At 56.7% G+C, this 57671-nt stretch carries 43 protein-coding genes and 1 pseudogene (1 of these 44 running past the window's edge); 17 read left to right on the top strand and 27 right to left on the bottom strand.

Annotated elements, in window-relative coordinates; translation table 11 throughout:
• Positions 1 to 155 (top strand): annotated as a pseudogene (locus tag FE783_RS38185) (IS66 family transposase); the annotation flags it as partial.
• Positions 156 to 652: 497 nt separating this feature from the next.
• On the opposite strand, the gene FE783_RS07680 reads toward FE783_RS38185, so the two are convergent.
• The gene (locus FE783_RS07680; RefSeq protein WP_420799718.1) at positions 653 to 1894 is read right to left on the bottom strand and encodes an MFS transporter; all 1242 of its coding nucleotides are present in this window, start codon (positions 1892 to 1894) and stop codon (positions 653 to 655) included.
• 114 nt (positions 1895 to 2008) lie between these two features.
• Between FE783_RS07680 and FE783_RS07685 the strand changes: the two genes are divergently transcribed.
• Entirely contained in the window at positions 2009 to 2803 is a 795-nt protein-coding gene (locus FE783_RS07685) for an AraC family transcriptional regulator (RefSeq protein WP_138878781.1), read from the top strand.
• Between the two features lie 902 nt (positions 2804 to 3705).
• Here the strand turns inward: FE783_RS07685 and FE783_RS07690 are convergent.
• The 23 genes from FE783_RS07690 to pxpB all read right to left on the bottom strand — a co-directional run bounded on the left by FE783_RS07690 (position 3706) and on the right by pxpB (position 34873).
• The gene (locus tag FE783_RS07690; protein WP_138878782.1) at positions 3706 to 4557 is read right to left on the bottom strand and encodes an amidohydrolase family protein; all 852 of its coding nucleotides are present in this window, start codon (positions 4555 to 4557) and stop codon (positions 3706 to 3708) included.
• Positions 4554 to 5411: an AraC family transcriptional regulator gene (locus FE783_RS07695; RefSeq protein WP_158301668.1), complete on the bottom strand. Its 858-nt coding sequence runs from the start codon at positions 5409 to 5411 to the stop codon at positions 4554 to 4556. The genes FE783_RS07690 and FE783_RS07695 overlap by 4 nt, the downstream gene beginning before the upstream one ends.
• 59 nt (positions 5412 to 5470) lie before the next feature.
• Positions 5471 to 7063, bottom strand: coding sequence for an amidohydrolase family protein (locus FE783_RS07700; RefSeq protein ID WP_138878784.1), 1593 nt, complete (start codon positions 7061 to 7063; stop codon positions 5471 to 5473).
• 14 nt (positions 7064 to 7077) lie between these two features.
• A complete protein-coding gene (locus FE783_RS07705; RefSeq protein WP_138878785.1) occupies positions 7078 to 11511 on the bottom strand; it encodes a X2-like carbohydrate binding domain-containing protein in 4434 nt (1477 codons plus the stop codon).
• Positions 11512 to 11532: 21 nt separating this feature from the next.
• Positions 11533 to 12438, bottom strand: a complete 906-nt coding sequence (locus FE783_RS07710) for a carbohydrate ABC transporter permease (RefSeq protein ID WP_138878786.1) — start codon at positions 12436 to 12438, stop codon at positions 11533 to 11535.
• Positions 12432 to 13397, bottom strand: coding sequence for an ABC transporter permease (locus tag FE783_RS07715; RefSeq protein ID WP_238402929.1), 966 nt, complete (start codon positions 13395 to 13397; stop codon positions 12432 to 12434). The genes FE783_RS07710 and FE783_RS07715 overlap by 7 nt, the downstream gene beginning before the upstream one ends.
• Before the next feature lie 34 nt (positions 13398 to 13431).
• Positions 13432 to 15030 carry a type 2 periplasmic-binding domain-containing protein gene (locus FE783_RS07720; protein ID WP_138878787.1) on the bottom strand — a complete coding sequence of 533 codons (1599 nt, stop codon included), beginning with the start codon at positions 15028 to 15030 and terminating at the stop codon, positions 13432 to 13434.
• A 207-nt stretch (positions 15031 to 15237) separates the two neighbouring features.
• Positions 15238 to 17571, bottom strand: coding sequence for an AraC family transcriptional regulator (locus tag FE783_RS07725; RefSeq protein WP_158301669.1), 2334 nt, complete (start codon positions 17569 to 17571; stop codon positions 15238 to 15240).
• A 248-nt stretch (positions 17572 to 17819) separates the two neighbouring features.
• The gene (locus FE783_RS07730; RefSeq protein ID WP_138878789.1) at positions 17820 to 19205 is read right to left on the bottom strand and encodes an ABC transporter substrate-binding protein; all 1386 of its coding nucleotides are present in this window, start codon (positions 19203 to 19205) and stop codon (positions 17820 to 17822) included.
• Positions 19206 to 19544: 339 nt separating this feature from the next.
• Positions 19545 to 20165, bottom strand: coding sequence for a YcnI family copper-binding membrane protein (locus tag FE783_RS07735; RefSeq protein WP_138878790.1), 621 nt, complete (start codon positions 20163 to 20165; stop codon positions 19545 to 19547).
• Between the two features lie 82 nt (positions 20166 to 20247).
• The gene (locus tag FE783_RS07740; RefSeq protein ID WP_138878791.1) at positions 20248 to 20922 is read right to left on the bottom strand and encodes a response regulator; all 675 of its coding nucleotides are present in this window, start codon (positions 20920 to 20922) and stop codon (positions 20248 to 20250) included.
• Positions 20919 to 21725 (bottom strand): sensor histidine kinase, encoded by an 807-nt coding sequence (locus tag FE783_RS07745; RefSeq protein ID WP_138878792.1) that lies wholly within the window; start codon positions 21723 to 21725, stop codon positions 20919 to 20921. The genes FE783_RS07740 and FE783_RS07745 overlap by 4 nt, the downstream gene beginning before the upstream one ends.
• A gap of 388 nt (positions 21726 to 22113) precedes the next feature.
• Complete coding sequence (locus FE783_RS07750; RefSeq protein WP_138878793.1) at positions 22114 to 23769, bottom strand: copper resistance CopC/CopD family protein; 1656 nt, start codon at positions 23767 to 23769, stop codon at positions 22114 to 22116.
• A 152-nt stretch (positions 23770 to 23921) separates the two neighbouring features.
• A complete protein-coding gene (locus tag FE783_RS07755; RefSeq protein WP_138878794.1) occupies positions 23922 to 24320 on the bottom strand; it encodes a DUF2203 domain-containing protein in 399 nt (132 codons plus the stop codon).
• A gap of 84 nt (positions 24321 to 24404) precedes the next feature.
• Complete coding sequence (locus FE783_RS07760; protein ID WP_138878795.1) at positions 24405 to 25214, bottom strand: metallophosphoesterase; 810 nt, start codon at positions 25212 to 25214, stop codon at positions 24405 to 24407.
• A 268-nt stretch (positions 25215 to 25482) separates the two neighbouring features.
• Positions 25483 to 27219 carry a response regulator gene (locus FE783_RS07765; protein ID WP_238402930.1) on the bottom strand — a complete coding sequence of 579 codons (1737 nt, stop codon included), beginning with the start codon at positions 27217 to 27219 and terminating at the stop codon, positions 25483 to 25485.
• Positions 27212 to 30238 carry an ATP-binding protein gene (locus FE783_RS07770; protein ID WP_138878796.1) on the bottom strand — a complete coding sequence of 1009 codons (3027 nt, stop codon included), beginning with the start codon at positions 30236 to 30238 and terminating at the stop codon, positions 27212 to 27214. The genes FE783_RS07765 and FE783_RS07770 overlap by 8 nt, the downstream gene beginning before the upstream one ends.
• A gap of 25 nt (positions 30239 to 30263) precedes the next feature.
• Positions 30264 to 30641 carry a response regulator gene (locus FE783_RS07775; protein WP_138878797.1) on the bottom strand — a complete coding sequence of 126 codons (378 nt, stop codon included), beginning with the start codon at positions 30639 to 30641 and terminating at the stop codon, positions 30264 to 30266.
• Between the two features lie 76 nt (positions 30642 to 30717).
• A complete protein-coding gene (locus FE783_RS07780; RefSeq protein ID WP_138878798.1) occupies positions 30718 to 31116 on the bottom strand; it encodes a gamma-glutamylcyclotransferase family protein in 399 nt (132 codons plus the stop codon).
• A gap of 102 nt (positions 31117 to 31218) precedes the next feature.
• A complete protein-coding gene (locus FE783_RS07785) occupies positions 31219 to 31509 on the bottom strand; it encodes a CD3324 family protein (protein WP_138878799.1) in 291 nt (96 codons plus the stop codon).
• A 750-nt stretch (positions 31510 to 32259) separates the two neighbouring features.
• Entirely contained in the window at positions 32260 to 33027 is a 768-nt protein-coding gene (locus FE783_RS07795; protein WP_138878800.1) for a LamB/YcsF family protein, read from the bottom strand.
• Positions 33024 to 34058: a 5-oxoprolinase subunit C family protein gene (locus FE783_RS07800; RefSeq protein ID WP_238402932.1), complete on the bottom strand. Its 1035-nt coding sequence runs from the start codon at positions 34056 to 34058 to the stop codon at positions 33024 to 33026. Before FE783_RS07800 ends, FE783_RS07795 begins: the two co-directional genes overlap by 4 nt.
• 62 nt (positions 34059 to 34120) lie before the next feature.
• On the bottom strand, positions 34121 to 34873 hold the full coding sequence (gene pxpB, locus FE783_RS07805) for a 5-oxoprolinase subunit PxpB (RefSeq protein ID WP_138878802.1): 753 nt from the start codon (positions 34871 to 34873) through the stop codon (positions 34121 to 34123).
• Between the two features lie 208 nt (positions 34874 to 35081).
• Here pxpB and FE783_RS07810 point away from each other — a divergent pair, with 208 nt between their 5' ends.
• A complete protein-coding gene (locus FE783_RS07810; RefSeq protein WP_138878803.1) occupies positions 35082 to 36353 on the top strand; it encodes a methyl-accepting chemotaxis protein in 1272 nt (423 codons plus the stop codon).
• 1 nt (position 36354) lies between these two features.
• Here the strand turns inward: FE783_RS07810 and FE783_RS07815 are convergent, their stop codons facing one another.
• Positions 36355 to 37920, bottom strand: a complete 1566-nt coding sequence (locus FE783_RS07815; protein ID WP_138879185.1) for a bifunctional metallophosphatase/5'-nucleotidase — start codon at positions 37918 to 37920, stop codon at positions 36355 to 36357.
• Between the two features lie 222 nt (positions 37921 to 38142).
• Between FE783_RS07815 and FE783_RS07820 the strand changes: the two genes are divergently transcribed.
• A complete protein-coding gene (locus FE783_RS07820; RefSeq protein ID WP_138878804.1) occupies positions 38143 to 39027 on the top strand; it encodes a helix-turn-helix domain-containing protein in 885 nt (294 codons plus the stop codon).
• An 18-nt stretch (positions 39028 to 39045) separates the two neighbouring features.
• Here the strand turns inward: FE783_RS07820 and FE783_RS07825 are convergent, their stop codons facing one another.
• Positions 39046 to 40386 (bottom strand): ABC transporter substrate-binding protein, encoded by a 1341-nt coding sequence (locus tag FE783_RS07825; RefSeq protein WP_158301670.1) that lies wholly within the window; start codon positions 40384 to 40386, stop codon positions 39046 to 39048.
• 208 nt (positions 40387 to 40594) lie between these two features.
• On the opposite strand from FE783_RS07825, the gene FE783_RS07830 reads away from it, so the two are divergent.
• The 9 genes from FE783_RS07830 (at position 40595) to FE783_RS07870 (ending at position 50268) form a co-directional block, all read left to right on the top strand.
• On the top strand, positions 40595 to 41140 hold the full coding sequence (locus FE783_RS07830; RefSeq protein WP_138878806.1) for an RNA polymerase sigma factor: 546 nt from the start codon (positions 40595 to 40597) through the stop codon (positions 41138 to 41140).
• The gene (locus FE783_RS07835) at positions 41103 to 41309 is read left to right on the top strand and encodes a hypothetical protein (RefSeq protein WP_138878807.1); all 207 of its coding nucleotides are present in this window, start codon (positions 41103 to 41105) and stop codon (positions 41307 to 41309) included. The genes FE783_RS07830 and FE783_RS07835 overlap by 38 nt, the downstream gene beginning before the upstream one ends.
• A gap of 5 nt (positions 41310 to 41314) precedes the next feature.
• Entirely contained in the window at positions 41315 to 42061 is a 747-nt protein-coding gene (locus FE783_RS07840; protein ID WP_138878808.1) for a tetratricopeptide repeat protein, read from the top strand.
• Between the two features lie 152 nt (positions 42062 to 42213).
• Positions 42214 to 42972 carry a GTP cyclohydrolase II gene (locus tag FE783_RS07845; RefSeq protein WP_138878809.1) on the top strand — a complete coding sequence of 253 codons (759 nt, stop codon included), beginning with the start codon at positions 42214 to 42216 and terminating at the stop codon, positions 42970 to 42972.
• 92 nt (positions 42973 to 43064) lie between these two features.
• Entirely contained in the window at positions 43065 to 44543 is a 1479-nt protein-coding gene (locus FE783_RS07850) for an arylsulfatase (RefSeq protein ID WP_238402934.1), read from the top strand.
• 169 nt (positions 44544 to 44712) lie between these two features.
• The gene (locus FE783_RS07855) at positions 44713 to 45519 is read left to right on the top strand and encodes a glycosyltransferase family 2 protein (protein WP_138878811.1); all 807 of its coding nucleotides are present in this window, start codon (positions 44713 to 44715) and stop codon (positions 45517 to 45519) included.
• A complete protein-coding gene (locus tag FE783_RS07860) occupies positions 45516 to 46988 on the top strand; it encodes an ArnT family glycosyltransferase (RefSeq protein WP_138878812.1) in 1473 nt (490 codons plus the stop codon). Before FE783_RS07855 ends, FE783_RS07860 begins: the two co-directional genes overlap by 4 nt.
• Before the next feature lie 167 nt (positions 46989 to 47155).
• Positions 47156 to 49576, top strand: a complete 2421-nt coding sequence (locus FE783_RS07865; RefSeq protein WP_138878813.1) for a type IA DNA topoisomerase — start codon at positions 47156 to 47158, stop codon at positions 49574 to 49576.
• Positions 49577 to 49686: 110 nt separating this feature from the next.
• Positions 49687 to 50268: a hypothetical protein gene (locus FE783_RS07870; protein WP_138878814.1), complete on the top strand. Its 582-nt coding sequence runs from the start codon at positions 49687 to 49689 to the stop codon at positions 50266 to 50268.
• A gap of 81 nt (positions 50269 to 50349) precedes the next feature.
• On the opposite strand, the gene FE783_RS07875 is transcribed toward FE783_RS07870, so the two are convergent.
• Positions 50350 to 51804, bottom strand: coding sequence for an esterase-like activity of phytase family protein (locus FE783_RS07875; protein ID WP_138878815.1), 1455 nt, complete (start codon positions 51802 to 51804; stop codon positions 50350 to 50352).
• A gap of 211 nt (positions 51805 to 52015) precedes the next feature.
• On the opposite strand from FE783_RS07875, the gene FE783_RS07880 reads away from it, so the two are divergent.
• The 4 genes from FE783_RS07880 to FE783_RS07895 all read left to right on the top strand — a co-directional run.
• On the top strand, positions 52016 to 54358 hold the full coding sequence (locus FE783_RS07880) for a helix-turn-helix domain-containing protein (RefSeq protein WP_138878816.1): 2343 nt from the start codon (positions 52016 to 52018) through the stop codon (positions 54356 to 54358).
• 148 nt (positions 54359 to 54506) lie between these two features.
• A complete protein-coding gene (locus tag FE783_RS07885; protein ID WP_138878817.1) occupies positions 54507 to 55475 on the top strand; it encodes an ABC transporter permease in 969 nt (322 codons plus the stop codon).
• Between the two features lie 18 nt (positions 55476 to 55493).
• Complete coding sequence (locus tag FE783_RS07890) at positions 55494 to 56357, top strand: carbohydrate ABC transporter permease (RefSeq protein WP_138878818.1); 864 nt, start codon at positions 55494 to 55496, stop codon at positions 56355 to 56357.
• A gap of 29 nt (positions 56358 to 56386) precedes the next feature.
• Positions 56387 to 57671, top strand: partial view of an extracellular solute-binding protein gene (locus FE783_RS07895; protein WP_138878819.1) — the 5' portion only. Its footprint extends 227 nt past the window's final position; 1285 of the gene's 1512 nt are visible here — the first part of the coding sequence; the start codon lies at positions 56387 to 56389; its stop codon lies off the right edge, out of view.

The raw sequence follows: 57671 nt of genomic DNA on the forward strand, positions 1-57671 counted from the left end.
AAGTGAAACAAAAGATCTCCGGTTCGTTTCGCACCTGGCAAGGGGCGGAACAGTTTGCTCGTGCCCGCAGTTTTATCTCTACCCTCCGTAAGCAAGGCCTCCCGGTCCTCACCTCCCTAACCTCCGTTCTTTGTGGTGAATTTCGTTTTGGATGATTATGGAACCTAAGTAGTAACACCTCTTTGCGCTATTTAGCTCTAATTCTCGGCAATTGGAGGAACAATGAACCTGGTGTAACTATTACTGAACTAAAGTTAAATAATGGTAAAATTTGGTTCGTTATTGGCTGAATTCACCTATCTGGCGTACGAATAACGCAATAGAGTTCAGTAATAGAGAAGTTTGATTCGTTCAAGCTAATATCCAAATCGAAGCCTTTTCGATGATATGCATTCGGTTTTAGCGGTAGCTTTCTTTGGTTCAGAATGGTTAAGTTCGCTTTAACGCTTTAGCGAACTTAACCATTCTGAATCGTTCAAGAACCGTCCGGTATCCCGAACGGTTCTTTAGTATCAAATCCGCCTATCCGATGCCGGATGCACCTTCAACTGCCCGGAAGGAACGGCCGGCACCGCCCGGATAAGAGGCGCACATTCGCCGGCCTCGATCATCCGGGCGGAGAGCCGCTCCCGCAGCCGGCTGACGTGGTTAACTAGCGCCGATCCTTCGGCAGCAGAAAGGCAACGACACCGAGTAGCGGCAGGAAGGCGCATAGCCGGATCACGAGCGACACGCTTGTCATATCCGCCAGCCAGCCGAGCGCGACGGAGCCGATGCCGCCCATGCCGAACGAAAGGCCGAAGAACAGGCCGGCCACGGTTCCGACTTTGCCCGGAAGCAGCTCTTGAGCGTATACGATAATGACCGAGAAGCCCGACATCAGAATGAGGCCGATCGGAATGCACAGCAGCATCGAGGCGGTCGGGCCCGCATAGGGCAGCAGCAGGGCGAACGGCGCGGTACCGAAGATGGAGAACCAGATGACGCGCTTTCTTCCTATGCGATCGGCGAGCGGACCGCCAAGCAGCGTACCGAGCATACCGGCGAATTGCAGCACGAACAAACAAATTTGCGCCCGTTCGAGAGGCAGCTGGAAGCGTTCCATATAATAAAACGAGTAATACCCGTTCATCCCGGCCAAGTAGACGAATTTGGAGAACAGCAGCAAAACGAGCACCGCGATTACGAAGCCGACCGTCCTCCGGTCGGCTATTCCGCTTGTTTTGGGCTGGATCGCCGTCTTCCCTTCCTTGCCCTCACGGTTCGCCACCACTCTCGGCCTATACCAGCGGCTGACCCCGAATTGGATCAAGAGGCCTGAGAGAGCAAGCAGCGTAAACCATATAAACCCGTGCTGTCCCTTCGGGGCGAGAATAAGGGCGACGAGAAGCGGAGCAAGAGCCTGCCCCGTATTGCCTCCGACCTGGAAAACGGACTGGGCGAGCCCTCTGCCTTTGCCTGCAGCCAGATGGGCGACACGCGAAGATTCCGGATGAAGCACGGACGATCCGATCCCGACAGCCGTCACGGATAGCAGCAGCGCGGCCATGTTCGCGGAGTAGGCCAGACCGATCATGCCGATGAGCGAGAATACCATCCCGACCGGGAGCAGAGCCGGCATCGGTCTTTTGTCCGTAAAGTAGCCGATAAGCGGCTGGAGAATCGAGGCCGTGACATTCAGGACGAACGCCACCCATCCGATCTGGCTGAAGCTCAAATTCAGTTGCTGCTGGAACAGCGGGAACCCGGCCGGAATGACCGTTTGCATCGTATCGTTGAACAAGTGCGCCAAGCTTACTCCGACAAGGGCATACATCGAATACGAACGGGTTCGTTCCGCCGCTTTCTCCATGTGCGACTGTGATTGCGATTCTGTTTGCGTTTGCGGCAGCATAAGCGTCTCTCCTCTCTTTTATATCCATGGTAGAGAAAAGAACGGCCGCCGTCGCCGCGATTGTTGCCCATAAAACGCGCAATTTTTGCTATACTTGGCATCAGGTGAAGGAAGATGAACATACGCATAGAAACTCCGAAAATGGAGCTTTGGAGAATAGAAAACGAGTTTACGAACGTCCCGCATTCCCATGCAGGGCATGTCCAGCTCACCGTACCGATTCACGGCACGTGCCACTTCACGCATGAGCGCCGGGAATACCGGTTGGCCGAAGGCTGCGCGCTAGTCCAGCACCCCCGCGAGGAGCATCATTTCCGGATCGGGGACAACGCCGGGGTCATCATCATCCAGCTTCAGGCGGGCAGCCTGGCCGAAGAAGCGCGGCGGGAGGAGCTATCTTTCCGGCAATATTTGAATCCGAAAGAGATTCAATCCCGCTTCCGCGATTGGGTCGGTCTAATCCTGGCACGCGACCCGTCCGACAATCTGTCGCTGCAGGAAACGGAAGCGATGGTCGTCTCTTACTTGCACGGTGTGCTGAAAGGGGGCTTCCGGCCGTACATGGACGAAGCTGGGCCGACCCGAAGGTCCGGCGTCGCGGACCCTCATCTTGCGCGAGTGATCGACTACATCCACACCAGCTTCAGGTCTCCTCTGACGATCGACGAGATGGCCTCGATGGCGCACCAGAGCCGGTACCATTTTATCCGCTCCTTCAAAGCCGCCACCGGCTTGACTCCGTATCAGTACGTGCTGCACGCCCGGATCGAGGAAGCGAAGCGCAAGCTCCGGACTACCCGCATGTCGGTTACGGACATCAGCCTTTATCTGGGATTCTCGAGCACGAGCCAGCTCCACCGCGCGTTCATGAACGCCGTCGGCATGAGTCCGGAGCAGTTTCGGAAGTGAGGGGGTGGGGGAGGGCGGGGAGCTTACGAACTATATCAGAATTGAATCATGTACGCTAATCGTCCAATGATATAGCCTACTTTGTAAACAAAATTAATTAGCAGGAGCATCAGGGTCACAATGAATAATGCACTAATTACCCGATGCTTTTTTAGTCTTTTCTGTATATCGCTCCATATTTCAAAAAAGTTTTCCTTCAAGGTATTACCCTCCAATGATCCGTATTTGCAATCATGCCGACTTTGTTAGGGAAGCAAGTATTTCCTAAATTACAGAAACCACTCGTATTATTATGAAAAACACCATACATGCTGCGGAAGAAATAGCGACTCCTAATAATATCGGGTTTCTGGAGCTATTGATAATATATGTAAGTATAAGAATGTTACTTAAAAAGATTAACCATAGTATGAGAAGCACATGGTCTTCTCGAATATACATGTACCCTAGAAATAATAATAAACAGAGATTAAATATTGGTATAAAAATTTTTTTAATAGTTTGCACCGCCTCCATAAAATCCACACTTTACTCTTAAAACATGGAATATTTGGGTATTCATTACAAAATTATCATAACCGTTTTGTTAATGTCCACAGAAATTTGTTAAAATAATCGCCGTATTTCGAGGACACGCTGTCAGCAGCTCAAAACAGAATTGCCCTATTTCGCTCATTGCCTCCAAATAAGAGCCCCAAACATCCCCTATTTTGTTAAAACCCCCGGTTCCCACCAAAATAAGAGGCACAAACGACTCTTATCTCGCATACTACGCCGCCGCCAAAAACAAAGAGCCGCCCCTGAAGCCACATAAGCTTCAGGAACAGCTCTCTATCAGGCACAACAGACCGACCGATCAAGGTCGGTAATCCGCCTTCTTCACTCCCGCGCCGAGGCACCTGTCAGGGAACCAGCCTCAGCGCATTGCCCGAGTAAATTTTCCGCAAACAGTCGTCGGGAAGTCCGAGTTCGTTTAGAAAAACTTGAAGTCGATTGTCGAATATATCGCGTCCGTACAAACATCGATCTTGGAATTCCAGCAAAAATTCCTTTGCAAACGCACTGCTGCGCTGCAAAGCGTTCAGACCGGAGCCTGCTGATAAATCGCAGTACAAGTTCGGATAAGTCCGCATCAGCCCCGTCACTTTGCCCCCTGGAACAATATCCCCTTTCGGGTAGCTGGCAGTGCGATACAGGTCGTCGTCGGAAATATGCGCCCAAAACCCCGGTCCATGCCCGAGAAATATCGTCTCCGGGCAGGCGTGGACCGCGCGCTCCAAGGCGTCGATTCCGCCGCCGTACCAATAATTGGGCCATGCATGCCCGCTCGGCTCCACTCCGTAATTAACCTCCACGATGACGGGAAGTCCCTTCTTGCCGCAAAATCGGAACAGGCGCAGCGCGTCCGGGTTGTCGTACGTCATGCGCAGCATCATTTCGCCGCACACGCGAACGCCGAACAAGTCGATGGCCGCTTCCAGCCGGCTGATCGAGGTAGGCAGCCTGGGATCGGGCGCGTAACCGAGCACGAATCGGTCCGGGTGCGCACGGGCGTATTCCAGGCAGGCCGTGAACGGGATCGCGCCTTGCTCAGTCGGCCATCCATGCTTATAGTAGCTCGGATGATATTCGGATTCCGGCGTTTCCAGCGACAGCAGCCATGTGCGGCTGATCCCGTTTTGCTCCATATTCCGTAACATATCGCTGCAGTTGAAGCCCAAGTAATGAGGGTGATTATGCGCGTCTACAATCATAAAGGAACCTCCCCGTCCGGAAACGTGCCGACAATCTGGCGCTTGCGAAATTGTTCCGGTGACAAACCCGTAATTTGTTTAAAGGAAGCGGAGAAATGCGACAGCTGCTTGAAGCCGACATCCAGCCCGATGTCCGTTACCGACTTGTCTTTATCCGACGTCAGCAGCTGCTTCGCCTCGAGGACGCGCCGTTTCTTGATATAGTCGAATACGGTCATGCCCATCGTTTCCTTGAACAGCTTGGCGACATAATGTTTGTTCAAGTTGACGCATCCCGCCAAATGATCGAGTGTCAATTCGTCCCCGTAATGGTCACCGATATAAGAAATGATTCGCTGTACGTGAGCTTCCTTCACCTTGGACAGTTCGGATGACTGTCCTAACGGCTCATCGCTGATTTCACAAATGAGCAGCAGAAGGTCCACAAATGCATTATGAAACCGATTGACGGACACCGGATCGGTCCGGTGACGGCAGCCGAGCATTTTCGAGAAAATCGATTCGATCTCGGCCGTTCGCTCGCTCCCCAGCTTCCACCTGCACGTTCTCCGCTTGCGAAAAGGAGCCATCACATCTACCGAGACGGAAGTAGGCAGCATCGTATGAACGTTCGACGCGAAAAACTGGATGTTCGTTCGCGTGCAAGGCTGCGTCATCATCGTTCCGTTCCTCACGTTGCCGTTGCTGATGAGCAGATCGCCCGGCTCCAGACCGTACAATTCCGAACCGTTGTAATAGCAGCAGCTTCCCGTATGCACGTAGTAGATGACGAAGCAGTCGTGCTCGTGCAAATAAGGAATAGTCCTGCAATCGTTCCGATAAAAGAAGCTTTTGATCACTGCGGGTGCATGCATGAATCCGTCACCCCTCATTGTTCGGGCGCTGCGGCCGGATCGATCGGACAAGCTCGCGATCAGACCGTATGATCCCAAATTCGCTTCATGTTCCCGCCGAAAACGGCTTTCTTGTCTTCGAGCGACAAATCGGCGTAAGCCAGCCACCCGACCTGCGGCCTCGGATCCCTCATCGGAGAATCCGTACCGAACAACACTTTTCCCGCCCCGACCTCGCGGACTAAATACTCGATCGAACCGAGCGGAACCGTCGTATAGGTCAGCTGCAGGTAGACGTTATTGAAAGCTTTGGCCGTTTTCGCATAAAGCTCGGCGATTTCGAAGCTTCTCGCGGCATGATCCATAAAAATCGCCACGTTCGGATAACGCTCCGCCAGCTCTTCAATTTGTGCGGTATAGGCGCCGTCGCTTTGACCGGCCGGATCGACCAAGGCGTACAGCCGCTTGGCATTCCCGATCTCCCACCATGGCGCAAAGACCGGATCGGTATAAGGGATTCTGGACAAATAATAGTAGGGCTTCATCCCTTTGAACCCTTTCTCGATATGCCATCTCCGGGCTTCCCGCTCAACGTCCTCGACATAGTTCGGATCGATGACGACATAGCCTTCCACTTCGTCCGGGTACCGGAGTATCGCCTTCTCGGCGATTTCGTTGCCGGCTTCCGAATCGCCTCCGTTAATGCCAGCCCAAGGAGCGATCGACATTTTGCGAATCCCGATCGTCCGGTACAGCGCGATCATCGAATCGATGTCGCCCTGCAGCATCGGGAAGCCGCTCCCCGTCCCGCCTCCGTCCTCGATCAGATGCGTATGCGAATCGTATACCGGGATCGGGATGGGCAGGCCACGCGAAGCGTGCGCCGTAACTTCATCCTGATCCGGCAGCACGGCTTCGGGCGGGTTCACGCCGAGCAATTCGGTGAGATTGCCGCCGGCGATGCGCCGCTTCGCTTCGTCCGGTATGCGCGCATAATCGATCAGCGCCCTTGCCGCGCCCGGGCTTTTGAACGGCATCCCGCTGCCGAACAGAAGCCGCTCGGCGCCAAACTTCGCATAGGCGGTTTCGATTATCGCATTGCTCTGCAGGGCGGAAAATTCGATCCGCACGTTCACATGCTCCTCGAGCAGCGGAAACAGACGTCTCTCCTGGCTCCAGCTGAACCCTTGCAGCACAACAGCCAGACCGGGGTGCGCGCCGGCGATGCCGGCGATCGCAGACAACGACGTTTCCGAACCGTCCACGAGCAGCGGAATACGCTCCTGCTCCAATGCCGTCAGCAGCTTCCCGACCGTCCGCCGGTCGAGATCGAACTGGTGGCTCTTCGGAAACAGCTTCACCGCCCGCATCCCGTCCCGCTTCATCTCGGCAATGAACGACGCAGGGGAAGGAAAGTCCCCCAGATGATCCGGCATCGCCGCCAAGCAGCCGAACAGTCTCGGACTTTTGGCAAGCTCCTCCGGCAGCAGCCGGTTGCCGTATACCGGCGAATGGGACTTCGCCATTCCATGGTAGACGAGCGCTCCGGCGATCCCGGACCGGTCCATTTCCGCGAGCATGTCTTCCGTTCGCCACATTTGCAGCCGGTGCTTGTAGCCGATTTTGCCGACATTCGCATTGGAATCGAAAAATTGCACTCTTTCCACACTCATCGCTTCTCCACTCCCTATAAAGATATATATTTATTTGCGGATGCTTCCAGCGCCGCGGTCGCGGTACTTGAGATCAACCCTTGCAGCCGTACGGACGGGTCCTCGATATACGCCACGAAATCCCGCATGTAGGCGATCGCCGTAGCCTTGTTGCCCTGATCGGCCAGAAGATCGATAATGTCGAGTCGGTAGAGCAATTGGTCAGCGAACACACCTGACATATATCCGGACGACTTTTCCTGCCCGATAAGCTCCCGCATTCCATCCAGCACACTAGACGGGGAAACCCAAGTCGCAGTCAGAGGTATGCGGAACGAAGCTCCTTCGGCGATATCGTAGACGTAGCCGGCGGACAGATCCGCATCGTTCGCGAACTGCCGGATCAACGTCTTATCCCCGATCGATAACGTATATCCGCCGCCGATCCGCGGCTGTACTTGCTTGATCTCGTATACGGCGTTGCGCGCTCCGTCGTTCTCGATATAGATGTGGGCGCGCTCCTGAAGCTCACCCTCCAGAATCGGCGCATCTGCCGTGACGCCAAGCTCGTTATGGAAGGAAAGCGTCTTGGTGAAATCGGCGATATCGCCTGCCACGTACCCCTTATCACTCTGAATCAGCGCCTCATTCCCCGTCCGCAGCAGCGTCCCGTCGTGCAAATAGCCGTATTCCGGCTCGCCGCCGCGCTCGGACAGTACGCCGAAAAACCCGCGGAACGTCAATTTGTCGTCGACCGTATACTCGATGTCCGGATTCAGCGCGTTCACGATATAGTCGGTTCGTCCGTTAGTCAATGTCACCTTGGCGGCCCATGCTTCGGAACCCGTCACGACGACGCCGTTCTTCTTCACCTGCGCCGGGGAGATCGACTGGATGTAACGTGTTCCTTTGTAAGGCTCGATGACGGAAGCGAACAACGAATCCAGATTCGTCCCGTTCCGGTGCGCGATCAAGTACCGGAGTGTCTCCGGATTGCCCGGCTTGTTCTGCGGCGGGACGCCGTCCGCGAGCGCGACATCGTCGTATTGCCCCATCATCGTCAGCCGCAGACGGACATCCGTAGGAGCATGCGCGCCTTGTCCGTATACGTTCCACGTATCGTAGACGCTCCACTCGACGCTGAACTTGGCTGCCGGCGCATCGTCCCGCTCCACCCGCTTCAGGTAGTGGAAGCCGCTGCCCATGTAGCCCGTTCCTTCCACGCTGTCGACCCGCTGGCCGTAAGCTACGTTCGGTCCCGCATAAGTGCCGGTCGGCTGGACGACAAGGTTCAGCCCTTCCGCGATTGCGATGCCTTCGGCGCCGTGAAAGCTGAAATGATGATCGTTCCCGCCCTTGACGCGGAACAAGTCCACCGTGTAGGAATTGCCGTCGTCGACCCGGACGGTCGCCGTCGTGCGCCGATACGTTTCCGTTTGCGGATAGACGTCCGACGCCTCGACATCGACCAGCTTCACCCGGTCGCCGTCGTCGAAATGAAGCGGTGTCGATACCCACTGGGACTGCTGCTGCGAACGGTCCACGACGACCGTATTGTGGCTGACCGTATTGCGCACCCATTGAAACCGGTGCATATCTTTGCTGTCGGTAAATTCCGGATAGCCGAGGTCGGGCGACAAGTCGAGTCCGAACGCATGCAGTCCGATATTCAGCGTATCCCGATGGCCGTGGTAGATCGTTCTGCCGTAATACATCCACAAATCGCGCAGCGTCTGCTCCGCTCGATCACCGTCCCGCAGCGCCGTGAAGCCGTAGCCGGTCAAGTTCGTGCTGTCGGGACTCAACGTTCCGTGCGTGGCGATCACGGCGGCAATTTCCGCCGAGACGTTCTCCGGGTTGGTCGAGAAAATGTCTTCATGGATGCCTGCCGCGCTGTTTCCATTCAGGAAATAGGCCGCCTGCGCAAATTCCGGATCGCCGTACGCCTTAAACGCTTTGACGAAATTGTCGATGTTCAACCATACCGCCGGATTCCCCGTCTTGCCCGAATCCCCGATCGTCGGTATGTACCTGTCGCTTAGCACGAGCGGGAGATGGCTGCCGAACATCGTCTTGAACTTGGCATTATCGTACAGATCGGCCCCGGGATACAGGTCGTAGCCTTGCAAAATATCCACCGTCGTCCGGAACTGATCCAGCCAGTACGAGTTGTATTCCGGCGAAGCTTCGTCCGCATGGCCGTCCCGGTCTATCCGGTTTACAAGCGAAGGGAGCACGTTGCCGCCCGTTACCCGGGCCGGATTGTACAGCGCTCCCCCGGCCTTGAACGTGAAGTCGAGCCATTCCTTCGTCTCCGGAAGCGTGTCGAGTACGACGGCCGCCATCGCCAGCGCGCTCTGATGCATGCCGGTATTGCCGAGAATCGTTCCGGTTTGGACGCCCGGATACGTTTGGCGCACGATGCCGTCTTCAATGTTCAGCGCAATGGCCGCCCCGTTGTTTTTCGGATTGTCGAAACCGTGCTCGGCCGCTTTTTGCTGCAAATAGGCGGCCAGCTGCGGATCGTTCCGCGCCGGGAAGAAGGCGTCGTAGGCATGGAGCAGTTCTTTGATCAGGAACGTCTCCCAGATGGCGCCTACCGCTTTTCCTTTCCCTTCCGCGCCGTTGTGGAGATAATCGACTTTATAGACGGAAGTGTCCAGGCTCGGATATACGTCGGCGATCCGGTCGAGCAGAATGAGGCCGGCCCGCGCGTATTTCGCTTCGCCCGTATACAAATAGGCGTCTCTCATCGATCGGAGCGCGTCGACGACAAAGGCGTTCTTCTCCCCGTACCAGAGGAAGCGGTGAACATAATAGGCGATAAACGTATACCGGTTCCCGACGGCGTCCACCCAGCCGAAGCCGTCGTCGACACCCCACCCGGGCCCTTTCTCGGGATAAAGCGTATTGACGAGCAGGCTGCGATCGGCGAGCTGCGGGCGGAAAATGCCGCTGTCGTCCAAGCCGCTCGCGTAGTAGGCGCCGAAATCGTTCGTCGGGAACGTATAGCCGCTGCTCGGATCGACGATTTTCCACGGCCGGTTGAGCGGATCGCCCTGGTACGGGTACGCCCCGAACCGGTCGATATCCCTTCCCGTCACCGGGCTGCCCATCTTCTCGTTGACCGCGTAGCTGCGCGGAAGCGTCTGCGGAGGAACCGCCTTCCAGAACAAATCGTATCCTTCGGCCGCGTAACCGGGCGATTGGAAGTAAGCTTCCGCTTTGGCTACGGCGGCGTCGCGCATTTGACCCGCCCAGCCGTAGGCCGCCGCATTGGTTCTCGCGGCTTGCACTTTGTCCGGCGTATAGATCGTGCTGCGGGTTTTGCTGTTCCGTATCTCTCGCACCGTAACGGTCATGGACGAGGCGGAGCCGTTCGCGAACTCGAAGCGGACGACGTACGTTTGGGGTGCAAGCGAGCTCAAATACGCTTCCTTGAAAGTCACGTCCTTGCCCGATCCCGATACGGTATAAGCCTCTCCCTCGGTAAGCGGATTGCTGCCGATCCGCAGTCCCGCCAACTGCGGCGCGTACGCGGACAAAGTCACCGTCACCGGCTGCGGCGTCGGAACATGCTTATAGTAGGTCAAGGACGGAACGCTCAAATAGGTCGAATCGATGACCGTCAGCTTCAACTGCCGATCTCCCCCTTCGTTAAATGAAAATGACAGCGTCGCCATTTCATCGGGCAATTGCGCCAAGTACTCCTTCTTCAGCAGAACCTGCCCATTAGCCGTCACATAGTCGGTGCCCGGCTGCAAGACGCCGCTGCCGTAACGAATGTCCACCAGGCTGTTGCCGTTCGCCGTCACTTGCACGGAGACGTCTTGCCGGCGCTGCCCGTTTCGATCGAAGACGGCCTCGGAAGGGTCGATCACGGACTGGCGAATGACCCTGGTGAGCGACACGTCGTCATACCAGATCGTACCCGCTCCGCCGCGCATATGAACGGCGACGTGGGCGTACGCGGCATTTGCGGGGGCGTACTCCTGCATGACCGCCTTCGACCAATCCGCGGCGGAACGGTCCACATCGAGCACCTTTTGCGAAATGAAGCCGGCGGAGTTCGGTGCCGAATACCACGCCAGCAAAATAAAGGCGCGTCCGGTTACGTTTTGAGGCTTGTAGTAACTGCTGAACTCGTACAGACGGCCCGCCTGAACCGGAATATATTGCTGCGAGAAGAAAGCGATGTCCGTACTTCCTTGCGTCATCAGCTTCGCCGACCGGGAACCGCTGCGGCTGACCGCGCCGTCCCACGCCCATGTGCCGGTAGCGCCGCGGGACCAATCGCCCGGAACGGTGCTGCCGTTCTCGAAGCCGGGATTTTTCACCAAATTGTCGCTCACTCCGTCAGCCGAAGCATACCCCTGGAAGCCGCCCAGCAGTAAGCAAATGACCAGCACAACCGCCATAGCCGGTTTGGCGGCTATGAACCTTTTTCGAATCCGGCCTGTCCGTCCCATCGCGCGAATTCCTCCTCTTCTTCATCCTTTGATCGCTCCGAGCAGCATACCTTTCATAAAGTACTTTTGCAGAAACGGATAGACGAGCAGGATCGGCAATATCGCCACGACGACGGTCGCCATCTTGATGGTCTCGGGAGGAAGCGCTGCGATCAGCATCGGGTTGCGGATTTCCAGCTCCTGGCTGACGTCCGGGGAACGGATCATGTTTTGCAGCACGACCTGAAGCGGATACAGCCTTTTGTCGTTCAAATACATAATGCCGGCAAAGTAAGCGTTCCAATGCCCGACTCCATAAAACAATCCCATCGTGGCGAAAATCGGCGTCGACAACGGCAGCACGATCTTGAACAGCGTGCGCAGGTCACCGCAGCCGTCCACTTTGGCCGCCTCCTCGATTTCATGGGGCAAACCTTCGAAGTAGGTTTTCATGATCAGCAGGTTGAACGTCGAGACGAGTCCGGGCAGAATGAGCGCCCAAATCGTATCCACCAGTCCTACGGCTCGCACGACCAAATAAGTCGGAATCATCCCTCCGCTGAACAGCATCGTGAACACGATTCCGAGCAGCAGCCCGCTTCGGCCCGGGACCGTCTTCTTGGACAGCGCATAGGCGAGCAGCGAGGTCACGAGCAGATTGAGAAACGTGCCGACGAGCGTAACGGTAACCGTAATTTTCAGCGCTTGCGGGATGCGTCCGCTCGAGAAAATTTCTTTGTACGCATCGAATGTCACCTGCTGCGGGAACATGACGAAGCCGCCGCTGCGCATCACTTCCGTATAGGGCGTAATCGACATGACGATGACGTAATAGAGCGGGAACAGCGTGCTCAGTGCGAACAAGAAAAGGAACGCGTAAAGGACGGCGTCGACGAACCGGTCGGCCTTCGATTTCGCAACCGGTCCCGTCTTCGCATGCGCTACCATATGCCGTCACCTCCGAGCTTTTTGGACAGCCGGTTGGCGCCGACGACGAGCACGAATCCGATCACGGATTTGAAAAATCCGGTCGCAGCCGCAACGCTGTAGTCAAGCTGCTCCAAGCCGCGTCGGAACACCCATGTGTCGATGATGTCCCCGACCCCGTACACTCGCGCATTGAGAAAAATGTACACTTGCTCGAAGCCCGCATCGAGAATATGGCCGAGCCGGAGAATGAGCAGCAGGACGAACACCGAACGGATGCCCGGCAGCGTAATGTGCCACAGCTTCCGCCACCTCCCTGCGCCGTCCGCTTCGGCGGCTTCGTACAGCTCCGGGTTGATGTTCGCCATCGCGGCCAAGTAGATGATCGCGCCGAACCCCGTATTTTTCCACAAGTCGCTTGCAAGCAGCAGCGGACGGAACAGCCCGGGCTCGGTCAACACGTTCGGACTGAACCCCCACGTATCGCGCATAAACGTAGTGACGAACCCCGAACCGGGAGCGAAGAAAGCGAACACCAGCCCGTACACGATGACCCAGGACAAAAAATGCGGACCGTACGTAATCGTTTGCACGATGCGCTTGAACCAGGCAAGACGGATTTCGTTGAACATAATCGCCAGCGCCACGTCCGGTACCATGTTGAACAAAATGCGGTAAACGCTGATGATGAGCGTATTGCGGAACACGACGGGAAAATCCGGCGACTTCAGCACCGTCCGGAAATGATCGAACCCCACCCACGGACTATCCCAAATGCCTTTGAACAAGTTGTAGTCTTTGAAGGCGACCAGCAGGCCGCCCATCGGCAAGTAACAGAACACGACATAATACAGCACTCCGGGTAGCATCATCACATAGAACCAACGGCTGCGCGCGACGCTTTTCCACACCGCCCGGCGGGACTCGCTTCGGCCCGGCTGCGAACCCGTTCTATCGATCGTCATCGTATGGTTTCCCATAGGCCAACTCCTTCTTTTGAAACGACAGCCGTGTTCAATTTCCGGCTTTGAATGTAATTTTCTTCCCGCGCGCTTCGCCGATTTGGCTCGCATACGCTTCGAAAATGTCTTTCCCTTTATATTTGATCATGATCTCTTCGCGGTATTTCGGCCATTCCGCACTCGATTTGTCCTCGAACAGCATCCTCGCGTGATACTCCGACATTTTCGTGCGCATCTCTCCCAGATTGACTCCCGGAGGCGGGGTCGTACTGGCACCCACGCTCGGCACGTATTTGTAGCCGCTGCGGATAAAGGCCAATATTTGCTCGTCGCGCGGCGTCTGGTCCGGGTCTTTGACGGTCAGTCCGAACGTTTCCGGCGCCGGCGGCGAGAAGAAATCGTAAATCGAGAGGAAATTGCCCTTCTGCACGATGTCCTTCAAATAAGCTTCTTTATTCAGCGTCAGCTTCGAGCCATCCTTCGTGTAATGCTTGCCGCCGAGCCCGTAGCGTGTCAGCAGAAAGCCTTCCTCGCCGGCGAGCCAATCGAGAATCTCTACCGTTTTGCGGATTTTCGCCGGATTTTGCTCCGCCGTCCTCTTGCTGAACAGGAACGGATAGCCAGCTTCGTTCTCGGTCCAGAACGGCTTATCCGGGTACGGATTGAACGGGACCCAATCGGCTTTCGGATTCAACGCCTTCGACTTGTTCTGCACGCTGTTCGGGCTGCTGTCGAGCGCAAAATTCACGTCCGGGCTGTACACGATGCCGGCTTTGCCCTGCACCGCCTTGTCCGTAACTTGCTCCGCCTTGTTCAAGAACCAGTCCGGATCGACGAGACCTTCTTTGATCATTTGCAGCGTGTCGTCTACGACCCGAGCCACCCGGGGATCGGTCTGCGTATCGTAGAATTGATCGTTCTCTACGAAATAACCGGCGTACAAACCGTTTTTCCGCCACTGTGGAAACGCGAGCGCGAGCGACTTGCCGTTGCCGTTCGTCGTAAAGCCGTACGTATCCTTCTTGCCGTTGCCGTCCGGATCGTCGTTGCTGAATTTGCGCATCGCCGCGATCATCTCGTCGTACGTTTTCGGTACGGGCAGCGAGAACTTGTCGAGCCAATCTTTGCGGATATAATACGCCAGCTCCAGTGTCTTCTTGTATGGCAAGGGCGCCCGGTAAAAATCGCCTTCGACCTGATACGATTTCATCTCCGATTCGTTCGTGTTCCAAAATTTGAAATAATTCGGCATCGTCGTCTTCGATACGAACGGCGTCATTTTCGCGACAAGTCCGTCCTGCACAAGCTTCTGCGAAAGAATGCCGCTTGCGATGAACATATCCGGGCTGTTGCCGCTCGCAAGCGCCACCGTCAGCTTGTTGTCGTAATCGGCGCCGGCCGGATAGCTCTGCACCTTCAAGCGGACGTTAAACTTCTGCTCGATCGTTCGTTTGACGAAGTCTTCCTCCGGTTTATCCGGCAGCAAGCTGCCCGCATCGCCGTCGATGAACCAGGACAGCTCCACCGCAGGCTCGCTCTTGTTCCCTCCCTGTGCGTCCGGTTTCGCCGGCTCGCCGGTCTTCGTGCAGCCGCCGGCGATAATCGCCGCAGCGATGACGGCCGCAAACCAACCTTGTTGTCGTGTTCTCATGCCGAACAATCAACCTCCCTTATCTCGAATACGCTTACATCATAATCCGGGAATAGCGGACCGAAAACTGCAAAAACGGGTGACCACGTGCAAAAACGGGCTTTCGCCACTGTAAATTCGGACTGTACTACCGGAATAGTGCCTTCGGGCCGCGGCTATATAGGGAAATAGACGGACGTTCGCGCCGCAAGCGACTCGACTGTCCGTCTATCCGTTTCTGCCCGAGTAATCCGTCTTGTATTCGTTCGGCGTAAGGCCGAAATGCTGCTTGAACAGCTTGAAGAAGTAGCTTTGATTGACGAAGCCGACCTTCTCCATGATCGTGTTGACGCTTGAATCCGTATGCGCAAGCAGATGGGCCGCGTGCTTCATCCGTACCGATGTAATATATTTGGCAACGGACAATTCCTCTTCGTCGCGGAACTGCTTGCCCACATACGATGGCGACAAATTTACCATATCGGCCACGCTTTGCAGGCATAGGGACGGGTCCGTATAGCGCGCTTCCACGATCTGTTTGATCGTACCGACGAGCATCTGCCTTTTCGAGCTTTCCGACGCCCCTTGCGAATCGGCCTGGGACCTGGTGCGAAACAGCGAAATAAACAGATCGCGCACTTCCCCAAGCGTCTCCTTCTCGAGAATGCGCTTATACACCGATCGCACATCGGTCGAGCCGGTATCGCCCGAAACCGAGCCGATCGCGTGAGTAGCTTCGGCTGCCAGAGCAAGCAGCGAATTGATCATCTGATCGTAGCGGCACCGGGCGATATGCTCGAACAGCTCCGTCAGGCAGCCCTCGCTGCCGTCCAAGTCCTGTGCCCGAATCGCGGCGATCCAGCTTTTCTCGAGCCCGGGAGGAACTCCGTCCGATTCATTCTCTTCGCTCAGCCGGACGGACGCCGGCGTGATGATCGATTGTTTGCCGAATACGAATCTGTACTTCGCTAAATCCTCCACCGTTTTGTACAATCGGGCAATTTGCCTGTAATCCGTGACGGGATCGGCATATACAGCGGTAAGGGACAGCTTGTAGTAATTCATGACCGTCTCTTGAACGTCCATTGCCAATCGGCGAATACGCGCGTCGTACCCGTCGTCGGGCAGCTCCTCGTACAGAAGCGCAACGAAACAGTCTCCCCCCGTATCGATCACATCGCCGGACATCGACTTCGAGACGATTTCCTGCATAATATTGCCGATCGAGAACGTATACAGACGCCGGTCTTCCGGACTGTTGCCCTGCAGAAAGAGGGCGTAATCGTCCAGCTTGAACATGCAGATCGCGTACCGCATACCGCGGTTGAGACCAATGCCGAGCTTCTCGGCCGCGTCGCCCGGTGAAACATGGGGGCTGTCCAGCAGAAGCTGCCGCACATAATAGGAGCGCAAAATGCCGCTCTGCGAATCCTGCTGCTGCCTAAGCGACCGCATCTCGGTGATCGTCCGCTCCAATACGGTGGAGATGACGCCGAACTCGTCGCGCTTGCCGGTGGGCTGAGTCCCGCCCAGGTCGGCATCTTTGCGGATTAGGCGCAGAACGCCGGATACCGGATTGTACAGCCGAGAAGCGAGCAGCGCCGAGGTTGCCGCAGTAAGCAGCAGAACGACCGCGACCGCGATAATAGCAAACGCCTTCATTTCGCGGATGACTTGAAATACCGCATCGTAAGGCAGGATGCTGACGATCGTCCAGTCGTTCTTCTGCGAAGGAACGTACGTGACGAGGCTCGTCAGGCCGCCATCGTTATCGATAAACGAACGGGAGTCCCCCTCGCTTAGCCGCATCGTATCGATCCGCTCCCGCAGCCTGTTCCAGGAGCCGTTCCCGGACAAGTCGTTGACGATATTGCCGCTGCCGTCGATTATGAGCAGATGACTGTCCGAATATTCGGTCAGCCGGTTGATCTCGGATACGTTCGCGAACATCCACCCCGGCTTAATATTGAAGATAAGCGCGCTGCTGCCCGAGCCGAGAAGCGTGCCGGTTGCGCTGCCGTACATAAAAAACGAAAAATGGCTGATCCGACGATCGGATTCGCCATAATAAATCGGCACCAGCTGCAGCTTGGGCACGTTATCGGCTCGCTTCAAGTAGCGGTCCAATTTGCCGTCCACGCCGTCGTCCTTGCAATTCAGCACCTTCGCTTCCGAATAGTGATAATAGCAGCCGTTGCGGGCATTGTAGACGGTGACCGATTGCAGCAGCGGGACCGAGTTTAGCAGCTTCTCGAACGACATGATGCTGGCATACAGCTTAAACTCCTCCGGCTGCGCCGTATCGAGAAGATAAGCGGTACCCGGATCGAAGTAGGTCGAAGTAATCAAATTCGTCAGCATCTTGTCGGTGAAATCGATGTTGTAGCCGACCTGCTCCAGCATTTTCCGGTTGGACTCGTGCTGCATGTTCAAAAGCGTATTACGCGATTTATAAAATAGCACCGTAGAGGAAAGAACGACTACGAAGATCGAAAGCAAACCGATCGAAATGAGCATCTTGAACAAATATTTTTTGCCGGCGTACAATCGGAGCCATTTCATAGGATGCCTCATCCGTTTCCATTCCATAATTAGGAGGAGCGTAGCTATATTATAGCGCATTTCCTGCATTTGAGAAGGCGATGCAAGGCGGTTCGCACGCTTTGGCTGCCGCCTTCCCGCAGGTACCGCGCAGTTGCGAAAGGCGCTTAGGAACTTTAACGGAATTACCGCTCTGGCTGACGACCGGGGCTTTATAGTACGGCCAGTCCCGGCGTCAGAGTGCAGGAACGTTATTCCGTTAAAGTTCCTTACTTGGCTTTGTCTTCCGCCACCTTCTTCTCTACGACTTCCGTCGCTTGTCTTAATGCCGCATTCACATCGATCTGCCCCTGAAGCACCTTATCCAGTTGTTCCAGCATGGCCACGTTGGCTACCGGCGTATATTTCGTCCATACACTGGCTGCGGCCGGTTTGGCAGGCATCAGCGCTTTGACGTTCCGCCCTTTCAGGAAAGGCATGTTCGCGCCGAACGCGGCGCGAATTTCCGGGCTCTTGACCATCGGCAGCACGCCTTCCTTCGATTTCGCCATTTGATATTCGTCGCTGGTCAGCCACGCAATGACCTGGAAGGCGGTATCCCGTGCCGTTCCCTTGGCCATGTTCGTAATGTTGAAGTACGTCGGGTACGGCTGCGAACCGACGCCTCGCAAATCGCCGTACTCGGGCAGGCTCGCCAAATCCCAATTCACCGTGTTGAGCGGGTCGGAAGGCGACAACCATACCTGTGTCGCGTACATCGCGGCGATCCGCTCCTCAATGAACCATTTGTTCATCTGCGCCAAATTCGTGCCTTTCGCCTCGTTGCCCGGGATCTGGAAAAATCGGACCAGGTTGTCCGCATGCTTCTTCCATTTGTCATCCGTGGACAATAGCGGCTTGAACGTAGCGCGATCGACGAAATTGGCCGATAGCTGGTTCATCAGAGCGATGTGGCTGAAAGACGTGACGAAGCCTCGGTAGTTTACACCGCCGTCCGTACGGGTCATCTTCTTGGCGATATCGTACGTCTCGTCCCAAGTCATTCCGTCCTTCGGATACGGCACCCCGAACTTGTCGAACAAGTCCCGGTTGTATACGAGCACGCTGGGATTGTTCGTAACCGGCAGGCCATATATGCCGCCCCCCGCGATTTCCTTCATAAGCCCGACAGCCGTATCGTCGAGACGGGACATGTCGAACTTATATTTCGTAATCAAGTCGGTGATGTCCGATTGCAGCTGGTAATCGATAAAGCGGCTGTGGATCGCTCCGATGGAAGCGAAGACGACATCGATATGCGTTCCGGCGGCCAGCAGATCCGGCAGAAGAACGTAGCCTCCTCCGTCTTTCGGGGTAATATGAACAAAGTTCGTCTTCACATTCGGAAATTTCTTCTCGATCGCGTTCCCATACTGTTCCATGAACAATTGCTTGGACTGGCCGGAGGAAGGCTCGAAAAACGTCAGCGTAACAGGCTCTTGTTTGGCGGAAATGTCTGTTTGCTGCGATGCTCCTCCGTCTTTCTTCGAGCCGTTTGCGGCTTCTTTCTTCTCACCCGCACCATTACCGGTGCATGCGGCCAGTAAACCGACAATCGCGAGCGCCGCTATCGCCTTCATCCCGTTCTCCCCCGAACGTTTCATGAAGCTGCCCATTCAACCTCAACTCCCTTTTACATCGTATATCGCTATCGATGTACGCGCTTTTATTTCCATCGCCGCGATACTTTATATGTTACAGGGCGACCGTTCCAAATTCTTATCTGCTGTTGAGTTCTTTTGGCGGTTGCGGGCAGCCTGTCGGTGCCTGGCTCGGGGAGGAGAATGCCCTATCCGGTACTATTTCGCGCTTTGTCGGCCGGGGGATGGCAGTCGGTTTATGCAAGGTTGGTATTTGGAGGGGGCTGGCCGTCGCCAAAAACAAAGAGCCGCCCCCGAAGCCATAGTAAGCTTCAGGAACAGCTCTTTTCTTTTGCAATACCTTTGTCGATCCGCTTACTTCGCTTTCTTCAGCAGCGAGACGATCAACGCCAGCGCGCCCAACACGACAGCCGCAATCGAGAGGTAGAACGTCGTCTTGGATTCCGGGGAGCCGGCAGCCGCCTCCGGTGCGGCCGCGCCCGTATCGTGACCGTGCGAATCCGCGCCTTTCGCCGCAGCCTTCACTTTCGTGACCGAAGCCGGTTTGTCGGAGCCCTCGGCGCCTACCCACTCGACTACACTGCCGTCTTTGTACGTTTGGTACGATTTCCACGACAAGTCTTTGGCGTCGTTCTCCACTTTGCCGGACATTTTGAATTCGCCGAATTCCGTCGCGCCGAAGCCGTCGCCCGTCGCAGTCCAGACGACGCTCGTAATTTTCCCGGAGCCGTCCTTCGTTACGTCATATTTCCAGCCGAATTTCGGCTCGAAGCGCGACACGGTAACGCCCGTCGGAAACTTCACTTCCACCTTGACGGTGGCGATTTCTTTCTCGGTCGGCACGCGCAGCGTAAATACCTCGTATTTGCCCTGCGTCGTTTCATTCGGAAGCACGGTTACGTGCGCACTGGCTATGCCCGCGAACATCATCATCGCGATCAGGCAGACGGCGAGCAGCATTCCGGTTTTTTTCATTATCGTTCAGCCCCTTTTCTCGAGTTTGTCTCCATGTATCAATGTAACGAAAAAGCGGGACCGTGAGAATGACTCGACCGGGCTATTTTTCCCCGCGTTTTTGACCGATATGTGTCAACCCCTGCCTCACGGCGTAAGCGGTCAGCTGCACCCGGTTCTCCAGCTTCAGCTTGTCCAAAATGTTTTTGATATGATTTTTCACCGTATTCTCGGCGATCGTGAGACGCTCGGCGATTTGCCGGTTCGTGTCCCCGGCGGCCACGCAAGCTACGAGCTCGCGCTCCCGCGGCGTGAGTACGCCGGAATCCGGTTCGGCTGCCGCCGTCCCCGCACCGCCCCGGAAATGCTGAAACAGCTTGTCCGCCATTTGACGGGATACGGCCGAATTGTCGTCCAGCAAGGCGCGCAAATAATGCATCCAATCGTCGGGGTCCATATTTTTGAGCAAATAGCCTTGGGCTCCGAACTGGATCGCGGTGAACAAATCCGCCACATGGTCGGAGACGGTTAGCATCACGATGCGAATATGGGGATGCAGCTGCTTAATGCGACGGGTCGCCTCGAGTCCGCTAATGTCCGGCATGTTGATGTCCATCAGGACGAGATCGGGCTGCAGGTTGCCGCACATGGCAACGGCCTCTTCGCCGCGCGCTGCTTCCCCGATCGTCTCGAACAGCGTATCCTCGTCCAGCAAGCTGCGGATCGCTTTGCGGGCGAGCGGATGATCGTCGGCTATCAGTACGCGATACGGAGTCATACGCTCATCTCCTTCTTGCCTTCTATTCGGAGTTCCGTCCCCCCGTCTTCGGCAGGGCCGATGTGCAGAGCCGCTCCAAGCTCGGCGGCGCGCTTGCGCATCATCGAGATGCCGTATTTGCTCGCATCCGAGGCGGGAGGCCGAATGCCCGTGCCGTTATCCTTGACGGCGAGCGACCATTTTCCATCCGTACCGCATGTCCAATCCAATATGGCGCGATCCGCTTCGGAATGTTTGCGGATGTTCGTGAACGCTTCCTGCACGACGGCGAACAGCTGGACTTCCTCGGACGAATCGAATACTCCGTCGGTCCATTCGCCACGCCGCTCCACCTCTACCCCGGATATCGCGCTCCATTCGCGCAGCCAGCGGTCCAGACGCTCGGGAAACGACACACCGTTCTCGGGCAGCGAGCGGAGATTGAAAATCGCTTGGCGTAAATGATGGTCGATCTCCGATACGACCGACCTCGCTTCCTCCGTCTTCCCCTGCTTCAGCTGCACGTTCAGAAAAAACAGCATTTGCGCGATATTGTCGTGCAGCTCGCGAGCCAGCCGCTCGCGCTCCTCGTATACGGCCGTCCGCGACTGCTCTTCGGCGATCTTCTTGTTCATGCTCTGGATTTTGCCGAACATCCACGTCGAGAACCAGTACGACAGCAGCAGCGTCAGGATAATAATATAGAAATTCCCGACTTCCATCGACAAATAATGAAGCAGGAATTCGTGCCGGATCAGCTCGAAGCCGCCGATCACGACCGCCGGCAGCAAAATCGTCAGCAGCTTATATCGTCGGAGCGACATGATTATACCTCCCCCTAACTCAGTCCCCCAAAAGTGACGCGACTCTTCGCTGCTTATTCCGCCGCACTACGATAACGAACCTATATTCACTATTAGCAAACCATATTTTACTATTCAGCCAAGATTGACGTTCGATTTCGCAATAGTGAACTTCATTTTCCTATTAGCGAACTTATGTTTGTTATTTATTAAACCAGGTTCACTAATCGCCCATTCGGCGCAAATCGGTCTGATTTAATGAATTCAAATTCACTACTAGTGAAATTCGATTCACTAACCATAAAAAGCACAGCGAAGCTGCCCGATTTCCAAAAAAAGCTCCCTTGCCGGAGCGCGTCATTCGCGTATCCGGCAGGGAGCCTCGTGTCCGGCTCTCGCGTCGCCTTGTTCAGTACACCCTCGTCTCTTCCGTGTACACCGTCTCATCGTCGTTCTTGTCGAGAACGCGGAACTCCAGCTTCCACATCCCAGCGAACGGGATGAACGGACCGTCGGCTTTGTAGCTGAACTGCCCGAACGTCTCGTCGGCCGTAAACGCGGCATCCTGAGTATCGTTCTTATGCGCCGTAAGCGGAACTTCGATCGGAGCCATATCCGGCTTATCCAAATCCTGCAGCTTCAGCTGCACCCGCTTCGGCTCGCCAAGCTCCTTGGGCAGCCAGACGTCGACCCGGAATTGATTGTCGCCCGGCACCTTCGGAGTAACCTGTACGGTCATGTGCACCTTCTCGCCCATCACGTGCCAATACATCGGCTCGTTCGGCGGAACGGGACTGATGAACGTGAGCAGCCCGACAAGCACGACGATAATGCCCATCGCGGCGAAGTCCATCCGGACCATATCGCGCAGGTCGTTCTCCTTGCGCTTCCTCATCGCCAGCCGGATCCCGATCCCGAGCAGAATAGCGAGGACGACGAATACGACTTTGGCGATAAGCAGCTTGCCCCACTGGGAGTACAGCAAGTAGTTCAGCCCCGGCAAATACAGCAGCGTAGACGCCGTCCCGGACAGAACGAGAACGATAATGGCGATCAAAGCCGCATTGGAGAACCGCGGCAAAAATCCGTCGACCCACATCCGGTTTTTTCTCCACAGCGGCACGATCAGCAGCAGCCCGCCGACCCAGACGGCAGCCGCCAGCAGATGGGCGAAGTTGAGCGGAACGGTGATCCATTGCGGATCGTTACCCATCGCGTGGCCGTTGACGCTCTTGGCTGCCAGCAGCAGAACGATCCAAGCCATGTCCCACACCTTCGAACGGCCCAGCAGCGCGAAGCCTGCCAGCGCCAGCACGAACGCGGCCAACCAAGAACGGCCGACCCATGTACCGGTGAACAGCCCGATCAGCTCTCCCAACCCTTGATCGCCGAGCAAATCCTGATAATGGAAATAAACGAAAGCGATCAGTGCCAGAAAATGCGCGCGTTGAACGCCGAGAAGCCCGTTCCGGTAATGCTCCGCAATCGAAGAATGCTGCAAGCCGGCGTATGCCCCCCACAACACCCAGCCCGCTGCCGCCAACAGCCCGAAATAGTAGGCGATGCGGGACAAATATTTCAATACGTCATAGACGCTCATATCCGCCGACAACTGGTGTCCGCTGTGCAGTGACGAAGAATCGGCGATCAATCCGCCTTCGGAGCCGGGACCGATCGACAGCACGTACGTTCCTTCCACCGGGTGCCCGTCCGCGGAGATGACATGGTACGTAACCGTATAACGTCCGTTGCCCAGCTTCGGCAGCTCGAGCGTCATTACCTTCTGGTCGCTCGAGAGCGTCGCTTTCCGGTCGGAAATCGTCCTTCCGATTTCATCGTACACTTTAATATAATGGAGCTCCGACTCCAGCCGCTCGTTGAACGTCAGCTCGATCCGCTCGGGCGCCGCGTTCAATTGGCTGTTCGCCTCGGGCACCGCTTTCGTCAGCACCGCATGCGCGTCAGCCGGCTTCGGAGCGACCAGAACGAACATGCATACGAGCATTAGCGCAGTCGAAACGATCCATCTTCCCATCTTGTCCATGTGCAAGCTCTTTCCCTTCATTCGCTTAACTCCGATCAGTAACTCAGCCGCTGCAGGTCTGAAATATGCTTCCGATCGCCGTTAATATCCGGAAACAAATGCGACCGCTCACGCTTCTGCAGCATCATTTCAGACCCTCCGCTTAAGTTACATCGGACTTCTAACCTTCTGTACTAGTCGATCAGCTTTCTGCCGATATAGCCCTCGCTAAGCCCGTGCCAATGGGTGATCGACTCCTCGCCGAGCCGCCAGCACAACAGCACCTCTTCGCCGTTTCTCAGCGACGGGAAATCGACCAGCCCCATATCGAGATCTTTCAGCTGAGCGCCTTTCATATGAATGCTTTGGACGAGCGTCCTCGCCTCGATCTGCATAAATTCAAGCTCGCTCTCCAGTGTAAAAAAAGGATCCGCCTCTTCCGGACGATGCTTCCCCGCATGCTCCTTCAGCTGCTTCAGGCGAAGGTAACGTTTCTCGAATTCGCGCTTGATCGATTGAAGCTGATCGATTTCCTCGCGGATTCTCGGAAGCAACGCGTTCGCTTCCTCCAACGTGAACCATTTTTTCTCCATCCCCATCTCGCCTCCTATTCCCCCTTGATTGTACCAGAACGAAACCGGCGATTCCAATGAACGATCCGTGATCGTTTCTCGGATTTACCGTACGCCGACGACCCGAATGAGCGCGATTTCCGGTCGGCATCCGATGCGAAACGGCAGGTGTACCGTACCGAGGCCACGGTTGATATACATATACCGCTTCGGCTGCATTTCTTTCAACCCCGTATGATGACGGCCGTAAGGCCCGATCGCTTTGCCGAAGAAGCGGATTTGGCCGCCATGCGTATGGCCCGCCAACAGCAGATCGAAGCCGATCGACCGTTTGGCAAGCCAACGCGTTATGCTGGGGGAATGCGCCAATGTAAGCCGGAATGCCCCTTCGATATCGTCTTCCTGAGGCACGTACCGTTCCCGGCCGTATTTCGAATTGTCGAAACCGTATACATAAACGTTGGACCGTTTTACCTCGATCAGCTCGCCCTCATTGGCCAGCACGCGCATTTTGCGGACACCGATATCCCTCAGCACGCGGATGTGCTCTTCCTCCGTAAATTTGCGCTTCCGCAAGCCCGTTCGTTCCTCCCATTCATGATTGCCGGGGACGAAAAACAAATACTCGCAGTCCAGACGCGAAAGCTCCCTCATCACCTCGGGAAGCTGCTCCAGCTTGTTGAACAAATCGCCGGTCACGCAAACGATATCCGGCTTCAGCGAATCGACAATTTCGCCGACCGTGCCGGTCCAGAACCGGGTACGCCCGTGCAAGTCGGAAATTTGCACGATTTTCAGCTCGCCGCTCACGAGCTCGGATTCCACCCTCGTCTCCGTCACTTCGGCATGAACCGTCTCATAGAACAAATAGATGACAACCGCAACCGCGGCGAATATGGCCCCTACAAATATCATGTCATTCCCCTTCCGGTCTGTAAAATGCGAATATCGTCCACTCACAGCCGAATTTCGCAGCGGAAATCAGCTGTTTCATCGCTTTAGAGGATATCCCTCCTTTCCTCCCGATTCTATTCTACCACCAAATCATTGCCATTGACGACAAAAACAGGAAAATATCGCTTCATTTCCTGTACAAGGCGAATGGGTAAAGAAACAACCTCCGAGCCGCATCGACAAGCGGGTACGGAGGTTAGTCCCATGCATGGCGCCGCGGTACGCACGCTTAATCGTTCATCCCGAGCAGCTGGCTTACGCGCATCTCCAGCTCGACAAGGGAAAACGGCTTGGACATATATTCGTCGGCGCCGAGCTGCAGCGCAAGGGCTATATCCTCCTCGCGTTTTTTGCCGGAAAGCATCAAGATCCGGGTGTTCCGGAACCGGCCGGAAGAGTCCGACTTGACCGTCTTCAACAATCCGAAACCGTCCATCTTCGGCATGACGCCGTCCAAAATGCACAAATCGACGTCGTGATCGTGCATATACCGGTACGCTTCCTCCCCGTCCTTCGCCTCCGCGACTTGAATGGACAGCTTCTTCAGACGGGAAGCGAGGATGGAGCGGAGAATGCCGTCGTCGTCGGCTACGAGCACCCGTTTCGGCTGCAAATCGCCGTTTTGCGCGAACACAGCCGCCGTTTCCGACTTGGCGCCGGCGAGCAGCACGCGGTCCCGTCCCTGCTGCTTTGCCCGGTACATCGCCTCGTCGGCGAGCGCGATCCAATGAGCCGTCGGCAGTCCGCGGGTCCATTCGGATACTCCGCACGAAAAGGTGATCGAAAACGATTGCCCTTCGTATTGCGCAATCGGCTGCCGATGCGTCAGTTGAAGCGCGTCCTCCATGATCCGCACGGCCTGCTCGCCCGTCGTATTGGGCATAACCGCCACGAACTCCTCTCCGCCGAAGCGCGCCAGAAAGTCGGTGGAGCGCAGCTGCTGCTGCAGCAGGTGGGCCAGTCCTTGCAGGACGAGATCGCCTATCGCGTGACCATAGGTGTCGTTAATGTGCTTGAACCGGTCGATGTCGATGAACGCGATCGAGATCGGGGCCGGATACCGGGCGATCCGCTGCAGCTCCAGTTCGATTTGATGATCGAAATAGCGGCGGTTGAATATACCGGTAAGCGGGTCTCGGAAAGCGAGCTGCTCGAAATTTCTCGTACGGGACAGCAGGCTGTATATGCGCGCCGCAAGCTCGTCGTATTGAAACGGCTTCGTTACGTAATCGTTCGCCCCGAGCATGAGACACCGAACTTTGTCATGAACGTCGTTTCGGGCCGACAAGACGATGAGCGGTATCCATTTCAGCGTCGGGTCTTCCTTCAAATAATCGAATAATTCGTAGCCGGACTTCGGATGCATCATCAGATCGAGCAAAATCAGATCGAACGATTCCTCGCGCAGCTTTTGCTTCGCTTTATCCACCGAATCCGATTCGTGAACGACATAACCGTCCAGCTCGAACCGGCGGACGAGAAACGAGCGGAGCACGTCGTCGTCGTCCACGACGAGCAATTTGCCGGCAGGCGCCAAACCCGGCAGGCGCAGCCCTTGCTCCTTCTGATCGCTGACTTGAAGCTGACGCTGCAAGATGATCAATTCCATCTTCAGCTGCAGCAGCCCGGCTTTGCTGTTCAGAGCGCTATGCCGGACGGTGGCCGCCACCGCCGTCTGCTCCATCGTCTCCTCCTGCGTCCATTCCCACTCGGCCGCGAGCAGCCCGGCGACATCGCCGACGCTTGCGAAGCCGAACACGGGGGCGCTGCCTTTGAGCGTATGGGCGTATCGGTAAAAGTGTCCGGGAAGCCCGTCGTCGAAATCCTGCTCCATCCGGTCCAGCAATAGCTCCATCGATTGAATTTGCTTGTGCAGTTCTTCCAGGAAACGGGCTTTGCCTTCCTTCATCAGCCTTTCGTTTCTGCGCTGCTTCTCCAAGCGGTCCCGCTCCGGCGATTCAGTCATGCTTCTTCACTTCCACTTCGATAATATCCTGTTTGATCTTCAGCTCCGTCACACGGATTCCTTTCTCCTCCAGCTTCGTCGCGATCGCCGCCTGGTCCTGGACCGGAAAGACGACCGTAGGATTGCCCTGGGCGGGCTCCATCAGGCTCGTCGCCAGCTCCAGCAGACGCTCGATCGTAAACGGCTTGCGCAAATATTTGCCGGTATCCGTTTCGTGGAAATGTTTGGGCGGCTCGAGCACGGTCGATACGATGACCGGCGTATGGCTGTAAGTCGGATGCTGCAGCAGCTCGGCGATAAAATCCCAGCCCAGCTTCTTGCCGTCCAGTTGGATATCGACGATGCAAAGAAGCGGCGCCGGCCCCGACGATTCCCGCAGCGACATAACGGCGTCCTCCGCGCTTCGCAACTGGACGGTGGATACATTCAGCTTCTCGAATGCGACGGCAATGAGCTTCGACAAATTCTCGTCATCTTCGATAATGACGACTTTGCCGCCCATACCGGTCGCGCGGTACGTTTTCATCCGGATGCGGAATGTGGAGCCGGCTCCCAGCTCCGATTCGAACGTCAGCGTACCGTGATGCGATTCGACGATTTCCTTGACGATCGCGAGTCCCAAGCCGGTGCCTCCGATTTGCCTGCGGTCGGAGTTGTCCACCCGGTAAAACTTGTTGAACAGCTTCTCCTTCGCATTTTCCGGAATGCCTAAGCCGAAGTCCTGCACCTCGATAACCGCGAAATCGCCTTCCTTGACGACACGGACCACAACCTTGTCCGAGTTCGGCGAATATTTGACCGCATTGCTCAACAAATTGTGCATCACCTGCGTCATCCGGTCGATATCGGCCGAAACGAAAACATCGGGAGCGATAAACGTCTCGATCCGGTGATCCTGCTTGCCCTGCCACTGCTCGGACACTTCCCGCACGACCGCCGACACGTTGACGGGAATGAGCTGGTACGCCTGCTTGCCCGACTCCATCCGCTGCAAATCGAGAAAATCGTTGATCAGGTTGGACAGCCGGCTCGCTTCCCGGTAAATCGTCTCCATATATTTTTTCTGCTTTTCTTTCGGAATTTCGCGGTTCAGCAATATTTCCATGAAGCCGAGGACGCTCGCGAGCGGCGTTCGCAGCTCGTGCGATACGATGCTGATGAATTCGTTCTTCATCTCGTCGGCCATCTCTTCGCTCGTACGGTCGCGGAAGACGAACAGGAAGCTGCGCGAGTTCTCGATCGGGTCCGTGATGGAGTTCACGTATAGATCGTAATGCTCCTCCCGCCCGTCTTCGCGGCCGAGCGTAAACCGTTCCTGCAATTGCTCCAAGGTACCGTTCAGGACAGCCTCGGCAAACTCGCTCAATTGCGATTTTCCCGGAGCGGAAGCCTCGAGATGCCGGCAAAAATCGCGGATGTTCGATCCGGAGAAACGGTCGAAGCCGAACATCTCGTCCATCCGCTTGTTGGAGAACACGATACGTCCGCCTCCGTCGCACATGACCATGCCTTCGTGGATCGATTCGATGATGCGCCGCACGAGATCGCGCTGCTGCTGCAGGCCGTCGCGTTCCTGGGACAGCTCCTCGTTCAGCTCTTCGAGCAAGTAAGCCTGCTTGCGCCGCTCTTCGTTCGTCGTCTGTGCCATGAAGGCGAGCGCGAACTGCCGGACGAGCCCCTTGGTCAGACGGTGCAGCGCATCGTCCACCTCATCTACCCCGTAGGACGTAATGAGCAGCATCCCGATCACATGCGAATATTCATCGAGAAGCGGGTAATATTGGTCAAGTGCGGTGTCGTATCCGCCGTGAATGCCCCGTTCGTCCGCATGAAGGTAACGTTTCCGGTAGATCGGCCTCTTCTCGTGCAGGACGCGCATGCTCGGTCCGAACAGCTCTTTATAGGAAGAAGGGAGCGCGCCCTGGGGATAGCCGTATGAGTAAATCACATCGAAGGAGGACGTCTCCGGATTTTCCGCGATAAGAACGGCGGCATCCTGATGTAGCGCTTGCAGCAGCGCCTGGATCGAATGTTCCAGAAACGCTTTGATCTCCACATGTCCGGTCAGCTTCTCTTGATAGGTCGTAATCAGCTCCAGCTCGCGTTCGCGATCGGTCAGCTTAAGCAGCATCTCCTGCTGCTCGGTCTGCTGGGCGGAAATTTCTTCGTTCTGCGCTTCCAGGAGGTCGCGCTGGTCGATCAGCTCTTTGTTCGACGCCTCGAGAGCGTCGTGACGCTGTCTTAATTCGCTCGACATGAAATTGATGCCGCGTTCCAGACGGCCGAGCTCGTCATTGCGGTGGCTGAGCGCGACATGCACATAATCGCCTTCGGCAATCCGGTTGACGGCCGCGTCGGCCTGAACAATCGGGCTAATCACCTTGCGGCGCAAATACACGATCAGCAGCACTCCGGCTATAGCCGCCCCCGTAGCGACCAGTATGGGCAGCATGATCAGCGTGTCGGTCCTTTTCCGGTTGTCTTCGAGCCAACGCTGCACCGAATCGTTCTGCGAGGAAAGAATCGACTGGAAAGTGCGATTCATCTCGTTCACGTTGGACGTGGTGGTCGTCTTCGACAAACGCTCGATTTCATCCATATTGCCGAGCTTTTTAAGCTCGATGACGGTATCGTTGGATTGCCGGTAGCCGGCCCACGCTTTAATAATCGCGTTCCATTCGTTGGTATACTTCTCTCCATAATCGCGCTTCCGGAAACGGTCGGACACGTCGTTCAGCTTCGCATCGAACGCCTGACGCATATCGAGAAATTGGGTCAGGAAATCGGGGTGGTCGAACGCCAAATACGCCCTCAGCTCGGAAACGAGCGTTTGCGAATCGCTGTACAAGCTTTCGACCAGCGCCTGATCGTGCAATTCGAGCTCCAGTTTATCGCGCGCCTCAATAATATGGTTGTTCATGGTCAAACCGGCAGCGAGCACGAAGATCGCGAATAGAAAAATGGTCGTAAAAATCAAAACAGACACGTTCGATGCGATGCTTTTCTTTTTGGTCGGCATACGATCCGTTCCTCTCCCCGCCACTTTAACCGTCCCCGAGCAGGCTTTGCACGATATCGATCAGCTGCAGCGGACTGAACGGCTTGACGATATACGACGTGACGCCGGCCGCCTTCGCTTTTTCCTTGTCTTTCTCCAATGCTTTGGCCGTCAGCAGAATAACCGGAATATCGCGGTTCGGCGAATCCGATCCGCGCAGCCACTCGCAAACTTCGACCCCGGTTTTCTCCGGCATCATGTAGTCGAGGATGACCAGATCGTAAGATTCCTGTTCCAGTTTGTCTTTCGCTTGCTGTCCGTCCTCGGTTTCCGTGATGGCATAGCCTTCATCCGCCAGCGTTTCCGTAATCAGGAAGCGGAGTGCCGCCTCGTCGTCGGCAAGCAGTATCTTATTCCCAGTCATGCAATCTCTCCGTTCATTCGACATGATTCTATCAATTCTCTTCATTATAGCATTTCATTTCAGCCGTGTACCCCGGTTACTTGCGAAAATTTGTATTCCGTTTCCGCCAATCGCCTGATCGGATTTGCGGGCATCCCCGCGAGTCGTTCCAAACATAAGCCCAACCGGCGCGAGTCCCGTCTATATCGCGAATCCACACTCTCTCGTAATCGTTGCGCGCATCGCCGGGCCCGTAATAGTCTTCGAGAGCGTCCATCGCGGACAGCGCCGAATCGCCGACGGTCAACCATTCGCCGCACACGACAGCGCCGTCCTTGCCGCTTCCCTCGGAATCCGGCACCAAGGCCGGATAAGCCCCGGCGTCAACCAGCGTTCCTCTCACCGCGCCGGTCTCGACGGAATGCATGTAGGGCGCGGCTACGCCATGGTTCGCCTCCCCCGTCATGAGCGTTCCGTACACAAATACGCGTATCATCGTTCATCCTCCCGTTTCGTTCTCGTTCTATTATATAGGCGGACCCTTTACAAAATCTCGGTCATACAAAAGAAAAAAAGCAAGACGGTAAACGTCCTGCTTTCACTTGGCCACATTTTGTACGAGCTCCCGGGTTTTGACGATAATTTTGCGGATGCTGTCTTCGGACAGATGGAAGCGCTGGATCAGCTCGATGACGCTGGCGCCGCCTTTGTACATTTGGTAAATTTCGCGGTTGCGCTTCTCGATCAGCTTGCGCGTTCCGTTATTTTCTCCCCATCCGGCCCGGGTTTGCTCGATTTTCGGTATATAGACAAGTTCGCCTTGAATGTAATTTTGCAGTTCCTTCAATAAGCTAGGCGGAAGAAAATCCTTTCCGTTCTTGTAACTCATTGATGAAAACCTCCTCTAGATTGTTTGATGCCAAAACCGACCCGACTTGAACAATTCCGAGCGCTTTCATCGTCTCACCTCCTATTTAGAATGGTCCGGACTCCCGTCCGGACGCCGCGAGCGGCGGATTAATCCCTGATTTTTTGGGGGGAGCCCCGAAAAAAAGGGAACAAAAAAACACGATAACCCGCATCGTGCCTGTGTCGTCTTATGTATAGATGCGCATCAGGTGAAGGTTAAGTTAGGCCGTATTCGGTTAAAAGCGGTACACCTCAGTTTTGCCGTTGAACAACATGTTTTGCATGCCGTACGCCTCCTCTCACCTTAATCGATTTGTTTTGCTTTTTTGGTAACATTACAATTATATGGGATGAAGGTGGTTTCATCAAGCCCAACGTTTGGGAAAGATTATTTATAAACATACTCTCCCTGTGGTTTGTTCAGTTCCCGCGCGGGTTTGCGCTGCTAGTTGGACCGGTATAACGCCGGTTTTTGTGCTGAGCAATTGACGTCAAGGATGCTGTCAGGGTGGAAGCCGTGAGGGTGGTAAACGTGAAGGCACAACCGGCAGGGCGACATCCGGCAGGCCGGCATCCGGCAGGGCGGCATCCGGCAGGGCAGCAACCGTCAGGGCGGCATCCGGCAGGCGGCATCCGGCAGGGCGGTATCCGGCAGGCCGGCATCTGGCAGGCGGCATCCGGCAGGGCGACAACCGGTAAGGCGGCAACTGCGGGGCTGAGAAGCGGGGGGCTAGCTGCGGCCGCCGGCTTCGCTTCCATTATGCGCCGTGACGGGGGCGAGCAGCCAGCCCGCGTCCTGCAGCCCTTGTCTGACAAGGGCCGCGAACTGCAGCGCATGCGGGCCGTCGCCGTGCACGCACACCGTCTGCGCTCTTCCTTCCGCCGCGAGACGCAGCACCTGCCGGACCGCTTCGGCTTCGTCGGCGATCATTGCGCCGGGCTCCCGCCTCGGTACGAGCGTGCCATCCGGGCGGTATCTTCTGTCCGCGAACACCTCTTCGGCGGTCGGCAGCCCCGCCCGTATACCTGCGCGGATCAACTCGCTCCCGGCGAGTCCGACCAATACGAGCGCCGCATCGACACGCCGGACCGCTTCCGCAATCGCTTCGGCCAGCGCCGCGTCGGCAGCGGCCATATTGTAGAGTGCGCCGTGCGGCTTCACATGCCTCATAACCGCGCCTTCCGCACGGACGAAACCGTACAGCGCCCCGACCTGGTACACGGTCATGTCGTACGCTTCCTGTGGCGATATCGCCATCTCCCGTCTGCCGAATCCGGCCATGTCCGGCAGCCCGGGATGCGCGCCGATCGCCACGCCGCGCTCCGCGCACAGTCCCACCATCCGGCGCATCGTCGCCGGATCCCCCGCGTGATAACCGCAGGCGATATTCGCCGACGTCACGATATCGAGCAGCCGCTCATCCTCACCCGACCGGTACACGCCGAAGCTTTCTCCGGTATCGCAGTTCAGGTCGATCCGCTTGTCCGCCTTGCTCATCTATGCGTCTCCTCCCTCATCCTCATCCCGATACCGGCCCGCAGTCTCATTTCCTCCAAACGTCCGGCCAACATCAATTGCTGCGAATCGCCATAACCGATCAACGCGAACCGGACTTGCGATCCCGGCCGAACCTGCGCCAGCACCGGCAAATCGGCCGCGGACACTTGGGCGATCCGCGGATAGCCGCCCGTCGTTTGCCTGTCGGCCATGAGCACGACAGGGGCGCCGTCCGGCGGCACCTGAATCGTTCCTGCCGCGACCGGCTCTGATAATAGGCTGCCCGCTCCGGCGCTTTCCAGCCGCGGGCCGTCGAGCCGGTAGCCCATCCGGTCGGAGCGGGGCGAGACGATGAACGCCGACTCGCGAAACAGCCGCAGGCTGTCCGGCGTGAAGCGTTCGTACTCGGGCCCCGGCGTCACGCGCACGACGGGATGCTCGCCGTAGGCCGGCAGCGCGTACGGGCTGACGCCCCAAGAGGCGGCCGCCCAAGGCGCGTCCCCGGCCTGCCCGCGCAGCTTCGCGAGCAGCGCCGCTGCAGCCGGCCCCGGCGCGCCAAGCGGCAGCGCGTCCCCGGCCCGCAGGGGGCGGCCGTCCAGGCCGCCGAGCCGGGACGGGACGTGCGTGCCGCGGCTGCCGAGCACGGCGGGCACGGCGATGCCGCCCGCGATCGCGAGGCAGGCGCGGCAGCCCGAGGCGGCGGGCGCGAAGGCGAGCACGGCGCCGCGCCGGACGAAGACGGCGCGCCACGCGGGCAGCGGGCAGCCGTCGACGGTAGGCGCGGAGCCGCCGCCGGTGACGGCTACGAGCGCGTCGGCGGCGAGCCGCAGGGCGAAGCCGGCGAGCGTCAGCTCGAGCGCGGCCGCGTGCGGGTCGTTGCCGACGAGCGCGTTCGCCGCGCGCAGGGCGAAGCCGTCCATCGCTCCGCCGACCGGGACGCCGATGCGCTGATGGCCCGAACGGCCGCCGTCCTGCACGGTCGTGAACAAGCCTGGCTTTTCCACATAGGCGCTGCTCTCAATTCGACTCAAATGCATGTCCTCCTCCCCATTAATCCCCTAAAAGTGAAGCGAACCTCCGAAGCTTATTCCGATTACTTTCGGGGGAGCCCCCGCGACAGCTCCTCGAACCGCTCCGGCGTTATGGGCTCGAACCGTACGCGGTCGCCCGCGCGCAATAGCGACGGCCGCTCGGCGTATGGCCGAAACAGCGGAAGCGGGGTCCGCCCGATAATGTTCCAGCCTCCGGGGGTTTCCAGCGAATACAAGCCGGTCTGGGCACCCGCGATGCCGACGCTTCCGGCCGGAACGGCGCTTCTGGGCGTCGCCCGGCGCGGCGTCGCCAGTAAGCCGGGAAGTCCGGCCAAATAAGGGAAGCCCGGGGCGAATCCGATCATCGCTACGGTATAGTCCGCACCGGCATGCAGAGCAACCGCTTCTTCCGCCCCGATATGATGATAAGCGGCCAGTTCGTCTAAATCCGGGCCGTAACGGCCTCCGTAACAAACCGGAATCGTCACGACGTCGTCGGTATCGTCGTGTTCGTCATACGCCTCCGAAGCAAGCAGCGAGCGGACGATGTCGCATACGGCTTCATATAAGACTTCCTCGCTATCGTCTCGCTTCTCGCGCAAGGTCCGGTACACGACCCACGGATCGTAATGCACAGCCAGCGCGCCATACGACGGCACCGCCTCGATAAAACCGGGAAACGGCTTCGCCTCCAGCAAGCGAGCCGCCGAGCGCACTTTCCGGATCGTGTCCGCCTCGATCCGGTCTCCGAAGCGGATCAGCAGCGCACAATCGCCGAGCGGGTAAAATACAGTCTCGCCGCCATTGCCGGACATTTCGTCTCCCTCCCCCCGTTATTCCAAGTAACCTTTTTCATTTATTGTAACGCAAGCTCCCCCGTTCGGCCACGAAAGCATCCGCATCCGGACTCCGCGCTGGAATCGTGTGATTTCCGTCACATCTCTACTGCATGCCCTTTCGTATACTGTTAGAAGCCATCAATCTAAACAAGCGCGGCAGCCCGCGCGTCAAGGAGGAACCGACATGAAGTTCGGTCTTGTCCGGAAGCTGGTGCTCGGCATCTCCGGCGTATCGATCATTACGTTCGGCACGAGCGCTTTTTTCATCTTCGTGCTGAAGCCATGGCTTGCCCCGAACATGGCTGACTGGCTCTACGTCAGCGGCGTGCTGACGCTGGGTGTCCTGTGGACGAGCTTTCTCGGTTGGCTGGCGGCACAGGTGATCATCCGGCCGCTGCTCAGGCTCGCCGCCGTCGTCGACGAAGCGGCGACCGGCAACTTGACCGTGACGATCCCCGAGTACCGGTCCAACGACGAAATCCTGCACCTCCACCGATCGTTCGAGACGATGCTCGGCAACTTGAAGCACATCATCGCCGAATTGAAGGACAGCGTCTCCGTTACCGACCAGAGCGCGGGCTCGCTCAGATCCGCAATCGGCCATGCCGCGCAGCAGATCGAGACGATCGCCATCACGATCGATCGGGTCGCCGAAGGCGCTTCGACGCAAGCCGAATCGGCTCAGACGATGTTCCACACCGTGGAGCGGGCAACGGAAACGGCAAACGAAGTAAGCCGCCAGGCGGAGCATGCGATCGCCCTGTCCGACGCGATGGTGAAGACGATTGCCGCAAGCGGCGATACGTTCCGGTCGCTCGTCGGAGGCATGTCGGACGTATCCGAGAGAAGCGAGCATACGCTCACGATCGTCCGCAAGCTCGAGACGCAGGCGAAGGAAATCGGCCAAATTTCCCAACTTGTCGGGGAAATCGCCGCGCAAACCCAACTGCTCGCCCTGAACGCCTCCATCGAGGCGGCGCATGCCGGGGAGCACGGCCTCGGCTTCTCCGTCGTTGCGGGCCAAATCCGCAAGCTGGCCACGGACAGCTCCGAGGCCGGGGAACAAATCAACCGTCTCGTCCGGCAGATGCAGGAGCAGACGGACAGCGTCGCGCGAGAAACGGACGATCAGGTGAAGCTGATCCGCCAAGAGAAAACGAAGGGCGAGGCGGCCAACCGCGCCTTGACCGAAATGACATCGTCCGCCGATGAAACGGCGCAAGCCCTGCACAGCATCGTTGTCCACATGAACGGACAGGCGGACCAAATACGCCGGGCATTCGGGGACGCCAAAGAGATCGCCGACATTGCGGCGACCATATCCGAAGGCGCATTCCGCGTCGCCGACGCCGCCCAGGAGCAGACGGCGGTCATGGAGCAAATCTCCGCCTCCTCGGACGTGCTTCGCAATCAAGCGGACGGCTTGAAGCGCAAGACGGTCGTCTTCCGCCTGTAGATCAACGGCCGGTTACGACTTCCCAGTTGCCGTCGACGGTAGCGGCGACCGTCTTCCTCTCCAGAATGTAATTGGCGATCAGCTCGGAAACGTCGGTCGGGATATCTTTCACGACCGTCTTACCTTGAAACATCGTATAGTCCCCGCCGCCTCCGGCACGATAGTTGTTCATGGCGACGTCGTATTCCCCGTCCGGATCGACGGGCTCCCCGCGGTGCGTCAACCGGACGACCCGGCTTCCTTCCGGGCGCGACACGTCGAGCGTATACTCGATGCCTTCCCACATATCGTAATTGTAATGCTGCGGCTTCGGCACCGCGAACTTCGGGTTGATCGCCACTTTTCCGTTCCCGTCCGTCGTGAAGTAGGTGGCGTTTCTTTCCAGTGCTTCGAGCATGTCCCGGCCGGTAATGCGGATGACCTTCAGCGTGTTCGGGTAAATGTAATTCGATACGATATGGCGCATCGTCACCCGAGGCGGAAAACCGGGGGCTTCGTCGCTGAACAAAGCCGTGTTGGATATTGCCGCACCCGACGTCTCCATCTGCACCTTATTAATAAACTCGATCATCGCATTGTCTTTCATGCGGATCCGCATCGGGTCGCGCACCGTCATATCGCCATCGATCGAGCCGATCGGCGTATCCAGCCATTGCTGCGTCGCAATTTCGTAGGGCTGCGCCAGCGCGAGCAGCTCGGCATCCGGCTCCACTCCGTTCACTGGGAGCAGCTCGGACGTTTTCTCCGCAATTGTCCATCCGTCTCCGTCCGGTACGAGCATTATCCTCACCGCACCCGCATGCTGCCCCAAATATCCCGGCTGTAGGATGGTGACGCCGTTCAGCGTCTTCCCCGCGATTTCCCGATGCTGGTGTCCCGTCAGCAGCACATCGATGCCGGGAACTTCCATGCACAGCCGGTAGCCTTGATTTTCTCCGGTCGGCACTTCCGCCGCCTCTCCCGTTTCCGGATCTTTCTCGAATCCTCCGTGATACGAGATGACGACCACATCCGCCCCTTCCTCCCCGCGCAAATACGGAACCCATCGGCTTGCCGTTTCAACCGCATCCAAGAAGGCGAGACCTTCGATGTTCGCCGGGTTTTCCCAGTTCGGAATATAGGGGGTAGTCAAGCCGAGTACCGCTACTGTGACGCCATTGTACCTTTTGATCAAATACGGCTTGCCGAAATAAGGCTCTTCGGTACCTTCCTTGACGATATTGGCCGACAGCCAAGGGAAATCCGATTCCGCTACCGCTTTATTCAGCACTGCCAAGCCGTAATTGAATTCGTGGTTACCGATAACCGCCGCATCGTACCCGAGCCTGTTCAGCGCAAGCACCATCGGATCGGTCGGTCCGTTATCGATCCGGGCGTGATAGTACGCGAGGGGCGTTCCCTGAATCAAGTCTCCGTTGTCGATCGCCAGGACGAATCCGCCTTCGAGCTCGGCCCGTTCTTTTTCCTTCTGGAGCAAGGCGGCGACTTTGGCGAGACCTACCTCGTTGGGCTCATTATTCGCGTAGTGAATAGGTAAAATGCTCCCATGTAAGTCGCTCGTTTCCATAATCGTTAGACGGACCCCATCATTCGCGTTCGGCAATTCGCACCCCTCCTGCGATTCATTCTCATCCCAATATAGCAGTGTAAATGGCACATTACAAACGAACCGGAAAAAGGCCACCCCTTCCGTGCACTTCGCACGGCGGATGGCTGTTCTTTTGTTGTCAGCACATGGAAAATATTTTATTGTTGAAGAGAAAGCGAGTCCAGCCGGGAGGTGCGAGCGATGTTATCCATCAACCAAAACGACTTTGTAGACGATTATACGAATAAGCATCTGCACGAATTGCCGTTTTTTATCAAATACCGCTGGACGGATGCCCACCAGATGAACTTCCATTCCCATCACGGGTACGAGCTGTATTTCATGCATGAAGGGACGGGCAACTATGTGAATGACGGCTATATTTACCCGTTCCAGGGCAACGATTTAATCATAATCGAGCCTCATCAAATCCACAAATCGTCGCCCGAGCCAGGAAAGCGGTTTACCCGCTCCGTCGTCAATTTTCTCCCGGGGTTTCTAAACCCGGACTCCAAGAAGCTGGTCATGGAATTGTTCAGCAAAGAGCATAAGGCGGATCGCAGACACATCGTGTTGTGCCCGGTAAACCATGTTCACGCCTACAAGCTGCTCGAACAGATGCATGCGGAGTACATATCGCGGCACACCGGCTTTGAGCAAATGCTGGGCATATTGCTGAATCGGCTACTGCAGCAAATTCATCGCGCGTTCTTCATCGATTCTCCCCCTGCCGAAGGCCCGGGCAATCCGGCCAACTCGATCGCCGAGAATGTCATCCAGTACTTGACCGCCCATTATTCGGAGAACATTCCGCTCGAAGATTTGGCCAAAACGTTCTACGTCACCCCTTATCATTTATGCCGGCTGTTCAAGAAAGCTACAGGCGAGACGATCGGCCAATTCGTCTTGTACACCCGAATTCATCATGCCAAACGGGAGCTTGCTTTCACCGATACGCCCATACTCGATATCGCCGCCATGGTCGGCTTCAACAGCTATTCTTACTTCGGGCTCGTTTTCAAACAGCATGAAGGGTTGACTCCGAACCAATACCGAAAAAAATATAAGCAAGCCGTCCCTTACTGATCATGATCGGGAAGCGATTTACCGCGCCTTTTTCTGCTCAAGGTCTTTGTTGATCGCTTCCTCCGCTTCTCTTAAGGCGGTGTTCACGTCTTTGTTGTTCAAGACCACTTCTTTGAACTTGCCGCGCAGGATCGCATACGCAGCCGGATCGTATTTCGTTACCGACGGTCTCGCTGCGGCGAATTTGCTTTTGACGAACGCTTCTTTATTTTTGCCTTTCAGCAAATCGTTGTCCACGCCGTATTCCTTCTTCACCCGTTGCGTAGCGAGAATACTGATTCTGCCCAGCTTCGCCTCCGAGACCTGCAGCTCCTCGGATAAAATATGGGCGATCGCCATGAACGCCTGGTCTTTGTTTTTGCTCGAGCCGGATATTCCGAGAAACGGGGCGAACATTTGAATCGTTCTATCCGGCGCTTCCTTGAACGAAGGCAACGTGACGACGTCCCAATTCAACCCGTTCTTCATCGCATCCGGCAGCGCTCCGAACATGAGCGTGGAGGCGAACATGGCGAGAGTCTTGTCTTTCAGGAAGATCGTGCTCGCTCTGCCGCCGTAATCCGCCGGTGCCGGCCGTCCGCCGTCCATATCGTACACGCGCTTTAGCCCTTCGAAGACGGTTTTCCACTTGTCGGTGTTGACCGAAGCTTTCATCGAAGCGGCATCGACCGCCGGCAGCGACATTTGATTGTATGGAATTAAAATGTGCTCCGAGAAATCAAGCCCCCGGTATTGCACGCCGCCGTCCGTCCTCGTTACCTTTTTGGCCAGATCGACGGCTTCGTCCCAAGTCATGCCGTCCTTCGGATAAGGTACGCCGAACTTGTTGAAAATGTCTTTGTTGTAATACAGCACCGCCACGTTATGTCCGCGGGGAAGCGCCACGATTCTGGCATCGCCCGTGTACGCCTTCACGTCTTCCATGGCTGCGGGATCGATGGAGCTCATATTGAAACCATACTTTTTGACAAGAGGCGTCATGTCGTACAGCACGTTCAATTCGTTGTAGACGGGAATATCCCCGCTGCTGTCGCCCATAATAATATCCGGCACCGTTCCCGCCGTCAGCAAGTCCTCGATATACGATCCTTTCTCCTTCTTCACCACTTTCATTGTAATATGCGGATATTTGCTCTGGATCGGATCGATGATCGCGCTTTTCATCAGCTCGTCGCCCATGCTGCTGTTAAAGATGGTGAGCGTCACCGGCTCCGTGCTCACGACCGGAGGAGTCCCTTTGGCTTGCACGGCGCCGCCTCCGCTCTTGACCGAACCGGCTCCCCCGGAGCAGCCTGCCGCGACGCTCAATGACAATACGAATATCGAGCCTCGCACCCATCTTTTGTTCCAAACTCCCATTCGAAGACCTCCCTCAAGTGTACGTTCCGTTTCGCCGTTTTCGTCCTCCTGTCCTGACAGCGCTTGCATTTAGGCGAGTACCCTGATTATACACAGACGGTGTCCCCCAATGCCTTTCCGATATTGACCTAAACGATTAGAAAATTGCTGCCTTGCGGTCCAACAAATTCCGCCGCCAAAACGTTATATTTGCAAAAGGAGGTGCTGCATGAGCATTGACGAGGCGTTCGAAGCAGTCGCCCGCGGAAACGCGGAAGCGCTCAAAGTGTTGTACGAACAGTTCCGTTATATCGTGTACTCCTTGGCGTTCTCGATCTTGAAAGACAAACAGGCCGCCGAAGATGTGCTTCAGGACACGTTCGTCCGGGTGTATGAGCACGCCGGAGCTTGTCGGCCCGGGACGAATCCGAAGGCATGGATCGTCTCCATAGCGCGCAACCTCGCTTATGATGCCTATCGGCGCGGGAAGAAGACCACTGTTCGCGATGATACCGACTGCCACGGCACACCCGAGAGCTCGATCGTGCAAAGATTGGAGCTGACCGAGGCTCTCCTTCGGCTCGGCGATATGGAGCGCCAAATCGTGGTGATGCACCTGCTTGCGGGACTGAAGCATCGTGAAATCGGCGAGGTGCTGGGCATCCCGGCGGGGACGGTCAGATGGAAATACCGGAAAAGCCTGTCGAGGCTGGCCGGATGGATCGGAGGGGATGATCGTGAGACGGGAACAGCTTCTTTGCCAGCTCAAAGATGAGCTGATGTGCAACACCCCGGATCGGTGGGATGGAATCCGGGAACGAATAGCCGCCGCCGTTGCGACGAAATTGCTTCAGCAGCTGGAAGGCGTTCCGTCCCCGCGGGGAAGACTTTTCGGGGAGCTCAGAGACGCTGGCATTCCAAACACATACGACCGGGGAGCGTGAAAGCGATGCAACGCGATGCATTCGATCTGAAGTGGGAAAAAGACTACAAATTCGATCTGCTGGAGCAATTGGAGCGTCAATTCGAACTTGCCGTATGGGAGGAAGCCGTTGCCCTGTATGAAGCGGCTTTGGAGCGGCAGCCGGATAATCCCGAATACCTTTTTGGTCATGGACGATTGCTGGAAATGAGGGCGAACCGTATGCTGCGACTGGCGGCGCAACGCTACGAAACCGCGCTCCGAAGCGATTCGGTCAAAGAGGATTACAGCTGGATCGGGGGCAAACTGCATGCCCAACTCATCAAAGTGCGGGGACAGCTATCGGAAAACCGCAAATCGATCGATTATTATAAAAAACAACTTAGCGTATGTCCCGACGATCCGCGGCTGTACTGCTATTTGACGCAATGTTACTTGACCGTCGATCAAGTTCCGGAAGCGCAGCAAGTCGTAGAAGCGGGCCTTAAGCTATTCCCTGATTACGCTCTTCTCGTCTATTACGGGGGCGAGACGCATTCTCGTCTCGGTCATACCGAGCAGGCGCTGCAAGCGTGGGAACGATCCGCATCGCTCGATCCGCAGCTGATCGACGGCCGGTTCAGCAGAGCGTTTCTGCTGGAACGGGAGCACCGGCTGGAAGAAGCGTTCAAGGAGTGGGAACATATCGCGGATTTTATGGAGAGGTACGGGTTTCATGACGATATCGCCAAGCGGGAGCTGGAGCGGATCAGGAAGCGGTTGACCGACGGCTAAGATGTCATGGATACTTGATAGGCTGCCGGTCTTTGGGCCTGTTGAAAAAACAACAGGCCCCTTTCCCGGCGGCCTTGACTTGCATTCATCGGCAAATGAAATGCCCGCCTTGGGGCAACCTACTACTACTAACAAATAAAGGAGCGTTCGACATGTCGGAAGTTACAAGCCTCGATCCCGCGGTCCTTGCACTGCTCGAGCCCAAAGTGCGGCTGATCGAAACGGAGCAGGGAGCGATTTATTTGGTCGGACCGATCCGGCTGCCCGTCCATGTAGAAGGCGAAACGATCGAATTCAAATGGTACTGTTGGCTGAATTGCACGGAGGTTACCGATCGTTTCGAGCGGATTATCGAGAAGCTGTCCTCTATTAACTTGGCGGAATATCAGCAGTCGAGCGTATTGGTGCACGGGGATTTCGAGAATGCGGAGCATGCGTGGGTGCGCCTGCATTCCATATGCCACACGGGCGATATTTTCGGCAGCAAACGATGCGACTGCGGCTTCCAGCTCAAGCAATCGATGAAGAAAATCGCCGAGCACGGCGCGGGAGCGCTGTTCTACTTGGCCAACCAGGAAGGCCGGGGAATCGGGCTGTTCAGCAAAGCGCTCGCCTACATTCTTCAAGAGAACGGATACGACACGGTAGATGCGAATCTGAAGCTGGGGTTCGTCGACGACGCCCGCAACTACGGCGATGCGATCCGCGTCCTCCAAGCATTGCGCAAGAAGCCGGTTACATTAATCACGAATAATCCGAAGAAATTGGAGGCGCTGCAGAAATCGGGGATGGAAGTGGAAGGGCGCGTTCCGCTGTGGGGCGACGTGTCCGAATATAACGAAGCGTACTTGCAGACGAAAATTCGGCGGTCCGGCCATATCGGGACGGAAGGCTGCTGCAATAATGACTAGTCGCGAGAAATCCCGCTAACCCGGAACGCCATATGCAGGTCATCGGCACCGTTCTGTCGAATGAAAATCGAAACGAAAGGAGGAACTTGCGCTTGAAAAAACCTAACATTTTGCTCGTGATGACCGATCAGCACCGCCGGGACGCGCTCGGCTGCTACGGCAACAAAATCGTCGAAACACCGCATCTGGATTGGCTTGCCGCGGAAGGGACGATATTCAGCCATGCCTATTCCTGCACGCCTTCCTGCATCCCTGCCCGCGCCTCCCTGTTGACCGGCATGGATCCCTGGAATACAGGGATTCTCGGCTCCGGCCGGGGGCAAGGCCGGATGGGCGGCGGCTTCACGCACACATTGCCCGGCGAATTGGCCCGGGCCGGCTACCATACGCAAGGGGTCGGAAAAATGAATTTCCACCCCCAGCGGTCGTTGAACGGGTTTCATCATACGATATTGGACGAATCGGACCGAGTTGAAACGCCCGGGTTCGTCTCCGATTACGAAGAATGGTTCCACCGGAACAAGACCGGCGATTACGGGATCGTCGACCACGGGGTCGGCTGGAATTCATGGATGTCCCGGCCTTACCACGCCCCGGAATTTTTGCATCCGGTCAACTGGACGGTCAATGAATCGATCCGCTTCCTCGAGAAGAGAGACCCGGGCGTGCCGTTCTTCTTGAAAACTTCATTCTCGAGACCGCATTCACCTTACGATGCCCTGCCTTATTATTACGAGCTGTACGACAGGAAAGAGCTCCCCGCCCCATTCGTCGGAGAATGGGCGCACGTTCACGATCATCCGCAGGATGCGGCCAAACCCGATGCTTGGAGAGGAAAGCGCAGCGATGAAGAAATCCGCCGGGCGCGGGTGGGATATTACGCTCTCATTCATCATATCGATCAGCAAATCGGCCGGCTGTTTATGACGCTTCGGAAGATGGGCGAATGGGACAATACGGTCATCATTTTTACGTCGGATCACGGAGATATGCTCGGCGACCATCATTTATGGCGCAAAACGTATGCGTACGAAGGAGCGGCGCACATCCCGCTTATAGTCCGCCTGCCCAAATCGATGCGTATATCCACCGCACCGATCGTCGACAGCCCCGTATGCTTGCAGGACATTATGCCGACGCTGCTCGAGGCGGCCGGAGCGGACATTCCGCCGACCGTCGACGGAAGCAGCCTGCTCCCTCTCATCAGGGATGAAAACGCTTCCTGGCGGGAATTCGTGCATGGCGAGCACTGCACCTGCTATTCGGAAGAACAGGAGATGCAATACTTGACAGACGGCCTATGGAAATATATTTGGTTTCCAAGACTCGGCACGGAGCAGCTGTTCCGCTTGTCGTCCGATCCGGGAGAGTGCACGGACTTGTCCGTTCGGGAGGAGTACGCTTCCGAGCTGCAGCGCTGGCGCCGGCGTCTGATCGCCATTCTGGAATCTCGCGGCGCCGGCTTGACGGAGGGAGACCGGCTCGTCTGTCAGGCGGGCAAGTCGCCCCACGTTTCGCCGAAATACAAGGAGCGCATGGACCGGTGGCAGAGCACCGCATCGAATAAATAACTACAGTTGCCGGGGAGACACATCCCCGGCTTTTCCGACGGGATGGAACTTTTCGCATCATGACGGTTTTGTAAGGCAGCGATTGGGGAATTCTGTTACTAATGGCAATAACCATTAACGACAGAAAACAGTTCGTCCACACCACGATGACGACTGCAGGAGACACGACATGGACTGTAAACTCATAATCGGCATGCCCGTATACAACGAAGAAGCCGCTCTGCCCAAGCTGTTCGTCCGGTTGGAGCAGCTTCGGCGGCAGTTCGGCGAGGCGCTCTACCTATGCTTTGTGAACGACGGCAGCACGGACGGGACGGACGCGCTTCTCCGCGATTATGTCCGCAAGCATCCGAACGCCGCGGTACTCGTTCATCCGGATAACCGCGGACTCGGCGAAGCGATGCGAACGATGCTCTCGCATACCGTGCGGCATTTCGGCGAAGACGACATCCTCATAACACTGGACGCGGACAATACGCACAGTCCGGAGCTGATTCCGGCCATGGCCCGGAAGCTGCGGGACGAGCAGCTCGATCTCGTCATCGCCTCGCGGTTTGCCCCCGGCGGAGTCGAACGGGGCGTTCCGCTGCTGCGCAGACTGTACAGCCGGGGAGCCCGGTTGTTTTTCAAGCTGCTCTTCCCTATTCCCGGCGTGAACGATTATTCGAGCGGCTTCCGGGCATACTCGGTGCGAATCCTTCAGAAGGCGTTCCAGCGATACGGTGACAATGTCGTCACTTCGAAAGGCTTCGCCTGCACGGCCGAGATTATTGCCCGGCTCGGTAAAATCGGGGTGAAAGCCGGAGAAGTTCCGCTCAGACTGGACTACGACCTGAAGGAAGGACGCAGCAAAATGAACGTGTCCCGCACGATCGGAGGCTACTTCCGGCTCATTCGCGCCATTAACTATCCGTCCGCTCGCACCGAGCCGGATTTGCCCGCCTTGATCGAACGGAACGGCGAAGGTGGAGCATGAGCTCCGGCCGTCCGACGCTGGTTCGCCGAGCTGTCGTGATCGGGCTGTTTCTGTTCGTCCTCGCCGTCCGGCTGCCCTACTTGGCCGATTCTCCATACGGCTACGATTCTTGGCGGCAGTCCGATACGGAGGCTATGGCGCGCCATTTCGCAGAGCACAGGTTCAATGTGCTTTTCCCTCAATTGAATTACCAAGGCCCTCTGCCGAATTACGCGCAGCTGGAGCTTCAGGTGACAACCGCGTTGATTGCCGTCCTGTACAAGCTGTTCGGCTACCATTATGCATGGGCCCGCATAGTGCCGATCTTATTCTTCATGGGGTCGGCTCTGTTCGTTTACCGGATCGCATTGCGGCATTATTCGGCGTTCCCGGCAGCGCTTGCTCTTCTCCTTTACGGGCTGCTGCCTTTGAACGTGCTGTACTCCCGTGCTATCATGCCGGAGTCCGCCGCTTTATTTTTCTATACCGGCGCGTTTTATTTGTTCGGCGAATGGATCGCCCGGGGAAAGCGCGGCTTACTGTTCGCCTCGTCCCTTTTCACCGCTTTGGCCGTCTGCGAGAAAGTGCCGGCCGTATTCGTAGGGATCCCGATGATCGTTATGGCCGTTAACAAATATCGCATCGGTGTCCTGTTCCGCATAGATATGTGGGCTTTCGCGGCAATGGCGCTGCTGCCTCCTTTCGCCTACTACAGCTGGCTCGGTACGGTTGCCGAGTCCGCATTCGTGTCGGGTATAGCCTCTAAGCACATATTGCCGGCAATGGCGAGAGCGGTGTTTACGAAGGAGGCGTGGGCGTTTTTTGCCGCCGAGCTGCCGAAAGCGTTTACTTGGTGCGGGCTGGCCTTATTCGTGCTCGGGTTGGCACTCGTGCTGCTCCGTTGGCGCTCTTATCTTGCCATCTGCGCCTGGACGCTCGCCATGCTCGTCGAACTGGCAACGATCGTCGCCGTTATCCGGTTCAACTATTACCTCATTTTCATAGGGCCGCTAGTGGCGCTGCTCGGAGCTTATGCACTGGGGAGATTGTTCGAGCGGGCATGGACATCCGGACGAAGGCCGGACAAGTTCCGCATGGCGGCGGTAGCAGGAATCGGTGCGGCGATCGTAGCCGTAGCGTTCGAAAGCTTCGCGGCTGTCGCACCGGTCATCGGCCGGCAGAACGAGGACGTTATCCGACAGGCTGCCATCGTAGAACGATATTCCTCTCCGGACGATCTTATCGTCACCGGCACGGACGACCCGTCGCTGTTGAACGCTTCGCATAGAGCCGGTTGGCGGGTGGCGAATTCGATGCCGGAGGACTCCGTCGCCGAGCTTGATTATTTCGTCCGGGAAGGGGCCGCTTATTTCGTGCCGCTCAGAGGTTACATCGACGGAGACGCGGACGGCCGGCTGAAACGGCATTTGGACGAACGGTATCCGAAGCTGGAGGCGGATTCGGAGTATTACATCTACAAGCTTAGGTAGCGCCATAAACCGGGAACAGCAGGCGACCGCGCCATATAAGCATCGCCTTCTATATTGAAGATGTCGGCCCCGCCCCGCGTCGTTCATTTGCCATCCCGACTGAAGGCCGTTTGTGGTACTATGGTAGATGACCAAATTACCTCATTCGAATACCGGGGGAAGCACGCTTGAAAACGTTAATTATAGCCGAGAAACCGGATATGGGCCGCAATATCGCCGCCGCGATCGAGCCGAAAGCCGTCAACAAGCGGACACACCTGGAAGGCCAGCAATTCGTCATTACGTGGGCGATCGGACATTTGATCGGCCTTGCGGAGCCCGACCTGTACGATGAGAAATATAAGAAATGGAATTTTAACGATTTGCCGATTATTCCCGATTCGTTCAAGCTGCTGCCCAATCCGCGCACGAAGGATCAGCTGAAGGTGATCCAGACGCTCTCGAAAGAATGTGGCGACATCGTCAACGCCTGCGACGCCGGGCGCGAAGGCCAGCTTATATTCGCCTATATCCAGCAGCATCTGAAGCTTCGCCAGCCGGTGCGGCGGCTGTGGATCTCCGACCTGACGCCGGAGACGATCCGCCGCGGCTTCGCGGAGCTGAAGGACGGCAGCGTATACGAGCCGCTGACGAGAGCGGCCCGGGCCAGAAGCGAAGCGGACTGGCTGATCGGCATGAACGGCTCGCGCGCATTCACGACGAAGCATAACGAGTTGCTGTCCGTCGGACGCGTGCAGACGCCGGTGCTGGCGCTGCTGTACGACCGGCAGAAGCAGATCGAGGCGTTTTCGTCGGCGAAGTTTTACGAGGTGGAGGCGTTTTTCGACCAGAAGGAAACGAGCTATCGCGGGCTGTGGCAAGGGGATCGGCTGACCGATCAAGCCAAAGCGCAGGAACTCGCCGACAAAGTAAAGAACAAGCAGGGGACGGTCGCAAGCTACGAGGTTAAAGATACGAAGGAGTATCCGTTCAAGCTGTACGACTTAACGCTGCTGCAGCGCGACGCGAACGCCAAGTTCAGCTTCTCCGCGAAGAAGACGCTCGATATCGCCCAATCGCTCTACGAGAAGCATAAAGTCATCTCTTACCCGCGGACGAACTCCAATTATGTCAACGAGCAGAACATTCCGGAAATGTACCGGGCGCTCGATGCGCTGAAGGGAACGCCTTACGAGGCTCTGGCGAACGGCGCGGACAAGAAATTCGTCCACAAAAATAACAAAGCGGTGTGCAATCCGGCCAAAGTGGAAGACCACCACGCCATCTTGCCTACCGGCAAACGGGCCAATTCGCTTACGCCCGAGGAGCAGAAGCTGTACGACTTGATCATACGCCGCTTCCTGTCCCACTTCTACCCTCCCGCCGAGTACAAGGTCCACTCGATCTTGACCGAGGTCGAGAAGGAAATGTTCAAGACGACGATCAAGCAGCTGATAAGCCTCGGCTGGAAGACGATATACGAGGACGATAAGTCGTCCAAGGACAAGGACGGCGGCAAAAAGTCCGGGAAATCCGGCAAGACCGAGAGCGGCAAAGACGGCAAGGACGGGGACGGCGACGGACCGAGCGAGCCCGAAGAGGATCTGGTCGAGACGCCGTTCGTGCTGTCGCCGGACGAACCGGTGCACTGCCGCGACTCGGCCGCGAAGGAGAAAGAAACGCAGCCGCCGAAGCCGTACACGGAAGGGACGCTGCTGAAAGCGATGGAAAGCGCGGGCAAGCAGCTCGAGGACGAGGAGCTGCGCGACGCGATGAAGGAATCGGGGCTCGGCACGCCGGCCACGCGGGCCGCGATTATCGAGCGGCTCAAAAACGTCGGCTACGTGACGATGCAGGGCAAGCGGATCGCGGTTACGCTGAAGGGCCGCACGGCCGTCGAGCTGATCCGCGGCGCGGGCGTCGAGCTGCTTACGTCGCCGGAGATGACCGGCCAGTGGGAGCGGCGTCTGCACGAGATATCACGCGGACAAGCTTCCGACGAGACGTTCATCGAGAACGTGAAGAAGTTTACCCGCTCCATTATCGAGAAGGTGCGCGTCCAGCCGAGGGCGGCCAAGACGGCGTTCGAGCCGGATCAGTCGGCGGCGGGCGGTGCCGGCGGAGCGGCGGGTAAAGGCAAGGGCAAGTCCGCGCGCGGTACGCGGGCGAGCGGCGGCGCGAGCGCGGGCGGCAGCGACGCGGCGGCGGAGAAGCCGGCACGCGGCACACGCTCGGCCGGCAGCAGCCAGGGCGCGGCCGCTGCGGGTGCCGCAGCCGGCGATAGCGCCGGGGGGCCGGCCGAGCGCGCTGCGCCGGCCAAGACGGGGGAGCGCGAGATGATCGGCCCGTGTCCCCGCGAGGGCTGCGGCGGCCATATTTTCATGGGCAACAAAGGGTACGGCTGCAGCAACTACAAAATCGGCTGCAAATTCGTCATCTGGAAAGAAAGCCTCGGCAAGACGCTCACGCCGACGATGATCAAAAGCTTGATCGAGAAAGGCCGCACGAACAAGCTGAAGCTGCTCGACCGTTCCGGCGCGCCGATCGAAGGACGGATCGTGCTGAAGGACCGCAATGTCGGCCAAGTGGAGATCGTGCCGGAAGCATAAGTTCCGGCATCTCCGCGTGCAACAAAATAGGATGTTTGCGGCTCTTTAGCCCGCTACCTTTCCCGTTCCCGGCATATGCTGAAGGAACAAACGACAAGGAGAGCAGGCTAATGATCCCATCCATACGTAGAACGCGGCCCGCTGCCGTCTTCCCCGGGGCGGGCGAGCTGTCGAAGACGGCGGCGCTCATGATTCCCTTCTACCGGAAAATCGCGCGGGACGAACGCTACGCGCTGCAATGGTCCGCAGCCGTCAGAAAGGCCGACCTTACCCGAATGCTGCGACTGTTCCGGCAAACGGTACCGCTGCGCAATCCCGGGCTGTCCACGAGCGGAATCGGTTATTTCCTCGATGTGGAGTTCCCGGCTCCGCTGCAGCTGTACACGAACGGCACGTCCCAGCGTCCCGGCTCCGCGCGGTTTCAGTTCAGCACGAAAGCGCACCGCACGATCGCCCGTGCCGTCTTGCCGCTGTATCGCACCATGCGCGACAGCCGTCCGTTCACGCGGGCGCTAGCGGAAGCGATCCGACGCGGCAACCGCGCGCTGGTCGAACGGCTCGTCCGAAGCCGCGTTCATTCGCGCCATTTACATTCCGTCACGTTAATCGAATCCGGATTCGCGATGGGCTTCCGCATACCCGGCGTAAACAATACGTACTTCAACGAATTTTTCCGCGGGTTTACGGGGTAACGCCTCGAGCGGAGCAACGCAAACAACCCTGCCAAGACCGATCGGTCTTGGCAGGGTTGTTTGTTTTATCTCTTTAAAGTTTTATTTGATCGTATAGGGCAGCTTGAACGTCCACAGCTCCGTGCCGTTCTCCGGCAAATCGCTGCCTACGCCGAAATCGTTGTCGTTGACGATCGCGATCGTATTGCCTCCGATAAGCGACAAGCCTTCGATTTTCTCGTATGGGAACTTGAAAGCGACGAGATCCACGACAGTCCGTTTGGAAGGAGGCATAATGCCGTTTGCTTTCAAATCCGCGACGCTCATTTGCTCCAGCGTCTTCCCGGCGGACTGGCTGTCGTCGTATTTGCCGAGGATGTTCGTCGCTTTCGACAGGTCGATCGCAAAGATGCGTTTCAGTTGAGCCTTGTCTCCCGCATTCTTGTCGCGCTCGTCGATGAGCAGCAAGTTCTCGTTCACGGCGACCATGTCGGAGATGACGATATCCGCCTGCTTCAGCCCTTTGAAGGCATTCGCGTCTTCGGCGATATAAACGAACTCGGCAACCGGCTGAAGCGTCGCCAAATCGAACTTGATGATCCGCAATTGACGGGAATTGTCGGTATCTTTGTTCGGATTGCGCAGCGGGCTTTGCATCGCCATGAATATGTATTTGCCGTCCGGCGTGATCCCTACCGCCTCGGCGCCGCGGTTTTGACGAAGCTTGTTGTACGCGGCCGGCAGCACTTCCCGCGCCGGTACGAGCGGAGTTGTCGCCTGTGAGGCCCAACCCTTCGGTACGATCCGCTCGATCAGGGTGCCGTCGCGCTTCGCATGCACGATGGACGGACCGTATTCATCGGAAATCCAGAACGTATCGTCCTTCGGATTGTACGCGATACCTTCTATGTCCAGACCGTACGGGTCATAGGCTAGCTCTTTCTCCGCCTTGGCGTCGTAAGGCGCCTCGTCCCGCCCTTTGATGTTAGGCAGACCGGTAATGCCCGCTTTGCCGGTTACGGGATCGACCCCGTTCACCTTCAACGGGAACTGCTCCAAAATTTTGATTTGGCCGTCGGCTATTTCGATCTTGTAAATAGTCGGCGTGTAATCCGCGAGCGGGAACGTCCGGACTGTCGTTCCGTTGACATCGACTTCCCCGTTCGGGCCGCGGTCGGCGGTCGTGTAGAATACGTTGTCGGGATCGCCCGGCAAATGAGTGAGCGAGGAGCCTACGCCCATCTTGATCCCTAGTGCCAGATCAGGAGCAACCAGCTTATTTTTGCTTGTAAGCTCGGGCACGTCCGTCAGCGAGACGCCGCTGCGAAACTCGTCCCAGTCCACGTACTTGCCGGTTGCTTCGGCAAGCGCGCGAACGGGCAAATACAGACTGCCGTCAATGTTCACCGCAGGAGAGGCGGGCGAGAATGCTTGTCCGTTGCTCGTATAGTTGACCGTCTCGGCCGTAGTCCCTTTCACATCCGCCGCGGACACGACTACCGTCCCTGTCACAAGCGTTAGTGCCGTCGAAGCGGCAACGAGCCATTTCTTCTTCATCGGCTGTGCTTCCCCCTTAGGTTCATTCTCTTCTTGTCTCACCAACACGATACCAACCGATTGTTAACGCGAAATCAATAGATTGAAAAGGTTTTGTAAATGTTTCCTTATCGGCACTATTAAAGACACATTTCGGACAACCCTCCCTCATCGTGCTACAATAAGAGGAGCAGAGAGAATTAGAAACAACGGGCAAACAGGGGGAACGCAAATGAAACGAACCGTTTTTATCCGGCTGCTGATGCATTTGACGCTGGCGATGATCTTGATCACGATCGTAGCCGGCACTGTTGTATACGGTTACATGGACCGGATGCTGAAGCAGGAAGTATCCCGCTCCAACATCGAGGTGCTCGGGCAAACGCGTAAAATTGTCGAGAACGCTCTGGTAGAAGTTCAGCAGGCGGCTTCCTCCCTGGCTATAAACAAAGATATACAGCGGGCGATCGGGCTCGACTGGGACGTGAACGCGGATTACCGGCTGCTTGAGAGCATCAACGATTCGTTTCGCGATAAGGTCACTTCTTCCGCCTACATCCACTCCGTTTATTTGTACAGCAGCCGGAACGGCAAGGTCATCTCCAGCTCCGGCATGACCGACCTGGCCAGCTTCTGGCATAAGGATGCCGTCATCCCGTTCATGAACGGTGCCAAAACGTCGTCCTGGTACGAAACGAATCCGGTCGTGTATGCCGAAGGCACGAAAGACAACGTGCTCAGCTACATGATCGGCGTTCCTCTGAATGCGCTTACGAAGACCGGCGTCCTCGTCGTCAATTTGAAGGAAGATTTGCTGTACGACGCCGTCGTCAACACGAATAACCGGAAGCTCGGCAACGTGGCCATCCTGAACGCGGCTGGCAACGTGTTGTCCTACAAAGACAAGGAGCTGCTCTTTACCCGGTTCGAGGCGGCCGATGCGGATAAACTGAAGAACGGCCGGGAAGGCTATTTTTTCAAGGACGTCAACGGTACCGATACGTTCGTATCTTTCATACAATCGGATTTCAACGGCTGGCAATACGTGACGTTCAACCCGTCCCAGGAAGTGTTCAAGCAATCCCGTGCCGTGCTTGGAGTTACGCTCACCGTATCCGGACTATGCTTCGCGGTCGGAATCGCGCTGATGATTCTCGTCTCCGGCCGGTACTACCTTCCGATCAAGCGGATGGTTCAGGCGATCGCCCAGCGGGCGGAACCGGCTGCCGGAGGCTATAAGGACGAATTCAGCTTTATCCGCGGCTCGTTCGATCAGTTGTGGACGCTGAACGGCGAATTTCGCGAGAAGCTGAAAGAAACGGAAATCGTCATGCGGGAGCATTTCCTCCTCCATCTGCTGCTCGGCAAACCGGCCACGCAGGAAGAAGCGGGGCGCGACCTCGACTATTACCGGATTCCGCTTCATCCGGAACGGATTGCCGTCCTTGTCGTCCAGACGTCCGCTCCCGAAGAAGACGACGGCCCCCCGGACGCGAACCGGGGCCTGCTGCCCTACCGGATCCGCAGTATTTGCGAACAAATCATCGGCGGATACGAAGGCGGGGTTGTCGTCAATCAGGTGCAGAAGTTCGACGACGTCGTCGTGCTGAATTTTGCCGAAGGGTCAAGCAAGGAATCAGCCTCTCGCGAAGCCAAAACGATTGCCATGGCGATCCAAAGCACCATCTTGGAACAAACCGGCCTGAGAACAAAGATCGGCATCGGCGGCTACTACGAGAAAGTGGCGGATGTCTCTCTCTCCTATCATGAGGCGGTCGACGCGCTGCTGCTGGAGCGGATGTCGGGAGCCGGCACCATCGCGGCGTTTCAGGACTTGCTCGCGAATCAGGCGAACCGCAATACGTTTATCGCGTACAGAAGCCAGGCGGACAAGCTGTTCATCGAGTTGAAGGGCGGAAGCTTGGACAAATCGCTTGCTATCAAGGCAGACATTTTCGAAAGGCTCGGCGGAGACGATTCGCTCGGCTATCATTACAAGAACATGATTTTGACGTATATCGTGAACGGCATCGTGACCGTTATTTTCGAGCTGAACGGAACCGTCGAGGACGTCTTCGGCCCCGATTACAACATGTATTACGATTACGGCAAACAGTCGTCCTTATCCGGGATCAGCGCCTGGTTCGACGACATGATCGGCCGCACTTGCCGGTTCATCCAGCATAAGAGGGAACATAAGAACGCCGATTTTATGGATAAAGTAACGGCTTATATCCGCGATCGCAGCGGGGAGCCGCTCAGCGTGCAGTCTGTGGCGGAGACCGTTTATATGAACGCCAACTATTTCAGCAAGCTGTTCAAGGAAACGACCGGGAAAACGTTCGTGGAATTTTTGACGGAGGTGCGGGTTCATGATGCATGCGCCTTGCTGAGCGGAACGGATAAGACCGTAACGGATATCGCGGAGTTAAGCGGGTTCGGAACGAAGCTCAATTTGATCCGCGCTTTCAAGAAGCATCTCGGCATGACCCCGACCGATTACCGCAAAAACGGGATTATGGAACGGCTCGAAACCGGCGGGAAGCATGTATTTGATCCCAATGTGAGAAATTGATACCCGACCGAATGAGGATTTGAAACCAAAGTACGGAAACCGATTCTTTTCACACCCCCCCGCCTCCTTATATGCTGATACCCATAAAGACGGCCCGCCGCCGGCGGTCACAGTCTTTGCAAACGTATCCATTAAAGGAGGTCGAGCCATGAACCGTATCGTTCCCGGCAGCCGTCCGGATCCCCGCCATCCTCCGAAGCCGTTGAAGCCATCGGGTGTTCTCGGCGGACATTGGTGGGCGAACCGCTACTTGTACCTGATGCTGGTGCCGGCACTGCTCTATTACGGGGTATTCCATTACTACCCGATGTACGGGGCGGTCATCGCTTTCAAGCAATTCAGCTTAACGAAAGGCATATGGGGCAGCCCTTGGGCAGGCTTTCAGCATTTCCAGTACTTGTTCTCGCTGGACAAGTTCTGGGAAGTGTTCTGGAACACGATCGTCATCAGCCTGTACCGGCTCACCTTCGGTTTCCCGCTTCCGATCGCCGTAGCCCTGTTGCTCAATGAAGTGCGGCTCCGAACGTTCAAGCGGACGGTCCAGACGATTATTTATTTGCCCCACTTCATTTCCTGGGTCATTCTCGGAGGACTGCTGATCAACTTGCTGTCGACCGACGGAGGCGTGGTCAATAAGCTCATTCAGGCGTTCGGCGGCGAGCCCGTCGGGTTCTTGAGCAGCGAAGACCATTTCCGCGATACACTCGTCTGGTCGATGATCTGGAAAGAATTCGGATGGAACACGATCATTTATATGGCAGCGCTTGCAGGCGTCAACCCGCAGCTGTACGAGGCGGCAGTCATGGACGGGGCGAACCGGTGGAGGCGGACGTGGCACATTACGATCCCGTGTATCCGGGGAACGATCGTCATCCTGCTGCTGCTGCGGATCGGCTCGCTGATGGAAGCGGGCTTCGAGCAAATTTTCGTCCTATATCATCCTGTCGTCTACTCGGTCTCCGATATTATCGACACATATGTATACCGGATCGGATTGACGGAAGGGCGGTTCAGTCTGGCCGCCGCGGTCGGCTTGTTCAAATCGGTCATCAACTTCGTTCTGCTCGTCGTCGCCAATAAAATGGCCCGTTCGATGGGCGAGCAAGGCGTCTACTAGTCTGGAGGAGGAACCGGGATGAAACAAACGTTCGCAAGCCGGCTGTTCGACGTGTCGAACATCGTTCTGCTAACCTGTCTGTCCGTCATTACGCTGTATCCGTTCTGGGATTCGCTTATCGTATCCGTCATTCCGCTGCAGGAAAGCTTGGCCAGCAACATTCATCTGTTTCCGAAAACGATTACATGGGAAGCATACGCCTATATATTTAAAATGGACGAGCTGTGGTCGTCTTACGGGGTCAGCCTGTTCGTCACCGGCGTCGGCACGCTGCTCAGCATGCTGATGACCGTTCTGGCCGCCTACGCGCTGTCCAAGCCGCAGCTGAAGGGCAAGCGGACGATCATGTTCCTGATTGTGTTCACGATGATGTTCAACGGCGGCTTGATTCCGACTTATCTCGTCGTCAAGCAGCTTCACCTGCTCAATTCGGTATGGGCGCTCATCATTCCGACCGCGCTCAGCACGTACAATCTGATCATCATGCGCAATTTCTTCATGGGCCTGCCCGAAAGCTTGGAGGAATCGGCGCGCATCGACGGCTGTACCGACCTCGGCGTCTTGTTCAGAATCGTAGTGCCGTTGTCGATGCCGGCTATCGCCACGGTCGCCCTGTTCTATGCGGTAGCCCGCTGGAACGAGTTTTTTACCGCCGTCATGTACATTACGGATAAGGACAAATGGCCGCTGCAGCTGTTCCTCCGCGCCATGCTCGTGGAGAACGAAGCCAGCTTCCAGGGCGGGGGCGACAATCCGTTTCTGCTCGGCCAATCGATGAAGATGGCTTCCGTGATGATTTCGACGATACCGGTTCTGCTTATTTATCCGTTCTTCCAGAAATATTTCGTTCAGGGCGTTACGCTCGGAGCGGTTAAGGAGTAATTTCCGATCATAATACGGGAGGTCGCAATATGAACAAAACGAAAATGACGATAGCGGCGACGCTGCTGCTCGTACCGGCATTGACCGCATGCGGAAGTGACTCGGCCAAGAATGAGAGCGCGGGTGCCGAAGATGTCGGTAAACCTACCAAGCTCGTCTTCATGACGACGGGAGACGTCGCGGCCGGCAGCATCAAGCCGGACGACCGGATCATCGCCGAGATCAACAAGCGGCTCCATATCGATTTGACGCTGAAGATCGTACCGGAAGGCTCCTATGATAAAATCAACGTGGCGATGGCCACCGGAGATTTGCCCGACGTCGTGACGATCAACTATCCGTCCAACTCGCTCTCCCAATGGATTAACGACGGCATGATCGTTCCGATCAACGATTATTTGCCTTCGATGCCTACCGTCAAGAAGAAGCTGGAGAGCTTGTCCTGGACGGCGATTAACGGGAAATATTACGGCTACCCGTTCATCGAGAGGGAACGCTCCAACGTGCTCGTCTCGTACCGGGCCGATTGGCTCGATGCGCTCGGGCTGAAGCCGCCGAAAACGTTGGACGAATTTTACACGGCACTCAAGGCGGTCGCCACGCAGGACCCCGATAAGAACGGCAAAAACGATACGTACGGCTTCACGTCCGTCAAGCCCGGACCGAACGCTTTTGAATTCGTCTTCTACGCCTACGGGATGCCTTACGGAGACTGGGCGCTCGACGATAAAGGCAATGTCATTCCGAAGTTCGAACACCCCTCGTTCAAGCAAGGAATGGCTTATATCAAGAAGCTGTGGGACGAGAAGCTGATCGAGCCGGAATATATGTTGAACGATACGCAGATGAAGGAGCAGAAGTTTTATCAAGGCAAGGTCGGCATGATGGATGCGAGCATGTACCGCCATGTGAACCGGATCGAGTCGAGTCTGCAGAAGGTTAACCCGCAAGGCAAGCTCGGCTACATGGGCCCTCCGGCCGGACCGAACGGCAAGGCGGGCATGGTCGCGACTCCGAAGAACGGCTTGTTCACGGCGGTGACGAAGGGCGCGAAGAACCCGGAGAAAGCGGCGAAGTTCATCGAGTTCATGCTGTCGAAGGAAGGCCGCGACCTGCTCGAGCTCGGAATCGAGAACGTCCACTATACGAAGCAAGGGGACAAAATCACCTATAACGAAGCGGAACGAGCCAAGGACAGCTTCGCCTCCGGCGGATGGGCCCACGCGCTCGCATGGGGCAGCGTCGCATGGCCGCTCACGAACAATTACTTGCCGCAAACCGAGCCGCAGGCGGACCGCGCGAAGGAATCGGTCG

This window comes from Paenibacillus mesophilus (assembly GCF_005938385.1).
Taxonomy (GTDB): Bacteria; Bacillota; Bacilli; order Paenibacillales; family NBRC-103111; genus Paenibacillus_AB; species Paenibacillus_AB mesophilus.

Coding starts and splice junctions, on each gene's coding strand:
- FE783_RS07680 (WP_420799718.1), bottom strand. CDS start 1,894: ATGCTGCCGCAAACGCAAACAGAATCGCAATCACAGTCGCACATGGAG.
- FE783_RS07685 (WP_138878781.1), top strand. CDS start 2,009: ATGAACATACGCATAGAAACTCCGAAAATGGAGCTTTGGAGAATAGAA.
- FE783_RS07690 (WP_138878782.1), bottom strand. CDS start 4,557: ATGATTGTAGACGCGCATAATCACCCTCATTACTTGGGCTTCAACTGC.
- FE783_RS07695 (WP_158301668.1), bottom strand. CDS start 5,411: ATGCATGCACCCGCAGTGATCAAAAGCTTCTTTTATCGGAACGATTGC.
- FE783_RS07700 (WP_138878784.1), bottom strand. CDS start 7,063: ATGAGTGTGGAAAGAGTGCAATTTTTCGATTCCAATGCGAATGTCGGC.
- FE783_RS07705 (WP_138878785.1), bottom strand. CDS start 11,511: ATGGGACGGACAGGCCGGATTCGAAAAAGGTTCATAGCCGCCAAACCG.
- FE783_RS07710 (WP_138878786.1), bottom strand. CDS start 12,438: ATGGTAGCGCATGCGAAGACGGGACCGGTTGCGAAATCGAAGGCCGAC.
- FE783_RS07715 (WP_238402929.1), bottom strand. CDS start 13,397: ATGGGAAACCATACGATGACGATCGATAGAACGGGTTCGCAGCCGGGC.
- FE783_RS07720 (WP_138878787.1), bottom strand. CDS start 15,030: ATGAGAACACGACAACAAGGTTGGTTTGCGGCCGTCATCGCTGCGGCG.
- FE783_RS07725 (WP_158301669.1), bottom strand. CDS start 17,571: ATGAAATGGCTCCGATTGTACGCCGGCAAAAAATATTTGTTCAAGATG.
- FE783_RS07730 (WP_138878789.1), bottom strand. CDS start 19,205: ATGGGCAGCTTCATGAAACGTTCGGGGGAGAACGGGATGAAGGCGATA.
- FE783_RS07735 (WP_138878790.1), bottom strand. CDS start 20,165: ATGAAAAAAACCGGAATGCTGCTCGCCGTCTGCCTGATCGCGATGATG.
- FE783_RS07740 (WP_138878791.1), bottom strand. CDS start 20,922: ATGACTCCGTATCGCGTACTGATAGCCGACGATCATCCGCTCGCCCGC.
- FE783_RS07745 (WP_138878792.1), bottom strand. CDS start 21,725: ATGTCGCTCCGACGATATAAGCTGCTGACGATTTTGCTGCCGGCGGTC.
- FE783_RS07750 (WP_138878793.1), bottom strand. CDS start 23,769: ATGAAGGGAAAGAGCTTGCACATGGACAAGATGGGAAGATGGATCGTT.
- FE783_RS07755 (WP_138878794.1), bottom strand. CDS start 24,320: ATGGAGAAAAAATGGTTCACGTTGGAGGAAGCGAACGCGTTGCTTCCG.
- FE783_RS07760 (WP_138878795.1), bottom strand. CDS start 25,214: ATGATATTTGTAGGGGCCATATTCGCCGCGGTTGCGGTTGTCATCTAT.
- FE783_RS07765 (WP_238402930.1), bottom strand. CDS start 27,219: ATGACTGAATCGCCGGAGCGGGACCGCTTGGAGAAGCAGCGCAGAAAC.
- FE783_RS07770 (WP_138878796.1), bottom strand. CDS start 30,238: ATGCCGACCAAAAAGAAAAGCATCGCATCGAACGTGTCTGTTTTGATT.
- FE783_RS07775 (WP_138878797.1), bottom strand. CDS start 30,641: ATGACTGGGAATAAGATACTGCTTGCCGACGACGAGGCGGCACTCCGC.
- FE783_RS07780 (WP_138878798.1), bottom strand. CDS start 31,116: ATGATACGCGTATTTGTGTACGGAACGCTCATGACGGGGGAGGCGAAC.
- FE783_RS07785 (WP_138878799.1), bottom strand. CDS start 31,509: ATGAGTTACAAGAACGGAAAGGATTTTCTTCCGCCTAGCTTATTGAAG.
- FE783_RS07795 (WP_138878800.1), bottom strand. CDS start 33,027: ATGAGCAAGGCGGACAAGCGGATCGACCTGAACTGCGATACCGGAGAA.
- pxpB (WP_138878802.1), bottom strand. CDS start 34,873: ATGTCCGGCAATGGCGGCGAGACTGTATTTTACCCGCTCGGCGATTGT.
- FE783_RS07810 (WP_138878803.1), top strand. CDS start 35,082: ATGAAGTTCGGTCTTGTCCGGAAGCTGGTGCTCGGCATCTCCGGCGTA.
- FE783_RS07815 (WP_138879185.1), bottom strand. CDS start 37,920: ATGGAAACGAGCGACTTACATGGGAGCATTTTACCTATTCACTACGCG.
- FE783_RS07820 (WP_138878804.1), top strand. CDS start 38,143: ATGTTATCCATCAACCAAAACGACTTTGTAGACGATTATACGAATAAG.
- FE783_RS07825 (WP_158301670.1), bottom strand. CDS start 40,386: ATGGGAGTTTGGAACAAAAGATGGGTGCGAGGCTCGATATTCGTATTG.
- FE783_RS07830 (WP_138878806.1), top strand. CDS start 40,595: ATGAGCATTGACGAGGCGTTCGAAGCAGTCGCCCGCGGAAACGCGGAA.
- FE783_RS07840 (WP_138878808.1), top strand. CDS start 41,315: ATGCAACGCGATGCATTCGATCTGAAGTGGGAAAAAGACTACAAATTC.
- FE783_RS07845 (WP_138878809.1), top strand. CDS start 42,214: ATGTCGGAAGTTACAAGCCTCGATCCCGCGGTCCTTGCACTGCTCGAG.
- FE783_RS07855 (WP_138878811.1), top strand. CDS start 44,713: ATGGACTGTAAACTCATAATCGGCATGCCCGTATACAACGAAGAAGCC.
- FE783_RS07860 (WP_138878812.1), top strand. CDS start 45,516: ATGAGCTCCGGCCGTCCGACGCTGGTTCGCCGAGCTGTCGTGATCGGG.
- FE783_RS07870 (WP_138878814.1), top strand. CDS start 49,687: ATGATCCCATCCATACGTAGAACGCGGCCCGCTGCCGTCTTCCCCGGG.
- FE783_RS07875 (WP_138878815.1), bottom strand. CDS start 51,804: ATGAAGAAGAAATGGCTCGTTGCCGCTTCGACGGCACTAACGCTTGTG.
- FE783_RS07880 (WP_138878816.1), top strand. CDS start 52,016: ATGAAACGAACCGTTTTTATCCGGCTGCTGATGCATTTGACGCTGGCG.
- FE783_RS07885 (WP_138878817.1), top strand. CDS start 54,507: ATGAACCGTATCGTTCCCGGCAGCCGTCCGGATCCCCGCCATCCTCCG.
- FE783_RS07890 (WP_138878818.1), top strand. CDS start 55,494: ATGAAACAAACGTTCGCAAGCCGGCTGTTCGACGTGTCGAACATCGTT.